Source organism: Gardnerella sialicivorans subsp. sialicivorans (assembly GCF_056746795.1).
This window is the reverse complement of record NZ_JBWPXA010000004.1, coordinates 1-57,671: the sequence shown is the minus strand read 5'-3', so window position 1 is coordinate 57,671 and position 57,671 is coordinate 1. Positions and strand designations below refer to the sequence as shown.

At 40.1% G+C, this 57,671-nt stretch carries 47 protein-coding genes and 2 tRNA genes (1 of these 49 running past the window's edge); 28 read left to right on the top strand and 21 right to left on the bottom strand.

Annotated elements, in window-relative coordinates; genetic code table 11:
- Nucleotides 1-79, top strand: the 3' portion of a protein-coding gene (gene upp, locus AC1EKB_RS03650) for a uracil phosphoribosyltransferase (protein ID WP_004120306.1). Its footprint begins 560 nt before the window's first position; the window shows 79 of its 639 coding nt (coding positions 561-639); its start codon lies off the left edge, out of view; it ends in the stop codon at nucleotides 77-79.
- Between the two features lie 185 nt (nucleotides 80-264).
- Here the strand turns inward: upp and AC1EKB_RS03645 are convergent, their stop codons facing one another.
- The 8 genes from AC1EKB_RS03645 to ftsY form a co-directional block, all read right to left on the bottom strand.
- A complete protein-coding gene (locus AC1EKB_RS03645; protein WP_415694446.1) occupies nucleotides 265-684 on the bottom strand; it encodes a type II toxin-antitoxin system HicB family antitoxin in 420 nt (139 codons plus the stop codon).
- Nucleotides 684-881, bottom strand: a complete 198-nt coding sequence (locus AC1EKB_RS03640) for a type II toxin-antitoxin system HicA family toxin (RefSeq protein ID WP_032841657.1) — start codon at nucleotides 879-881, stop codon at nucleotides 684-686. Before AC1EKB_RS03640 ends, AC1EKB_RS03645 begins: the two co-directional genes overlap by 1 nt.
- A 95-nt stretch (nucleotides 882-976) precedes the next feature.
- Entirely contained in the window at nucleotides 977-1,783 is an 807-nt protein-coding gene (locus tag AC1EKB_RS03635) for a type 1 glutamine amidotransferase (RefSeq protein WP_415694445.1), read from the bottom strand.
- Nucleotides 1,784-1,810: 27 nt separating this feature from the next.
- Nucleotides 1,811-3,175, bottom strand: coding sequence for a MurT ligase domain-containing protein (locus AC1EKB_RS03630; protein WP_415694444.1), 1,365 nt, complete (start codon nucleotides 3,173-3,175; stop codon nucleotides 1,811-1,813).
- Nucleotides 3,159-4,622 (bottom strand): replicative DNA helicase, encoded by a 1,464-nt coding sequence (gene dnaB / locus AC1EKB_RS03625; protein ID WP_415694443.1) that lies wholly within the window; start codon nucleotides 4,620-4,622, stop codon nucleotides 3,159-3,161. Before dnaB ends, AC1EKB_RS03630 begins: the two co-directional genes overlap by 17 nt.
- Before the next feature lie 181 nt (nucleotides 4,623-4,803).
- Nucleotides 4,804-6,159, bottom strand: coding sequence for an MATE family efflux transporter (locus AC1EKB_RS03620; RefSeq protein ID WP_415694442.1), 1,356 nt, complete (start codon nucleotides 6,157-6,159; stop codon nucleotides 4,804-4,806).
- 241 nt (nucleotides 6,160-6,400) lie between these two features.
- Nucleotides 6,401-7,918, bottom strand: coding sequence for an ammonium transporter (locus AC1EKB_RS03615; protein ID WP_415694441.1), 1,518 nt, complete (start codon nucleotides 7,916-7,918; stop codon nucleotides 6,401-6,403).
- A 53-nt stretch (nucleotides 7,919-7,971) separates the two neighbouring features.
- Nucleotides 7,972-9,093 carry a signal recognition particle-docking protein FtsY gene (ftsY, locus tag AC1EKB_RS03610; RefSeq protein WP_481248877.1) on the bottom strand — a complete coding sequence of 374 codons (1,122 nt, stop codon included), beginning with the start codon at nucleotides 9,091-9,093 and terminating at the stop codon, nucleotides 7,972-7,974.
- A 205-nt stretch (nucleotides 9,094-9,298) separates the two neighbouring features.
- Here ftsY and AC1EKB_RS03605 point away from each other — a divergent pair, with 205 nt between their 5' ends.
- Both AC1EKB_RS03605 and AC1EKB_RS03600 read left to right on the top strand, forming a co-directional pair.
- A complete protein-coding gene (locus AC1EKB_RS03605) occupies nucleotides 9,299-9,562 on the top strand; it encodes a mycoredoxin (RefSeq protein WP_415694439.1) in 264 nt (87 codons plus the stop codon).
- Nucleotides 9,563-9,621: 59 nt separating this feature from the next.
- Nucleotides 9,622-9,694 (top strand) — tRNA-Lys (locus AC1EKB_RS03600).
- A gap of 102 nt (nucleotides 9,695-9,796) precedes the next feature.
- On the opposite strand, the gene AC1EKB_RS03595 is transcribed toward AC1EKB_RS03600, so the two are convergent.
- Both AC1EKB_RS03595 and AC1EKB_RS03590 read right to left on the bottom strand, forming a co-directional pair.
- Nucleotides 9,797-11,212, bottom strand: coding sequence for a DUF4032 domain-containing protein (locus AC1EKB_RS03595; protein ID WP_415694438.1), 1,416 nt, complete (start codon nucleotides 11,210-11,212; stop codon nucleotides 9,797-9,799).
- Nucleotides 11,213-11,389: 177 nt separating this feature from the next.
- Complete coding sequence (locus AC1EKB_RS03590) at nucleotides 11,390-12,517, bottom strand: ABC transporter ATP-binding protein (protein ID WP_018639842.1); 1,128 nt, start codon at nucleotides 12,515-12,517, stop codon at nucleotides 11,390-11,392.
- A gap of 348 nt (nucleotides 12,518-12,865) precedes the next feature.
- On the opposite strand from AC1EKB_RS03590, the gene AC1EKB_RS03585 reads away from it, so the two are divergent.
- The 6 genes from AC1EKB_RS03585 to AC1EKB_RS03560 all read left to right on the top strand — a co-directional run bounded on the left by AC1EKB_RS03585 (nucleotide 12,866) and on the right by AC1EKB_RS03560 (nucleotide 19,509).
- Complete coding sequence (locus tag AC1EKB_RS03585; protein ID WP_481248876.1) at nucleotides 12,866-14,635, top strand: serine/threonine-protein kinase; 1,770 nt, start codon at nucleotides 12,866-12,868, stop codon at nucleotides 14,633-14,635.
- A gap of 83 nt (nucleotides 14,636-14,718) precedes the next feature.
- Nucleotides 14,719-15,657 (top strand): DsbA family protein, encoded by a 939-nt coding sequence (locus AC1EKB_RS03580; protein ID WP_481248875.1) that lies wholly within the window; start codon nucleotides 14,719-14,721, stop codon nucleotides 15,655-15,657.
- Nucleotides 15,658-15,821: 164 nt separating this feature from the next.
- Nucleotides 15,822-15,898, top strand: a tRNA-Thr gene (locus tag AC1EKB_RS03575).
- Between the two features lie 506 nt (nucleotides 15,899-16,404).
- Entirely contained in the window at nucleotides 16,405-17,877 is a 1,473-nt protein-coding gene (locus AC1EKB_RS03570) for an aggregation-promoting factor C-terminal-like domain-containing protein (protein WP_481248874.1), read from the top strand.
- A 3-nt stretch (nucleotides 17,878-17,880) separates the two neighbouring features.
- Nucleotides 17,881-18,771, top strand: coding sequence for a 16S rRNA (adenine(1518)-N(6)/adenine(1519)-N(6))-dimethyltransferase RsmA (rsmA, locus tag AC1EKB_RS03565; RefSeq protein ID WP_481248873.1), 891 nt, complete (start codon nucleotides 17,881-17,883; stop codon nucleotides 18,769-18,771).
- A gap of 114 nt (nucleotides 18,772-18,885) precedes the next feature.
- A complete protein-coding gene (locus AC1EKB_RS03560) occupies nucleotides 18,886-19,509 on the top strand; it encodes a LytR C-terminal domain-containing protein (protein WP_415694433.1) in 624 nt (207 codons plus the stop codon).
- A gap of 59 nt (nucleotides 19,510-19,568) precedes the next feature.
- On the opposite strand, the gene AC1EKB_RS03555 is transcribed toward AC1EKB_RS03560, so the two are convergent.
- Nucleotides 19,569-21,038, bottom strand: coding sequence for a CCA tRNA nucleotidyltransferase (locus AC1EKB_RS03555; protein WP_415694432.1), 1,470 nt, complete (start codon nucleotides 21,036-21,038; stop codon nucleotides 19,569-19,571).
- Between the two features lie 42 nt (nucleotides 21,039-21,080).
- On the opposite strand from AC1EKB_RS03555, the gene AC1EKB_RS03550 reads away from it, so the two are divergent.
- The 5 genes from AC1EKB_RS03550 to trxB all read left to right on the top strand — a co-directional run bounded on the left by AC1EKB_RS03550 (nucleotide 21,081) and on the right by trxB (nucleotide 29,861).
- A complete protein-coding gene (locus AC1EKB_RS03550) occupies nucleotides 21,081-21,845 on the top strand; it encodes an NUDIX hydrolase (RefSeq protein WP_481248872.1) in 765 nt (254 codons plus the stop codon).
- Nucleotides 21,808-24,195, top strand: a complete 2,388-nt coding sequence (locus tag AC1EKB_RS03545; RefSeq protein ID WP_481248871.1) for a DUF6049 family protein — start codon at nucleotides 21,808-21,810, stop codon at nucleotides 24,193-24,195. Before AC1EKB_RS03550 ends, AC1EKB_RS03545 begins: the two co-directional genes overlap by 38 nt.
- A complete protein-coding gene (murJ, locus tag AC1EKB_RS03540; RefSeq protein ID WP_415694429.1) occupies nucleotides 24,192-25,994 on the top strand; it encodes a murein biosynthesis integral membrane protein MurJ in 1,803 nt (600 codons plus the stop codon). The genes AC1EKB_RS03545 and murJ overlap by 4 nt, the downstream gene beginning before the upstream one ends.
- 239 nt (nucleotides 25,995-26,233) lie before the next feature.
- A complete protein-coding gene (locus tag AC1EKB_RS03535) occupies nucleotides 26,234-28,870 on the top strand; it encodes a protein kinase family protein (RefSeq protein WP_481248870.1) in 2,637 nt (878 codons plus the stop codon).
- Between the two features lie 37 nt (nucleotides 28,871-28,907).
- Nucleotides 28,908-29,861, top strand: a complete 954-nt coding sequence (gene trxB / locus AC1EKB_RS03530) for a thioredoxin-disulfide reductase (RefSeq protein ID WP_481248869.1) — start codon at nucleotides 28,908-28,910, stop codon at nucleotides 29,859-29,861.
- Nucleotides 29,862-29,926: 65 nt separating this feature from the next.
- Here the strand turns inward: trxB and AC1EKB_RS03525 are convergent, their stop codons facing one another.
- The 8 genes from AC1EKB_RS03525 to rpmH all read right to left on the bottom strand — a co-directional run bounded on the left by AC1EKB_RS03525 (nucleotide 29,927) and on the right by rpmH (nucleotide 36,073).
- A complete protein-coding gene (locus tag AC1EKB_RS03525; RefSeq protein WP_481248953.1) occupies nucleotides 29,927-31,291 on the bottom strand; it encodes a ParB/RepB/Spo0J family partition protein in 1,365 nt (454 codons plus the stop codon).
- Entirely contained in the window at nucleotides 31,291-32,241 is a 951-nt protein-coding gene (locus AC1EKB_RS03520; protein ID WP_481248868.1) for a ParA family protein, read from the bottom strand. The genes AC1EKB_RS03525 and AC1EKB_RS03520 overlap by 1 nt, the downstream gene beginning before the upstream one ends.
- 255 nt (nucleotides 32,242-32,496) lie before the next feature.
- Entirely contained in the window at nucleotides 32,497-33,204 is a 708-nt protein-coding gene (rsmG, locus tag AC1EKB_RS03515) for a 16S rRNA (guanine(527)-N(7))-methyltransferase RsmG (protein WP_481248867.1), read from the bottom strand.
- 95 nt (nucleotides 33,205-33,299) lie between these two features.
- Nucleotides 33,300-33,878, bottom strand: a complete 579-nt coding sequence (locus AC1EKB_RS03510; RefSeq protein WP_016635500.1) for a Jag family protein — start codon at nucleotides 33,876-33,878, stop codon at nucleotides 33,300-33,302.
- A gap of 140 nt (nucleotides 33,879-34,018) precedes the next feature.
- The gene (gene yidC, locus AC1EKB_RS03505; RefSeq protein WP_481248866.1) at nucleotides 34,019-35,029 is read right to left on the bottom strand and encodes a membrane protein insertase YidC; all 1,011 of its coding nucleotides are present in this window, start codon (nucleotides 35,027-35,029) and stop codon (nucleotides 34,019-34,021) included.
- Nucleotides 35,029-35,349, bottom strand: a complete 321-nt coding sequence (gene yidD, locus AC1EKB_RS03500; protein ID WP_481248865.1) for a membrane protein insertion efficiency factor YidD — start codon at nucleotides 35,347-35,349, stop codon at nucleotides 35,029-35,031. The genes yidC and yidD overlap by 1 nt, the downstream gene beginning before the upstream one ends.
- Nucleotides 35,350-35,366: 17 nt before the next feature.
- Nucleotides 35,367-35,918 (bottom strand): ribonuclease P protein component, encoded by a 552-nt coding sequence (rnpA, locus tag AC1EKB_RS03495; RefSeq protein WP_415694421.1) that lies wholly within the window; start codon nucleotides 35,916-35,918, stop codon nucleotides 35,367-35,369.
- Between the two features lie 20 nt (nucleotides 35,919-35,938).
- Entirely contained in the window at nucleotides 35,939-36,073 is a 135-nt protein-coding gene (rpmH, locus tag AC1EKB_RS03490; protein ID WP_004114029.1) for a 50S ribosomal protein L34, read from the bottom strand.
- Nucleotides 36,074-36,503: 430 nt separating this feature from the next.
- Here rpmH and dnaA point away from each other — a divergent pair, with 430 nt between their 5' ends.
- The 7 genes from dnaA (at nucleotide 36,504) to AC1EKB_RS03455 (ending at nucleotide 47,072) form a co-directional block, all read left to right on the top strand.
- Nucleotides 36,504-38,240 (top strand): chromosomal replication initiator protein DnaA, encoded by a 1,737-nt coding sequence (dnaA, locus tag AC1EKB_RS03485; protein WP_481248864.1) that lies wholly within the window; start codon nucleotides 36,504-36,506, stop codon nucleotides 38,238-38,240.
- Between the two features lie 417 nt (nucleotides 38,241-38,657).
- On the top strand, nucleotides 38,658-39,776 hold the full coding sequence (dnaN, locus tag AC1EKB_RS03480) for a DNA polymerase III subunit beta (RefSeq protein ID WP_415694419.1): 1,119 nt from the start codon (nucleotides 38,658-38,660) through the stop codon (nucleotides 39,774-39,776).
- 36 nt (nucleotides 39,777-39,812) lie between these two features.
- Nucleotides 39,813-41,168 carry a DNA replication/repair protein RecF gene (recF, locus tag AC1EKB_RS03475; RefSeq protein ID WP_481248863.1) on the top strand — a complete coding sequence of 452 codons (1,356 nt, stop codon included), beginning with the start codon at nucleotides 39,813-39,815 and terminating at the stop codon, nucleotides 41,166-41,168.
- Nucleotides 41,165-41,656, top strand: coding sequence for a DciA family protein (locus tag AC1EKB_RS03470; RefSeq protein WP_481248862.1), 492 nt, complete (start codon nucleotides 41,165-41,167; stop codon nucleotides 41,654-41,656). The genes recF and AC1EKB_RS03470 overlap by 4 nt, the downstream gene beginning before the upstream one ends.
- A 150-nt stretch (nucleotides 41,657-41,806) precedes the next feature.
- The gene (gene gyrB / locus AC1EKB_RS03465; RefSeq protein ID WP_415694768.1) at nucleotides 41,807-43,882 is read left to right on the top strand and encodes a DNA topoisomerase (ATP-hydrolyzing) subunit B; all 2,076 of its coding nucleotides are present in this window, start codon (nucleotides 41,807-41,809) and stop codon (nucleotides 43,880-43,882) included.
- Nucleotides 43,883-43,951: 69 nt separating this feature from the next.
- Nucleotides 43,952-46,588: a DNA gyrase subunit A gene (gene gyrA / locus AC1EKB_RS03460; protein WP_415694770.1), complete on the top strand. Its 2,637-nt coding sequence runs from the start codon at nucleotides 43,952-43,954 to the stop codon at nucleotides 46,586-46,588.
- Entirely contained in the window at nucleotides 46,581-47,072 is a 492-nt protein-coding gene (locus tag AC1EKB_RS03455; RefSeq protein ID WP_415694771.1) for a DUF3566 domain-containing protein, read from the top strand. Before gyrA ends, AC1EKB_RS03455 begins: the two co-directional genes overlap by 8 nt.
- A gap of 117 nt (nucleotides 47,073-47,189) precedes the next feature.
- Here AC1EKB_RS03455 and mscL read toward each other — a convergent pair whose 3' ends face one another.
- Both mscL and AC1EKB_RS03445 read right to left on the bottom strand, forming a co-directional pair.
- Complete coding sequence (gene mscL / locus AC1EKB_RS03450) at nucleotides 47,190-47,600, bottom strand: large conductance mechanosensitive channel protein MscL (protein WP_415694772.1); 411 nt, start codon at nucleotides 47,598-47,600, stop codon at nucleotides 47,190-47,192.
- Nucleotides 47,601-47,650: 50 nt separating this feature from the next.
- Nucleotides 47,651-48,349 (bottom strand): phosphatase PAP2 family protein, encoded by a 699-nt coding sequence (locus AC1EKB_RS03445; protein WP_481248861.1) that lies wholly within the window; start codon nucleotides 48,347-48,349, stop codon nucleotides 47,651-47,653.
- 224 nt (nucleotides 48,350-48,573) lie between these two features.
- On the opposite strand from AC1EKB_RS03445, the gene AC1EKB_RS03440 reads away from it, so the two are divergent.
- From AC1EKB_RS03440 to pknB, 7 genes are read left to right on the top strand one after another with little or no spacing between them, the layout of a single operon-like run.
- On the top strand, nucleotides 48,574-49,266 hold the full coding sequence (locus tag AC1EKB_RS03440; protein WP_004131193.1) for an FhaA domain-containing protein: 693 nt from the start codon (nucleotides 48,574-48,576) through the stop codon (nucleotides 49,264-49,266).
- Nucleotides 49,267-49,299: 33 nt separating this feature from the next.
- Nucleotides 49,300-49,827 (top strand): FHA domain-containing protein FhaB/FipA, encoded by a 528-nt coding sequence (locus AC1EKB_RS03435; protein WP_481248860.1) that lies wholly within the window; start codon nucleotides 49,300-49,302, stop codon nucleotides 49,825-49,827.
- 4 nt (nucleotides 49,828-49,831) lie between these two features.
- Nucleotides 49,832-51,580, top strand: a complete 1,749-nt coding sequence (locus tag AC1EKB_RS03430; RefSeq protein ID WP_481248859.1) for a PP2C family protein-serine/threonine phosphatase — start codon at nucleotides 49,832-49,834, stop codon at nucleotides 51,578-51,580.
- A complete protein-coding gene (locus AC1EKB_RS03425) occupies nucleotides 51,577-53,001 on the top strand; it encodes an FtsW/RodA/SpoVE family cell cycle protein (protein WP_481248858.1) in 1,425 nt (474 codons plus the stop codon). The genes AC1EKB_RS03430 and AC1EKB_RS03425 overlap by 4 nt, the downstream gene beginning before the upstream one ends.
- Nucleotides 52,994-54,460, top strand: a complete 1,467-nt coding sequence (locus tag AC1EKB_RS03420; RefSeq protein ID WP_481248857.1) for a peptidoglycan D,D-transpeptidase FtsI family protein — start codon at nucleotides 52,994-52,996, stop codon at nucleotides 54,458-54,460. Before AC1EKB_RS03425 ends, AC1EKB_RS03420 begins: the two co-directional genes overlap by 8 nt.
- Entirely contained in the window at nucleotides 54,457-55,422 is a 966-nt protein-coding gene (locus AC1EKB_RS03415) for a serine/threonine-protein kinase (RefSeq protein ID WP_101889472.1), read from the top strand. The genes AC1EKB_RS03420 and AC1EKB_RS03415 overlap by 4 nt, the downstream gene beginning before the upstream one ends.
- On the top strand, nucleotides 55,419-57,479 hold the full coding sequence (pknB, locus tag AC1EKB_RS03410) for a Stk1 family PASTA domain-containing Ser/Thr kinase (protein ID WP_415694779.1): 2,061 nt from the start codon (nucleotides 55,419-55,421) through the stop codon (nucleotides 57,477-57,479). The genes AC1EKB_RS03415 and pknB overlap by 4 nt, the downstream gene beginning before the upstream one ends.
- Nucleotides 57,480-57,671 lie beyond the last annotated feature (192 nt).

Sequence of the window (57,671 nt, the reverse complement as noted above, 5' to 3'; positions counted from 1 at the left end):
TGAGCATTTGAACGACAAAGCTTATATTGTTCCAGGTCTTGGCGACGCTGGCGATCGCTTGTATGGCTTGATTGACTAATAATCACTAGCTAAATCAAACGAAAACTAGAATATAAAGCTAAAATATAAAAACTAGAATCAAAAACTAGAATCTAAAACCACAAAAAGCCTGCTGATTTGCAACACTTTGCAAGTTCAGCAGGCTTTTGCATTAATTGATTGCGCAATATTGCGTCAAATCAGATAATATATCTACTAATACAACTACGCTTTATTCACAGCTCCTTTAGCATATAAAGCCTCTAAAGCATCGCGCAAAGCCCCACTGTAGCTGATTCCAGCTTTTTGCGCCCAAGTGTCAAGCCAAGCTGGAACAGTAACATTTTTACGAACTGCCTGAGAACCGTATTTTGCAGCATAGGAATCCATATCAAGCGCAACCATAGATAACTTTGAATTAGGATTTTCTGTAACAATATCACTAATATCACTAGCTTCTGGAGCAGTCTTGCCACTTTCTAGTTCTGTAAGAACCCATCCGCTTGCTGCATCTTCTGCCATAATCAGAGCCTCTGCAAGATTACTACCGCCAGTTACACACCCTGGCAAATCAGGAACTTCTGCAACAAAACCCCCACTATTATCTTCATATGGAGTAAGAATAACAGGATACGCTAATTTCATCATTTCACCTTTGTTTCACTAATTCCTGCCTGACGCCAGATTGACTTAACAACCGATGGGTTAATATCACCTGGATGTTTAGGTACTGTGACTTTACCTGTTTTAGTTTTATGTACGAATTGACAATGACTTCCACGCTGTGCAAAAAGTATCCAGCCGTCCTTCTTAAGACGTTTTTCAATCTCTTTGTATCTCATAAAAAGATTATACACACTATGCGCATAAAATAAAATAATCAATCAAATTTTTACTAAATCATGCATACGCTATGTTCATTTAGTGAGAGCAGATTTTACCGCGGACGAGTTACTGCCACTTTGCGAGCGCGATCTGCTAATTCGTCCAATTTGGCAAGCTCCGCGCGTTGAGCATCAGTTTGCTTGGGCGAAAATTCGCCGTAACGATTTTGAGCAGCTGTGCGAATTAAAAAGTCAGCCAAACGCGGATTTTTTGGCAAAACCGAACCGTGCATATAAGTGCCAATAACGTTGTACTTGCGCGCGCCTTCCGTGTGATCTTCACCGTTATTTCCGCAATTTTCACCATCAACCGAGCCTAATGGCTGCGTACCACTCTGCAAACTTGTGCGCCCGGAATGGTTCTCGTATCCCACAATATCTCCAAAATCGGCGCTATGCTCAACAAGATTTCCAATCATGCGCACGTCTTGACCAACCGTATGCTCGCCGAGTATGCCTATGCCTTCAAGCCTCTGGCCTTCAATAGTCTCAAAGTATTCTCCAAAAAGCTGGTAAAGCCCGCAAATCATAAGCATTGGAACGCCATCTTTTGCAAGCTCACGAATCGCGTCTGCGCGTGCAAATAAATCATCCGTAACTCTACTTTGACCATGATCTTGGCCGCCGCCACCAAGAATCATATCTACTCGCTTTGGCCAATCATCGCCAACGTTGTACTCGTGAAGCACGGGCTTGTAGCCATACAATTCCGCTCGGCGCATAATCGTAAGCACATTGCCGTAATCTCCGTAAATATTCATGTCTTTTGGGTATAGCGACACAATATCTAGCACGCGATTTGCGTCTTTATTAGTAGCATTCGCTTGACTAATATCATTAACGTCACTCATATTATTCATTACGACTACTTTCTTGCTACTTTCTTGCTACTTTCCGACTCCAACATCTTTAACGCTTGCGATTTGCCCTAATGTAGCTCGCACGCGAAGCATTGCAGTGTATGTGCAATATATGCGTTTTGCGTTTTTAGCATTGCTACTAAAATCACCATTTACAAAGGCTTTAACGTCTTCTTCTAAATCAGTGTTCACATTTCTAGAAGCAACTTTGTCGTATTGCAAACGCAAAGCCATATCCCACGCGCGTGTGCCAGAAACGCAAGCGACTCCAGTGCTGCTAAAGCACGTAAAATCAACGTCCCACAGCCAGCTCATGTCTCGACCGTCCGCGTATTCGTCGCAAATTGCAATCATTGTGTCATGATTTTCAGGCTTACAAGAAGCGAGCGCAAGTCTAAATCCAATAGGATTTTTCACTAGAACAAGCTCAACAGGAGCGCCGTTAACTTCGATTACTTCGCCTCGCCCAAATGCTGGTGTTACGCGAGAAATCGCATCCATAAGCGCATCGTCGTTAAATTTTGCGAACGTTGCATCTTTTTTAGCAGCATCCGCCAAAATAGCACGCACAATCGTAGACGCAGCAGCAGCATTAAAAACGTTATACACGCCTCGCAACTTAACGCTAGTGGTTTCTCTATGACCATCAATCAAAAAATCGGCTTTATTGCCATCAACTTTTGCCAAAACAACATCTGCATGCGGAAGATTGCGCGAATCACTACGCGAATCACTACGCAAATCATCACGCGAATCACTATGCAAATCGTCGTCGGTTGGGAACATGCTTCTTAACGAATCGTCCAAACCAAAATACTTTACTTTGCAAGGCGGCAAAACGTCTTTAGAAAGCGCAGAAATTCGCGGATCTTCGCGGTTTAACACAACTACTCGCTTAGTCGCGTGCGCAACATTACTCAACAATTTAGCTGTAGTGTCAATCTCGCCAAATCTATCTAACTGATCTCGCATAACGTTTAGAAGAAGCGAATAGCGCGGCTTTATTTGATTTACAAGATGCACAGCATAAGCTTCATCAAGCTCTAAAACAGCTATATCCGCATCTAACTTTGTGCCAAAAACAGGCATTTCTTGCACAAGCGACGCCACGACTCCGCGCGTAAAATTCGATCCCGTAGGATTTGTAAACACGCGCAATCCAGCATCTCTGAGCATAGACGCAACCATGCGAGTCGTAGTAGTTTTGCCATTAGTTCCCGAAATTAGCACAACTCCGTAAGGCAAACTCCCAAGCGTTCTAGCTAAAAACCCACGATCTAGTGTTTCTACAACTTTGCCTGGTAAAGCGCTTCCACCGTGGTGCAACGCTCTAGAAACCGCGCGAACCAGCTTTCCTACAGCTGGCATCAAAGCATCAAGCAGCATGGCCATCGTAGCCTCCAACGGCATCATTTCCTTGCGCATACGATTGCGGCTGGTATCCTTGCGGCATGTCTTTAAACTTAGATGTTGCTCCAAGAAAAGCTAGATTAAACGTTTCTGTAGGACCATTGCGATGCTTTGCCATAATAATGTCTGCTTCGCCAGGGCGATCTTCTTTGTTGTAAAAATCAGGCCTGTGCACAAGAAACACAACGTCTGCGTCTTGCTCAATAGATCCCGATTCGCGCAAATCCGAAAGCTGAGGCTTTTTATCGTTTCGCATCTCTGGCCCTCGGTTTAGCTGGCTTAGCGCAACAACTGGCACTTCTAGCTCTTTTGCAAGCAGCTTTAACGCGCGCGAAAACTCGGAAACCTCTTGCTGCCTAGATTCAACTTTCTTTCCAGAAGTCATAAGCTGCAAATAGTCGATTACAACTAGCTTTAAGTCGTTCGTTTGCTTTAGTCGCCTGCATTTTGCGCGAATTTCCATAAGACTCATATTTGGACTATCGTCTATAAAAAGCGGAGCGTCTTTCATTTTTGACCAAAACGCGTTTAGCTTAGTCCACCTATCTGTTGTAATGTCTTCTGCAGTTCCGCGATGCATTGCCGTCATTGGAATATCCGTTTCGGCTGCGATTATTCTTTGAGCAAGCTCCAATTTGTTCATTTCTAGAGAGAACACGATTGTTGTCATATTGTGATGCAACGCTGCAGAACGCGCAAAGTCGATTCCAAGAGTTGACTTTCCCATTGCAGGCCTACCAGCTACGACTACCATTTGCCCTGGCTGCAAGCCTTGCGTCATATCGTCAATATCTCTAAATCCTGTTGGAACGCCTTTTTCAATCTCGTTACTTTGCAACTTGTCTAACTGCTCGAGAGCGTCTTGCACAACTGGGCCAATAGCGGAATAATCCTGATGAACTTTGCCAGAGCTCATCTCGTAAACTTCGGATTGCGCAAGGTTCACAACATCTTCTGCTTGATCTCCCGTAGCTGAATACCCCATTTGCGCAATCTTTGTTCCAGCAGCAATCACGTTTCGCAAAATCGCATTTTTGTGCACAATATCCGCATAATATAGCGCATTCGCGGCTGTAGGAACGCATGCTACAAGGCTATGCAAGTAGTCTGCTCCGCCAATCTTCTCTAGGTTTTCGTCTTTTAGAAGCTCGTTTGCAACTAAAACAACATCTACTGGTTGCGACCCAGAAAACAGGCTTATAATCGCGTCGTAAATTGTTTGATGCTTTGGAATATAAAAGTCTGCTGTTTCTAGGATTTGTGAAACTTCGCCAATAGCATCTTTGCTCATTAGCATTCCGCCCAAAACGGCCATTTCCGCGTCTTCGTCGTGAGGCGGAACCTTGTCAAACAAGCTAACATTAGCGTTAGCGTTGTTTAATCGGTTTGAGTCTTTTCGATTTGACTGCCACATATCATTATCTGCCATAAAATCGAGTATAAACGTCTGCACGGAGCATGCAAACAAAAGTTTATATAAACCAACACAAATCGTAAGTTAAATACTTCACGATTTTACAAATCAACTTAAAAGTCACACTTCACAAGTCACACTTCACAAGTCACACTTCACAAATCACAAATCACAAATCACAAATCAACTTAACAAATCACAAATTTGCACACTTCATCCAATCATCCGTTTTAACTCTAAGCGAATTTCCAAGCGCTCGTCCGCCAATATACACAGCATTAAGAGCAACCCAAAGCGATATTGTTTTAGTAACATCTCCAGCAAAAAGAGCCACATTTGCCACACAAACCGCGCTAATTACAAGAAGATACACAACTGCTGTAATTGAGCACGATTGGGCTAAATATTTGTGATCTCCAGCTCCGATTAACACTCCGTCTAGAGCCCACATAAATCCAGATAGAGGCAAGAAAATTCCAAGAATCGTCATTCCTATTGAAACCAAAAGTTGCACTTCGGCATTTGTGCTAAACAGCGGCGAGCATAACCATCCTGCAAATATCATTAAAATTCCAACAATTACGCTACTTAATGCTCCTACTTGTGCACAAACTTTTGTTATTACATTAGCGCGTTTTAATAAGCCAGCTCCAAGAGCGGAAGCGACTATTGTTTGAGCTGCAATTCCTATAGCGTCTAATATGTTCATAACAAAATTCCAGCAAGAATTTGCAACTTGATATGCCGCTAAAGTGTTTGTTCCAAGTCGCGCAGCAGCTGCAACAGTTGCCACCATGCACGCGCGTAATGCCAATGTGCGTATAAACAGCGGAACGCCACTTCCAGCGCTTTTAAGTATGCTACGCGCTTGTGGACGCAAACGTGCTTTTTCTCGAGCTGCCCAAAAAATCGCTGGTAGCGTTAAAACAATACCCATATACCATTGCGCTATCATTGTTGCTATTCCAGACCCAGCAATGCCAAGGTTCATTCCAAACACAAATAGAATATCTAAAATAGCGTTTAGTACAGCTCCACTTATTGCAGCAAAAAGCGTGATTTTTACTTTACTAAGTCCTCTAAAAATGCCATTTGCAGCGTAAATTAGCAACATTGCAGGCAATCCAGGCATAACAGTTTGAGTGTAAATAATCGCGTTTTTAAGCGTTTCGCCGCTTGCGCCAAAGCTTTGACAAAGCGAGCGCGCAAACACCATTAAAACAAGCGTTAGAACAACCCCAAGCCCAAGAGCAAGCCACAATCCATCCATTCCAACGCTTAGCCCTTGACGATTTTTCCCAGCACCCAATAGTCTCGCGACTTGGCTTGTTGTGTTGTACGCCAAAAACAGGCATAGCCCCGTTGTTGTTAAAAGCACGGTTGAGCCTATTGAAAGCCCTGCAAGTTGCGTTTTGCCTAAATGCCCAACTATTGCAGTGTCTACTAAAACAAACGCTGGCTCTGCAATAAGCTGGCCAAATGTAGGAATAGCTAGAGAAAATATGTGTTTCAGTAGGTCTTTTTTGTTAACATTTTCACTCTGATCGCTCATAATAATGGCCTATTTAACGCCTTTTAATGCCTTTTTGATAATTAAATCGTTTATCTTGAATTATGCAATCGCTATCATAAAACTTTTTGATTTGCAAACCGAATATGATTTCAAAAAAGTTATCCGCAGGATATCCACAAAGTTATCCCCCATTTGTGGATAACTTTTATAGATATGCACAGCAACACGCCTAAAATGTGGATAACTAAAAGTTTTATCCACATTGCGCAATCCGAGTGTGTCACATTTGTGTCTTATCTTCAGCGTCAATCGCAGATTTTTCTTGAGCAATGCCAGAAAAATCGTACGCGCGCTCACCTTGATCCGCTAAATCAACACCCTTACGCTCTTTAGCTTCCGATATTCTCCAACCAAAAAGCTTTTCTAATCCAAACGCAAGCAACGCGCTAACGGCTCCAGAATAAAGAATGGTGATTGCAAGAAGGCATATTTGCGCAATTAGCTGATGCCAATCGCCAGTGGAAAGCAATCCGCTTGCATCCGCAAACAATCCAACAGCTATAATGCCAATAAGCGCAGCAATGCCATTTACGCTTACAACGTGTAGCGCACCATCGTAGCGAGTAAAAGTCTTAGAATGCGTAGCAAGGCATGTAACAACGCCAACAATCGCACCCAGTATAACCGCCCACAAAGGCGCTATAACGTCTGCAGCGGCGGCACTAGCAGCCAAACCAGCCATTATTCCACTAGCTGCTCCAACGGCGCTAAAACATCCCGAGCGCAAGCGTTCCGTAACGCCCCAAGCAAGCATAGACGCAGACGCTGTAATAGTTGAGCTAACCCATGCATATCCAGCAACTCCTGGAAGACCTACAGAAGATCCAATCATTAAGCCAAGCCATCCAAACCAAATGATGAAAATTCCAAGAACAACAAATGGAACATTGTGCGGAGCTCGTGCAGAAACATTGGAAAAATGGCCATTAACCGCAAGCTCGCTAGCGTTTTCTAAAGAAGAATCGCCCTTAGCTTTAGAATCATCGCTAGAAGCAGCAGAATCATTGGTCTTATTAGACTTTGCTACTTCCATCAAAAGCGCGCGAACTAAATTGCCCTTGTGTTCCGAATTTGCACCACCCAAAGACGCAAAAGACTTGGTATGCAAAACAAAATTCTTAAGAGGAAAATGAGCATGACCGCCAATAATAAGAACAATTGCTAAAGCAGAAACAGCCGCAGCTACATGCAGCAAAGATCCGCCTGCAAAATCGTGAATCTGAATTCCAAGAGCCTGAGATATAGCGCCATTAGGAGAAAGCAGACCGCCTCCGCAAACCATGTGCGCAAGAGGCGCAAACACAAGAGTTACCCAAACAGCTACGAATATTAGCCAAATCGCGTAGCGCACACGACCAGCAAGCGCACCAGTTATAAGAGCCACAGCAACAACCGCGCACGCAAGTCTAAATGCCGCTGGAATTCCGCCAGCAAGACCAGTGTTTGCATCCATCGAAGTAAAAATGCCGTGATCTGCCACCATCGAATCGCGTAGCAGCAATCCGCTTACAGGGTCGCCAACAACACCGCCAATCATGTCTTTTCCAGCAAAGGCCATTGACCAGCCCCAAAGAGTCCAAACTATAGTTGTTACCGCAATTGCACCAGCGGAAAGCATCATCATATTAACCATTGATGTTGCGCGCTCGCGGCCACCATAAAACAGTGCGATTCCTGGCGTAATTATAAACACTAATGCGGCAGCCAGTAACGCCCATTGCGGATCCATTGCGGTCATTTTTCACCTCACAAACACAACCATCGGTGGTTGCAACTTATATTCTAATCAGCTCACGCCAAAATGCCATCTACAAAGCTTTTTGGATCAAACGGCGCAAGATCGTCTGGACCTTCCCCTAATCCAACAAGCTTTACAGGTACTCCAAGCTCGCGTTGAACAGAAATCACAATTCCACCCTTTGCGGAGCCGTCTAACTTTGTTAACACAACGCCCGTAATTCCAATAGCTTGCGCAAAAACTTTTGCTTGAGCCATTCCATTTTGGCCAGTTGTAGCATCAAGTACTAAAAGCACTTCGTCTACGGGAACAGTTTTCTCGATTACGCGGCGAATTTTGCCAAGCTCTTCCATAAGATTTGCCTTATTTTGCAACCTTCCAGCCGTGTCTACAATCAAAACGTCTGCGTTTTCTTCTTTGGCAGCTGTAGCACCATCAAAAGCCACGGAAGCAGGATCTGCTCCATCTTTTTGACTACGAACAACTTTAACACCTGCAGCATTTGCCCAAGTTTCAAGCTGATCTGCAGCAGCCGCGCGGAAAGTATCGGCAGCAGCAAGAATTACAGAACGATTTTTAGAAACCATTAGTCGCGCAAGCTTGCCAGCAGTAGTGGTTTTTCCAGTGCCATTTACGCCAACCATCATGATTACGCTTGGCTTATTTGCATCTTGCAAATCTGCTTTTAGACTTCTATCTGCTTTGACTCCAACAACATCCAGCAGTTTTGCGCGCAATGTTTCGCGAACCTCTTGCGAGCTGGCAGCATCAGAAATCCTGGCGTCTTTTTTAAGCGACTCAACTAATTCTTCGCTTGCTTGAGCGCCAACATCTGCCATTAAAAGCGTGTCTTCTACATCTTGCCAGTCATCTTCACTAAGATTATCTTTGCTTAAAATGTTAAAAAGCGCGCGTCCAAAAGGATTTTGACTATTCGCAAGCTTGCCTCTAAGCCTAGCCATCCTAGATGTTGCATTTTCTGGTAATTGTGCGCTAAAATCGCCATTATTTTCAGCGCTACTAGACAATGGGTCTTCTTTGCTAGTAGGTATTATTGGGCCATTCGATTTTCCAATAATTCGCAAAACAACAGCTACCGCCACTAAAGCAACAGCTAAAATAACTGCGCCAACAGTAAACCATATAATCAAATTTAAGTCCATAACCATGTTCATATAATAAGCCTATGAAATTAAAGGGACACATTAAAGGGAATTTGCTCAAATTTTAGTTAAAATTGTTGATTATTCGCAAAAATTACACAAATATTAGTGTTCTAATACAATGATTTTACAGACCATTATGAGTGCAAATTTATGCTACATTTGCAAGCCACTTTAATGGCCACTTTACAATCAAACTGAATTGGGGTAATAGTTTATGGAAAATCTGCCATTAGTCAATGTTTACGGAGCCGATTGGTGTGGCGATTGCATTCGCGCAAAGTCCGCTCTTAACCAGTTTAATGTTGCTTTTACTTGGCACAATATTGAGTCCGAAGACGGAGCTGCTCAAAAAGCTGTTGAGATTAGCGGTCAAAAGCATATTCCTGTTGTGACTTTTAGTGACGGCAGCTTTATGGTTGAGCCATCCGCAAGCCAAATCAAAGATAAGCTTATACAACTAGGACAACTTGTAAATTAACACGCCAACATAGGAGAAGTTGGATTAGTCTGCAAAATGTAGTACACTAGACATTTGTTGCCCCTTTAGCTCAATTGGCAGAGCAGAGTCCTTTTAAGTCTTGGGTTGTGGGTTCGAGTCCCACAGGGGGCACTTTTTTATACCCTTTTATTGCACTTTTATGCGTTTTTGGCCGCTTGCATGCGCAAATAACACAAAAATCACACACAGAGACCAAACACGAGCGCACAAAAATCAGCTTGCCCAAACACTTGCGTCTTGATCGTACTCGTCGTCGCTGCTCACTGCAGGCGCAGGCGTAGAATATGTGTACTCGTCGTCTACAACGCCAGAATCCGCATCCGCATTAATCGCAGCCAAAACGCGCTTATCCATCTTGTATTGTGGCAAAACGTCCTTAATATAGCTTGTTACAGCGTCTTGCATAGAAACGTCGTGCCCAACGCGCTCTGCCATAAACCAACGATGATCCAAAACTTCGTGGAAGAACTGCGCTGGCTGAATTTGCGATCTAAACTCAGGCGGAATCATGCGAACTGTAGGCTCAAACACTTCGCGCATCCAGTCTGTAGCAACAATCTCCAGCTCTTCGCCTTGACGCCATGTAGAAGTGCGATACGCGTCTAAATCGTTAAGAAGCCTGCGAGCTTGATTTTCTTGCACATCTAAGCCAGTTAAGCGCAAAAGCTTTCTAGAAGCATATCCAGCATCCACAACTCGCGGTCTAACCAAAACTCTTCGCCCATCTTCGGAAGTCTTCATCTCAAGCTCGTCTACATCGAATCCAAGCTCATTAAGGCGATTCACGCGGCGCTCAATACGCCACATCTCGTCTGGACTAAACTTATCTACGTCTGTAAGCGTGCTCCAAAGCGAATGGTATCTGTCTACAAGCCTATTTCCAATGCTAATTTCGTCAACTTCTCCAGGCAAAAGCTGGCCAGAACTCAAATCCATTAATTCGCCGATTATATTTGTGCGAGCTAAGTCAATATCATATTCTCGCTGACCTTCGGTAAGACTTCCGTGCAAATCGCCAGTTTCCGCGTCCACCAAAAACGCCGTAAACGCGTCTGCATCTCGCAAAAACAGAACGTTAGAAAGCGAAACATCTCCCCAATAGAATCCCGAAAGATGCAAACGAACCATAAGCACAGCAAGCGCATCAATTAGACGCTCCGCAGTATCTGGGCGCAAAGTTCTAGCAAATAGCGCACGGTACGGCAAAGAGAATTTAAGATGACGAGTAACAAGCATTGCTTCAAGTGGCTCGCCATTCTTATCTTTTCTACCAGCAACAACCGCTATAGGTTTAACTGTTGGAAGTTCCAGCTTGCGCAAGCGTCTTAAAAGCTCATATTCGCGTTCCGCTACTTGACGAGTGATCTCCTTCATTGCGTACACTTCGTCGCCTACGTGCACAAAACGCACAACGTGCCTAGATATGCCTCGAGGAAGGTTAACAAAAAGATTTGTAGGCCATTGAGAAAGCGGCAGCTCCCAAGGAAGCATAAACATTTGAGGATTAGAGCTTGCAGCAGTAATCTTCAACGCTGGCGGTTCCGCAGAAGACACAGTCTCGCTAAGCGCAGAAACCGATGTTGCTTGCGCAGCACGCGGATCCATTGAAGGAGTATCGTTCCATTCCATAAAATCTAGTCTACCCGTAAAGATGAACGCTAATAACCAAATGTGAATAAATGCAAATATAGCTACAAACTAAAATAAGCTAAATCATGCGAAAACGGGGCTCGCCTAGCGAACCCCGCCATACCCTTATACAGAAATCTCGGGCACTTAAAGCAAAAGCAAGTGCCCAAGAAAACGCTAGTTCAAACGCAACTCTGTAGAAGGTGCAAACAGGTGCATCTTGGATGGATCAATCTTAATCTTTACAACGTCACCAACCTTTGGAAGCGCACGTGGGTTCACGCGAATCGTTGTGAGCTTGTTCTGATCGCTCATCATTGTAGATGCTTCTTCTGGAGATCCATCGGTGATGATGTTTCCGTAGATGTAACCGTCGGAGCCAAGATCTTCCACGTTTACAACCTTTAAGGAGAAGGCGTTTGGGTCGTCGGAAGTTGCCAAGCTTGCATCTTCTGGACGGAAGCCAACAATAATCTGACCCTTATCTTCTTCCGTAAGCTTATCAACAGCTTCTGCTGGAAGAGTGATGGAATCTTCGCCAATTTGAGCCTTGCCATCAACCACTGGATGCTGGTTAATGTTCATAGATGGGGAACCAATGAAGCCTGCAACAAACACGTTTGCTGGTCGATCGTAAAGCTCGGTTGGAGCGCCAACCTGCTGCAAAACGCCAAGCTTAATAACAGCAATGCGGTCACCCATTGTCAAAGCTTCAGTCTGATCGTGAGTCACGTAAAGGGTAGTGACGCCGAGCTGACGCTGCAATGCTGCAATCTGTGTACGAGTCTGTACGCGAAGCTTTGCATCAAGGTTAGAAAGAGGCTCATCCATAAGGAAGACTTTTGGTTCACGAACAATTGCGCGACCCATTGCAACGCGCTGACGCTGACCACCAGACAAAGCCTTTGGTTTACGATCCAAGTACTCAGTCAAATCCAAAACTTCAGCAGCTTTTTCAACGCGCTTGCGGATTTCTTCCTTGTTTACGCCCGCAATCTTAAGAGCAAAGCCCATGTTGTCTGCAACAGTCATATGTGGATACAATGCGTAGTTCTGGAACACCATTGCAATATCGCGATCTTTTGGCTGCATTGTAGTAACGTCTTGACCACCAATAAGAATGCGACCTTTGTTAACCTCTTCCAAACCAGCCAACATTCGCAGCGTTGTGGACTTACCGCAGCCAGATGGACCAACGAGTACAAGGAACTCGCCATCCTTAATAGTCATGTTTAAATCATCAACCGATGGCTTATCGTTGCCTGGGTAGATTCGAGTTACATGATCAAATACAACTTCTGCCATGATATTTTCCTTTCATCGGCAGGTACGTGCCGAACGATCCGTTGTGAAGGGTGTGCACTCAAGACCCCAAGTCCTACATCGGCGGCGTCAATCGTCCACATTTACTTACATGGTTCATTGAAGGTTCTCTTCGTTGAGCCATGATTTAATATATCATGTTTATTCAGTAAAAACAGCAAAATTACAGTATTTTCTAACACTTCGGCGTGTCGAGTATAAAAATCACGTATAAACAAAGGCTCATAAACGCGATTACTTTTACAGTAAATATCTAAACATTTGTTTATAAAATAGCGTGTTTAGTGTTAAAAAACAAATTGGCATAGCTGCACACTAACATAATGAATTATGGAAGATGTGAGCATGTTTGACTTGCGCTCTGGCCAAAATGTTGGCGGATACACGCTTATTGAGCGACTGGGCGGAGGCGCTATGGGCTCCGTTTGGCGAGTACAAGACGACGGTGGCCATTTTTACGCAATGAAGATTTTGCGCGCATCGATGCTAGAAAACGAAGATGATAGTTTGGAGTCTGCCGAAGTTAGCAATCCGCAAGAGCAAGCGAGACTTAGACTTAGGCGCGAGGCTCTAGCTTTGCAAAAAATACACCACGAAGGCGTGTGCTCAATAGTAGACATGGAGCTTGATGCTTCAATCGCTTTTATAGTCACAGAGCTTATTGACGGCCACAATCTTAAAGAAGACGTTGCAATTAATGGCCCATACTTTGGTGGCGATTTAGAACGACTTGCGCACAAACTAATCGATGCCGTAAAAGCTGTTCATAGTGCTGGCATAATTCACCGAGATATTAAGCCTACAAACATAATGATTTCCACTACAGGCCCCGTTTTAGTTGATTTTGGAATATCTATGGGACAGGGCGAATCGCATGTTACGCGAACTGGCCTTGTAATGGGAACACCAGGATTTATTGCTCCAGAAATCATTGAAGGTGGAGAATCGAGCGAACTTACAGATTGGTGGAGCGTAGCTGCCGTTCTAGCTTTTGCAGCAACAGGAAAGCCTGTTTTTGGAACCAAGCCAATAATGGCAGTTTTAGAAAGAGCAGCATCTGGGAACGCAAATCTTAATGGCCTTCCAATAAGAACGATGCAAGCGTTCAAAAGCGCATTAAATCCTAAAAAAAGCGAGCGATGCACTCCAGAACAGCTTGAAAACGCAATTTTCCAAGATGCCATGAACCCTACAGACTGGCAGGATTCAAACTACCCTTTTGAGAACAGCTTTAGTGGAGAAACCGTACCCAATAATGCCAAAACTCACGATTTTAACACTACTTTTCAAACAAGAAAGCTTCCAGAAAACCCTAGAAAAATGTGGGTTTCTAAGAATGTTGACAATACAACTTTGTTACACTCTACAGAATCGGATTTAATAGACCCCGAGCCAACATCTTTACTAGACGCCACTAGCACATCTATTACCAAAGTCTACGCGCACAACCCAGAACAAGTTGCAGAGACGAAACAAATTACAGAGCCAGAACAAATCACAAATTCAGAACAAGCAACCAAAATTGCTGAGCCGCCTGAGTTAGATGAAAATCCGCATCCAAACGTAAATAAATACTTATTTCGTGGGCGAGTGGTGTTGGCTATATTCCTTACTCTTGCAAGCTTACTAGCTGCGATTTCTCCAATAGATGCGCTTGCAGCAAATGCTATTTTTATGCTAATCACAGCAACAATCGGGTACAATGTTTGCTCAAGTGTACGCAGAAAACGCGCTAACGAATCCGTTGGCGGAAAAGACATATTTATAAGAGTTGCTAGTATACCTTGGCATTTTATTAAAGCAATCGCATACTCGATTAAAAAAGTCCTAACTCTTGCAATAGCAGGCATTATTGGAGCATATGTGTATCCAATTTTAATCCACGCATCTAGCCAATTAGTCAAAGTTCAAGTTTGGTCAATTAGCTTATTTTTGCCAACATACGCTCCAGATATTTGTTCGCCAACTTCAATTGGATACATTATTGGATTTATTGCAGGATGGATTATTTCTTTTATATTAGGTAAAACTAAAATATTCGCCGTTGGAGCAGGGGCCATTTGCGGAGCGGGAAAATCGCAAGCAACCGACGGCAATTAAGCCCGTTGATACCGTAATCTAAACTATTCCTTTAGATTAATTTACTTATGTATGTTATTTGCAAGATCAGGGGAAGGATAAGCATGCCTAATACTAGCAAAAGCGCGCAAAATCAACCGAATCAGGACCTTCGCGCTAGCAAAGCTAAAGAGTTAAGGCAACAGACAATTGTTGGAATTATTGTTGTTGCTATTTTAATTGGCATGATTGCAGCAATAGGAATTACAGCACTTAACGCTACCAACGCGCAAAATCAAAAGAACGCCGAACAAGCTCAACAAGCAAGACGAGCTGTTAAAAAGCTTACGGCTAGCCAAAAGCCTAAGTACGCAAACGAGCAAGGCGGAATTTTAATTAGTAAAAGCGGCTATAACACAGCGGAACCAAACGCCCCGACTATAGCTGTTTATGCCGATCCTCTGTGCCCAGGATGCGGTAATTTTAACCGCGATTCCGATCAAATGCTTATTGCAATGATGAAGGCTGGCCAAATCAACCTTGAGATTCACCCAATGTCGTTCTTGGATCGAATTTCTAGCGACCACTATTCAACACGCGTAACTGGCGCAATCGCATACATTTCTTCTAACGACGACAATCCTTTGCACTTACTTCAATTTATTAACAACATTTTTGCCGAAGACTTCCAGCCAGAAGAAGGCGATGCCTACAAGCCAGTTAGCAACAAAAAGCTGATTGAGCAAGCTATAAACGCTGGCGTTAGCGAAGAAGTGGCAAACAAAGCATTCAATAGGAATTATCTTGATTGGCAAAACGCCATTAATGCCGACACTCCAAATCGCAAGGCTTTGTGGAATGTTAGCGGATCAAATAAGGGAGCTATGACAACACCAACAACCACTATCAACGGAAAGTTGCTAGATATGGTTGCTGTTAGTAAGAATAAGCTTAGTACTCCAGATGCAATTCTTAAATCTATTGGATTAGACAAGTCTAAGGTTGGTGTTGATGGTGTTATGCCAAAAGTAACAGATAAAGATCAGCCAAATCCTATTGACTAAAAATCATGTTTGCTAGGCATTTATTGAGCATTGACCAAACATTTACTAAACATTGACCAAACATTGATTAGCGTGTTAGCGCCGAAGAGTTGCACTTGGCAGCGGGTGCTGATACACTAATCAATGTTTTGCGCACAAAGATTTCGATTAGCGTGCAAGAACTCGCCTCCTTAGCTCAGATGGCCAGAGCGGCCGCCTTGTAAGCGGCAGGTCGCCGGTTCGATCCCGGCAGGAGGCTCCATTTTATAGGGCATTTTGCAGAGTAAAAGCAAAGTAAAAGCAGAGTAAAAGCATAGTAAAAAATAGTCTGAATTATAAAAATCCACTTGTATGCATATTATGAGTCATAAGCATGTAAAAGTTTTTAGTAAATTTACAATAACAATAATAAGATAATAAATTATAAATAGATTTATTTTATGATGAATCGTAAAGCTTACAAAAACACTTTATGCTGATTACTTCGCTTGAGTAAGCACTCGGGAACCTTCCCCCAACTCAGGGTTTCCGAGCAAGAGGATGGAGCGTCCCCCAACCAGCTCCTCCTCGTGGGGGCAGGACAAATCCCCTTCTCTCCTGCCCCCTTTTATCTTTTATAGTTTTATAATTTTATAGTTTTATAATTTAAGACTGATTCTTCTTAACGCATTTTTAATAAGTTGGATTCATATGCTTATAGTCTTATTTTTGGCTGATTGTAATCATTGCTATAATTAAAATTCAGTTTTGCATTGAAAGTGAGGTTGAATGGCACGCAGATGGACGCCTCAGCGGTTTGTAATAATGAGAAGACTACGCGTTTTTATATGCGTTCTAGCTCTTGTTATTTCTAGCACTGGGATTTTTGCACTTTCTGCGCGTAAATCTATTGCTTTAATCATAAATGGCAAAACTAAAGTAGTAACAACTTATGCATCTACTACACAAAGACTTCTACAAGAACAAAAAGTACCAGTTAAAACACACGACCAGGTTATTAGTACTTCGGGAGACATATTAGCAGATCACGCAACTGTTACCGTTAGAAGCGCTTATCAAACATCCATTACAGTAGACGGTGTAACAATACCATTTTGGACCGTTGCAACAAGCATTGACCAATTAATCGGATTCTTCCAAGCAAACGCAGATCATGCTGCAAAAATAACTGTTAATTTGCAAAACATCTACAACAAGCTTACGGGCGGATTGTCAATTAACAAAAAAGGACCAGTCACAGTTATTTGCGATAACAAAACAAGAGTTGTTCCAGATGGAACTCTGCCAGCAAGCTCCATTCTTGATTCTTTAGGAATAGTCTTAGGAAAAGAAGACCAAGTAACTGTTAGCGAAGAAAACGGAAAAACCTTGCTTCGCATTCTTAGAGTAACGCATGGAAAAGAATCTAGAAACGTTGTTATTCCATTTAGCACTGTAAACGTAAACGACCCAAGTCTTGCAATAGGAGCTAGTGTTATTAAACAAGCTGGCGTAAATGGCGAGCGCATAGATTTATATAACGTGACTTATGTAGACGGCAAAGCTCAAAATGCAACTCTAATAAAGCAGTCAATTGTTAAGCCATCAATTGATCAAATTGTTGCAATTGGCGCAAAATCTACTCCTAAAACTCAAAACGAATCTAAGCCAAGCAAACGAATCAATAAACAAGAAACCAAGAAACCAAATAATCAAACTCAATCACAAAAAACTAATACGCATCAACAAAATACGCAAAACCAAAGCACACAACAGAGCACACAAAATCAAAATACTCAAAGCCAAAATGCTCAAAATCAAAATACTCAACAAAACAATAACAACAATCAGCAAAATTCTAAGCAAACTGTTGAAAACTCACAAGCTATAACACCCACGCCAACTCCTGCACCTGCACCCGCGCCTGCAGATAACCCAAACGGCATGGTTCATGCAACACCAGAACAAGCAAAACTCTATGCTCAAGCAGCATGCGCACAACTTGGTTGGACTGGCGCAATGTGGGAAGATCTTGTTAAATTGTGGACAAAAGAATCGCATTGGCGTTGGAATGCAGAAAATAAAAGCTCTGGCGCGTACGGAATTCCGCAATCACTTCCAGCAAACAAAATGGCGAGCGCGGGAGCAAACTGGCACGAAGATGCGTCAATACAAATAACGTGGGGTCTTAGTTACATTAGAAGTAAATATGGAAATCCTAGCGAAGCCTGGAAGTATTCACAAAAAATTGGATGGTATTAAAGTTTGGATGGTACTAAATTGACGAAAGATAATATTGAAAATCAAGAAGGCAGCCTTCTTGGAGCAGCCGATATTCGCGCAATTGCAGCACAAGAGGGCATTACGCCTACAAAAAAGTTTGGTCAAAATTTTGTTATTGACCCAGGAACAGTTAAAAAAATCGTTGCCGCGTCAAAAATTAATTCAAACGATTTTGTTATGGAAGTAGGCCCTGGTCTTGGCTCGCTTACACTTGCGATTCTTCAAACGGGCGCAAATCTTACTGCTGTAGAAATAGACCCACCTCTTGCTAAACGTTTGCCAAAAACTGTTAAAGAGTTTATGCCTAACGCTTTAGAACGATTTAATGTGATTCTTAAAGACGCGTTAGAAGTAAATGTTCAAGACGTTCCCGATTTAGCAAGAGCGGCGCATTTTACACTTGTTGCAAATCTTCCATACAACGTTGCAACACCGATTATTCTTACTCTTCTAGAAAAATTCGATAATCTTACAAGCTTTCTTGTAATGGTTCAAAAAGAAGTTGCAGATCGCTTATGTGCGCAGCCTGGCAATAAAACATATGGCACTCCAAGCGTAAAGTTGGCGTGGTACGGCACTGCTCAAAAAGCGGGTTTGATTGGCAGAAACGTATTTTGGCCTGCTCCAAATGTTGACTCCGCGCTAGTGTATTTTAAGAGAAACGATAATCCAAAAGGCAGCGAGCAAGAAAAAGAAAAAGTGTTTAAGATTATTGATGCAGCATTCCAACAGCGAAGAAAAACGCTAAATGCAGCACTAAAGAGCATTGTTCCTAAAGAAGCCTACGAACTTTCTAAGATTGATTCAACAAGACGAGGCGAAACTTTAACTTGCGACGAATTTTTAGCTCTGTCCAAAGCTTTTAACAGTTAAAGTACGCTGATAAACGCCGTCATGCATAGTAAGTAAAATAGCTAACACTTATGCATACGCATACGCACGCACAATGCGCACAATACAAGCACACAGTACAGATCGGAAGTTAGCATGACGCAGTTTTACGACGAGCGACTAGCCCGAAGAGAGTTCATGTATCAAAGAAAACGATTTGTGCTATCGTCTGTTGCAATCGGAGTTGCAATTGCATTTGTTCTAGCTCTTATTGTGCAATCTCATCTTTTTGGAATTGGTGCTCCTAGAACTCCAGAAGTCGACCCAAACTATGGCGTAGAAGCGCCTTGTGCTGTAAAAAACAAAGACGAAAATAAAGCGTCTTATATAGATAATCGTGCTGTTTCTATACGCGTTCTAAATGGAACAAAATTCCGCGGATTCGCGCGAGCTGTTGGAGAAGGCCTTAGAAATCGCGGTTTTAACTTAATCGAAGTTGGAAATAGCGAAACACGCGTTAAGCGCACAACAATTTATTTTGGAAAACAGTCGATTAACGAAGCTTATACACTAGTTGCCAATTTTAAGGACGCTATTTTGCGCATGGACGACCGTCAAGATAAGCTTATTGACGTTGTTTTAGGAGCAACTTTTAGCAATCTTCGTCCTAAAACCGACGTTCCTGCTGCTGGAGCTACGATTAACGATATTAGAGGCTGCGCAGCGTATAACACAATTAAGAATCTTCCAAAAGCTTCAAACCACAAGCCTATTCAGTAGAATTCTCGCTTTATTCTAACTTGTATTGGCGCGTGTATCTGAGCTTTGCGTGATTCGCTTTATTCAGATTGACTTTCGTACCACTTTTTAAGCTCGTCAACAGCAACACTGTGCTCTACAGGACCATTATCTAGTCTGTATTCCAACATGTGCTTATATGCTTTTCCAACAATAGGGCCAGGCTCCAAGCCAAGAATATTCATGATTTCATTGCCATCCAAGTCTGGGCGAATCGCGTTAAAATCTTCTTGCTTTTTTAATTCGCGTACGCGATCTTCCATCTCGTCCATCGCATGCTCAAACATAAGCGACTTGCGCTTGTTTTGGGTAGTAGCGTCTGCGCGAGTTAAGCGATTTAGCCGCTCGTATAAGTGACCAGAATCCTTAACGTACCTTCTAACTGCAGAATCCGTCCAAGGCTCGTCTACGTAGCCGTGGAATCGCAAATGCAAATTCACAAGCTCGCTTACATCGTCAATAATATGATGGTCAAAATGCAAAGCCTTCATACGCTTTCTAGTCATTTTAGCTCCAACAACATCATGATGATGGAAGCTGACTTTTCCGCCGTCTTCAAACTTTCTAGTACGCGGCTTGCCAATATCGTGCAAAAGAGCCGCAAGTCGCAAAGTTAAATCAGGCCCAGGAACAGCACCTTCGTCATCTGTTTCAAGCGCTATTGCGCGCTCAAGAACCATCATTGTGTGCTCGAAAACATCCTTATGCCTGTGATGCTCATCAATTTCTAAGCGCAAAGCAGGAATTTCTGGCAAAACTCTATCCGCAATACCCGAATCAACCATTGCTTCAATTCCAGCGCGCGGATTTGCCGAAAGAAGCATCTTTGTTATTTCGTCGCGAACGCGCTCCGCAGAAACAATATCTAATCTAGAAACCATGCTCAAAATGGCCTCAGCTGTGCTTGCTTCAATGCTAAATCCAAGTTGAGCAACAAAGCGAACAGCACGCATCATTCTTAAAGGATCGTCGTCAAAAGACTGACGTGGATCTACTGGAGTGCGCAAAATACCTTTAGATAAGTCACTTGCTCCACCAAATGGGTCCACAAATTCTAGACTTGGCACGCGCAAAGCCATTGCGTTTACTGTAAAATCGCGCCTAGAAAGATCACCTTCCAAAGTATCGCCATATTTTACTTCTGGCTTTCTGGAATCTGGATTATAAGCATCGCATCTATAAGTTGTTATCTCTACTTTTACTTCGGTTCCGTCTTTTCTGCGCTTCAAAGCACCAAGCGTGCCAAACTTTCGACCCATATCCCAAAAACCATCATGACTCCAAGACCTAAGAAGTGGCTCAAATTCTTCTGGCTTAGCGGATGTGCAAAAGTCAAGATCGTGCGAAACTCTATGCAAAAGCATGTCTCGCACGGGGCCGCCAACAAGCGCCAACTCGTAATTGTGATCGGCAAATAATTTACCCAACTCTATGGCTTCTGGCCAAACTTCAAAGTTCACAGACACGCTTAAAAACACCCTTTCAGCAAAAATCAAACTATATTCCAGCATACCGTTACCCCAATGCACAGCGGATTGAGTAAGGTGGAGTGTATGGTTACCCCAAAAGACTTAAGACGCATGCTCGCCAGAGCCTCGGATAGCCATACCCAAAACACTCCAAGCATTCAAGTCACTCCTCTTGATGTTGCTAGAATGAAAAGCAAAATTCAGCCGCAACAAGCAGAGGAAGAGGAGTCGATTTTTGTTGATATTTCGGGCTTTTCGGGCAGTTACACTGTTGAAAACATTCATGTTAATATAACGGAATCCAGGCAGCAAATATCTTCTATTAATGCTCCTTCTCCTGCATTAATGCCTCAAAGAAGAGTTAATGACGGTCCTAAAACTTTTGCTTCTCTAGACGCACAGGATTTGCCTATTGTTCGAGAATATTCCGCTGGAGGATTAGTTTTTGACTCTCTTGGGCGTGTCGCGGTTATAGCTCGACATTCGCGAAGTGGTCACATGGAATGGTGCTTGCCAAAAGGCCATATTGAAAAAGGCGAAACACCGCAACAAACAGCAGTTAGGGAGATTCGCGAAGAAACGGGGATTCTTGGCGAAGTTGTTGATTCAATTGCAACTATCGACTACTGGTTTACTGGAACAAGCCAGCGTGTACATAAACTTGTTCACCACTTTGCGCTTAAGTATGTTAGCGGCGAATTATCTGTTCTTGGAGACCCAGATCACGAAGCAGAAGACGCGATTTGGGTTGATTTTAAGAATCTTAACGATATTTTGAGCTACCCAAACGAACGAAAAATAGCATGGATGTATGCTAAGAAGGCGAATAGGCGGCAAAACCGTGATTAACGTTACTAATGTGATTAATGTGATTGATTTTTCAAAAAACCAGTTGCGTAAGTCGCAAAAAAATGCGTTTTTAAGACTTTGCGTAACCACAGTTCTAATGGCACTCTTGCTTGCGACTTTCCCATTTTTCTTCGCACCAAAAGTCGCGTATGCTAATCAGTCATCCTTAATTTCCTACTCTTTGTATAACACAAAATCCAAAGGAATCTCACTAAAAATCGTAAAGTCAACTTCGATTCTTACAGATAAAAGCGGATACCACATTAGTCTTCTGCTTAAAAATAACAGTTCTAAAAATTTTCCAGAAGGCAAAATTCAAGTCACTTTTAACCCTTGGTACACTTTTATGTCTAGAACCGACTTACAAAAATGGAGCCAATCCGAGTCTAGGATTCCAACTCCTCAGCTAATAGGAGAAGTTAGTGTTCCAGCGCTTGCAAGCGGAAAATCCTATAGTGCGCAAATCGACGTTGATGCAAACAGTCAAAATCTTTCAAACATTATTTATTGGGGTCCAAAACCTGTTTCTATAACGTATTCTTCTTTAGATTTTAAGCATTATTATTCTGTTGAATCGTTTGTAACTAGAGCAAATATTGGCATTAAAAACATTCAAACTCCGCCAATTAATGTGACTTTACTAATGCCAATAATCGCAAAATCTTCCGATTGGCGTTACAACATTAGCAAGCACAATATTTCTCCTTCTATTAGCGCCATTAGTGAATCGCAAGAAGATTTAGCAGGTTCTACAGCAAGTCCTACAACAGGCTCTACAACAGGCTCTACAGCAAGTCCTGCAACTAGCAAAAAAATCAGGCTTAGTAAAAGCAGTATTAAGCGCATTAATTCTTTAATAAATCTTGTTCAAAAGCATCCAAAGTTGCAAACAATAGCAGACCCAAACACTCTTAAATTTAGTGAACCAACATTTACTCCTTCCGTATTTATGCAAAATAACGGTTTTAACATAAGCAGGTATGCGGAATCTGAAAATCATGTTTCTTATAAACTAGCTGGAATTGGTTTAGATTCTTGGAGTAAAAAATCATCTGTATTAGAAAATTCCACAACAAAGCCGTTAAATATTGATTCCTACGCTTTTCAAACAGGCGAAAAATGGACTCTACGCGCACTAGAACAGGCTGCCGCAAACGGATACAAAACAGTAGTGGCCACTAGCGGATTCGACCCTCTAGCAAACCGTTTTGCAGTAAAAAATGGTGTTTACGAGGTTCAAACATCTTCTGGCATAGTAAAAGTGCTTTCTTGCCAAGAAACACTTAACGAGCTAATAAATGGACATTTTACAAGCGTTCAATCAGCAGCAGAATCTACTAGCGCAGGCCTTCTAAACAGGCTTGCAGCGCAAAGCGCCTTCTATCAGATGGAACAGCCTTATATGCCTAGGCATTTGCTACTAACTTTTAGCCCAAATTCTTCTATACCTTTAATTGAATCAGTTGTAAGCATTCTAGAAAAATCGCCTTGGCTTAGTCTTCTAGATATAAATTCTTTAACACAATCAAAGGCGATTACTAAAGAGCACCTTGGGTATAGCCCAGTTCCTAAGGCGAGTTCAATCGAAGGAAAATCATTAATCGCAAGCAAAGCTAAGATTAACCAACTAGCTTCCGATAGAATGCTAGTAAACCAATTTATAAACAGCATTCTTGATTGCAATGAGCTTAATCATCATAAAACTAGCGAATCAGATGCTCAATCTCTTGCAAAACAAAATGCAAAGCTAAAAATTAATCAAAATAGCAAAAGCTGGAGCGAAAATCTTATTAAACTTTTTGACGCAATGGCTCAAAGAGAGCTAGATAATACGTTAAATAGCGCTAGCCAATCAAACAACTACGCTAGTAAATCGAACAACGCTAGTAAATCGCAGCCACAAACTAAAGACGGCACTCACGATTTAGCTAAAATGCTAACTTCTGGAATAAATATTATTCCTCCAAAAGACGTTACTCTTGTAAGCGAAACAGCAACTATGCCGATTACAATAAGCAACACCAACCCATACCCGATTAGCGTATATTTAACTGCGTATACCAATTCTATGGAAATAGTAACTAGAAGAAAAACACCAGTTAAAATCGCAGCAAATAGCGAATCCCAGGTGATTTTGCCGCTTAGATCTACAACGTCTAGCAAAGTTAAAGCCACTTTTGCTCTAGAAGATAGAAACCACAACGTTTTTAGTGGAACTAAAGAGACGACAATCACAAGCACGCTGCAAATCAGCGATAAAAGCGGTACGATTATTATAATATTTGCTTTTGCACTTGGAGCTTTGGGGCTTTGGAGGCAGTTTAATCGTAAAAAGGACCCAGACGAATGAATTCAGTAGGCCGCAACTCGATTATAATGGCAAGCGGCACAGCTGCTTCTAGAATAACTGGCCAGATTAGAACAATTTTGCTCGCCGCAGCCCTTGGCACAACTGGCTTGGCAGCAAACGCTTACCAGGCTGGGTCTATGATTCCTCAGCTTATTTATACGCTTGTTTCTGGCGGAATTTTCAATGCTGTTCTTGTTCCACAAATCGTTAAAACTCTAGAAAAACAAGATGCAAAAAATAGGCTAAATAAGCTAATAACATTTGCTATTATCCTTCTTTTAGGCGTAACTATTTTAATGGCGATTGCCACACCTGTTTTAACATGGCTTTACGTTGGATCAAACCCAGCAATGATTGCACTTACAAACGCTTTTACGCTATGGTGTATGCCTCAAATATTCTTCTACGGCCTTTATACCGTACTCGGCCAAGTTCTGGCCGCTAAAGGCAAGTTTGCAATGTATGCTTGGAGCTCGGTTGCTGCAAACATTGTTAGTTGCACGGGATTTGGCGTGTTTATTGCGATTTTTGGAAAGGCAAGTAGACAGCCTGCGCATTTTTGGAACAACACTACAATGCTTTTAACTGCAGGCTTTTGGACTTTAGGCGTTGCAGCTCAAGCACTTGTTTTGTTTATTCCTCTTAAAAAAATCGGATTAAAGTATAAGCCAAGTTTTGGCATTAGTGGCATTGGCTTGCGTTCTATGGGCCCCGTTGCAGCTTGGAGCTTTGCAATCGTGGCTGTTAGTCAACTTTCTACAATGGCCACAACTCACATAACAACAAGCGCACCTTCTATAGCCGAAGAAACATTGGGATTAAGCCAATTTGATGTTGCAGGAAACGCCACTTTTCAAAACGCATACACAATGTTTATTCTGCCATATTCGCTTATAGCTGTATCGGTTGCAACTGCTGTTTTTCCAAAGATCTCCAAGTCGATTGCACAACACGATTTATCTACAGTTCGCGCAGATTTAAGCTCTTGCATTAGAAGCGTTAGCATTTTAATGTGCTTCTTTAGTGTTGCTTTTATTGTGATTCCAATGCCTATCTCTTTGGCTCTTTTGCCTTCAATTAGCATAAAAGAAGCATACTTAATGGCGGATCCGCTTATGATGCTTTCTATTGGTTTGCCATTATCTAGCGCCTATTTGATTATTCAACGCACATTCTACGCTTTTGAAGACGGAAAGCATCCATTTATGTTTTGTGCAGCGCAACTTTGCGTAGAGCTTGTTATTGTGTTTTCTTGCATAAAGTTCCTTCCGCCAAACTACTGGGTTAGTGCTTTAGCAGCAGCTGCATCGTTTAGCTACATTCTTACTTTCCCTGCGCTTGTTAAAATGATTAGGTCTCGTTTTAACAATAATTTAGACGATAAGCAGCTTATTGTTACTCACATAAAGGTAATTGCGGCTTCGATTGTTTCTATTGTTGTTGGAATTTTGGCTAGAGAATTTATTTACCAGTGGATTTCTTTAGATTCAACAAATCTTCGTGGTGTTAATCGATGGTTGCTTGCGATTTTTGTTTGCGCAATTATAACTATTATTCTTGTAATCGTTTACGTATCTACTCTCTTGCTTTTAAGAACTAGTGAATTGGCAAGCATTATTAATCCAATTCTTAAAAGAATCGGCGTAAAATGGTCGTTCTTGCTGAATCTTGAGCGCGCAAATACTGTTAAAAGTAATGCCAAAAGTAATATAAAAAACGTTAGTGAAAGCAGTGGTGACAGTAGCAGCAACAACAGTAGCAACAAAAATAATTCATCTCGTATTATTCGTTCAAAATAGGCAAAAACAGTGCATAATGTGCAATAAAAGGTCACAATAGTAAACAATAAATCGTCGCAATAAAAGTCGATAAAAATAAATCAACACAATGAGCGATAATTAAATCAAAATAAATAAACAACAATTAAACAACAATAATTGCAAAATAAAGAGCGTTTTACTAAATTCTACAATTACAATAATTGATGGAATTTATTATTTACGCATATTCATTACTCATGTAGGAAGTCGGGGAGTAGATGAAACCTCAGTTGGGAGATATTATACTTAATCGCTACGCTCTAATATCGCCTTTGCGAGAAGAAGCAGGCGTTCAAGTATGGAAAGCTAGCGACCGCATACTTGCTAGAGATTGCCAGCTCTTTATTGTGCGCGATCGTAGATTCCTTCCCGAAGTAAACACAATATCTTCTACTCTTGCACTCTCTAGAATCCGCAAATTTACGCCTGTTCTAAAAATTCATAACATAGATGACGTTGCGATCATTATAACTGAGTTGGATTCTGGAATAACTGTAGACGACTACATAAAATCACATAGCTCTACACTTAGCTACGAAGCTATACGCTCTATTGTTGCCGAAGCAGCAAATGCGCTTAGCAAACTTCTTGCATCTGGAATAACTCATTATGCTATTTCAACAAACACAGTAAGAATCACAAATAATGGAGTAGAGCTAGCCTGCGCGCCAATAAGCCCTCTACTAAAAGACGTTACTGTTGAATACACAAAGCAGGATTCGCAAGACAAGAAAGATAAACAGAATAAGAAAAATAGTCAAGACGCGCAGGATTCGCAGAATAAACAGGATTCGCAAGACAAGAGCGACAATCAAGACAAAAGCGAAGAACAGTCTAAAGACTTGCCACAAAGCGTAGAAAACATTGCAACGCATCAACTTTCTGCACTTTTATATGCTCTTCTTACGCGTACAGGATACAAGCAAAATAACACAGTTTTTAACGTTTCTAGACTTGCAGACGGCGTTCCTGGCGAATTTGTTATGATTTGCAAAAGAGGCCTTTCCTCTGCAAAAGATCCAAGCATTATTCCAATGGCATCTATTGGGGAGCTTCTGGCACTCTTAGGCACATATACTCCTGTTAAAAAGCTTAGCGAAAAAGATATTATTCTTAACAACGATGCAAGCGAATCTTCTATTCAAAAAGCACTACTTTTACCTTGCAAAGACAAGGATCTTATTGATTTTCCAGAAGGATTATCCAAGAACGAAGATTTGCTTGAAAACCAATTATCAAGTCAAGAATCTATTGGCATTTTGGATTCAAGTGATTTATCAATAAAAAACGAAAACGAAAAGCCTAACAAGTTTGGCAAAAACGCTAAAAACACTGGCATTAAAAATGCAAGCAAAACCATTGGTGCATTGAGCGCTTTGCTAAAAAGAAATGGCGATAATTCTGATAAAAAACTTGATTCTTTACCAGAATCCGATTCAACTGGAACAGACTACGACTTCCACGATATTGCTGCAGCAGAAATGGCGAATATTTTAGCTCCAACTGAGTTAGATGCTGATGATTCAATTTTCCACAATTTGTCTTCAACATACACAAGCTTCCCTAGCTATTCAACCGATAAATCGCAAGCAAGCGAAGAGAATAAGGCTGGCGAAAATAAAAATAACGAGAATAACGAGAATAGCAAGAATAACTGGGATAGCGGGAATGCAAACAGTAGCAAGGATTCTACAAACGATTCGTATGCAAAAGAAAATGGCGATAAAAACTCGCTAAACTCTTTAGGCTCGCTAAATTCTGGAAACGATTATTCACAAAAAGATGACTTATCTTCGCCACTAATGCCTAGAAGATTCGACTTTGAAGACCTTCTAAGCAGTAACACAAAACATACGGAATTGCTTTCTAAACCGCAAATCTTGCCATTAGAAGCCGAATCAACGGGAAGAGTGCCTGTTGTAGACAGCAACGGGCGTTTTATTGCTCCTGGCGAAGAATCCGCTAGAGCGTTGCGAGAAGAGGAGCTAGAAAAAGAGGAATATGGCGATTATAGCAGCCAAAATACTGGATTATTGTCTCACTCATCCATGCCTCCTAGCTTCCAACCTCACGAGCATCAAGACGACTTAAAAGCAAAGAAATCTTCTGGTCAAAACAATGTAGACATTGCAGATGCAAAGATTTTTGGAGGACTTTCTACAAAAGTCTTAGCTATTGGCGTTGTTGCATTGCTAGTGATTGTTGTCTTTGCAATATCTTTGCATAGTCTTTTTAACTCTCACGAAGCGCCATCAAACTTTGCAAAATCTAATTCTTGGGATTCGCAAAGTGTTGAAAATGTTCCTTTTGGAAGCCAAGGTGTTCTTTCGGAAGATAAAAGCGATTCGTCTAAAGAAAAGCAACCAAATAAGCCTGGTACTAGTGAATCTGATGCAAATAAGGCTGGAGAAAAGAATAAGGATAATAAGAGCAATAAGAACAATAAGAGCCTTAAAAACAAGCATAAAAAGCAAAATAAGCGCAAGAAAGTAAAGCAAGTACCACCGCCTAAAATGCCTACTAACAACACACCTTACCCTATAGATATTCAGCAATTCTTGGAAGATACGGGCAATCAGCGCGGCTACGGCTACTACATGCACTTAACTCAGCCTCAAGAAGCATACAGATTTGTTGTTTCGATTCGTTCTTCGGGCGGGCATGGATATTTGATTGCAAATTCCAAGAATGATCCTAGCGCTGGAGAAAAAGTTGCAGACTTTACTTTTGATGCTAGCGGAGTAACAGACGTAAAGTTCAAAAAGCCTATAACTGCGCAAGACTTTATTTTGTGGGTTCCACAAGGGTCTATACCAATGAATGGACTATATATAAACTACGTTAGAATTTACTAAAAATCATTAAAATTATTAGGACTATTAGGAATATTTTATGAAAACTGTGCAAAAAAACGTAATTATTATTGGCTCTGGTCCTGCTGGGTACACTTCGGCTTTGTACTTAGCGCGCGCAGGTTACAGCCCTCTAGTTATTGCTGGAGCACTAACGCCTGGCGGACAGCTTATGAACACTACCGAAGTGGAAAATTATCCAGGTTTTGCAGACGGCATTTTAGGCACAGACCTAATGGAAGCAATGCAAAAACAGGCAGAAAAATTCGGCGCGCAAATCTTGCTTAACGATGTTGTTTCTGTAGATTTTAATGGCGATTCAAAAGCGGTTACAACCGATGATGGTGTAACTTACACATCTAAGGCTGTAATCGTCTCTACAGGCTCACAAGTGCGCAAATTAGGCGTTCCTGGAGAGCAAGAATACTCGGGCCGCGGTGTGTCTTATTGTGCAACTTGTGACGGATTCTTCTTTAGGGAAAAGCCTATTGTTGTTGTAGGCGGCGGTGATTCTGCTTTCGAAGAAGCACTTTTCTTGACTCGTTTTGGCTCTTGCGTAACGCTTATTCATAGGCGTGATTCATTCCGCGCGTCTAAGATTATGGTTGACCGCGCACGCAAAAACAGCAAAATCAATTTTGTTTTAGATTCTGTTGTTTGCTCTGTAAATGGCATGGATGGAGATGCACAATCTGTAACTGTTAAGAATGTTAAAACTGGCGAGACGCAAAATATTGAAGCATGCGGCATTTTTGTTGCTATTGGACACTCCCCATCTACAAGTTTCTTAAATGGTGCTTTAAAGCTTAATGAAGACGGTACTATTGCTGTACAAGGAGCATCTACTAGAACTTCAGTTCCTGGTGTTTTTGCTGCTGGCGATGTTGTAGATAGCGTGTATAGGCAAGCAATATCTGCTGCTGGCATGGGCTGCCGCGCAGCTCTTGATGCACAAGCCTATTTGAACGATTTGACTGATTTAAACGAACAATAGTTTTTGTTCCACGTAAAACAATAGCCCCCAATGGTTGCTACTAACAGCTCATTGGGGGCTTATTATTAATCTTTTTTATCTACTAGAATATTGACTATTCGTTGCAATTCTTCTGGAGAGGAAAATACGATTTCGATTCTTCCGTGATTTTCACTTCCCTTAATGGCCACTTTTGTGTAGAATCTATCTTCAAGCTGCTTTCTAATTGGCGAAGATGCCCACTTGTTGTTTCTTTTAACTCTAGTTCTTCTAGAAGAATCGTCTCCATTGTCTACTTTAATCGAAACAATTTCTTCCGTACTGCGAACCGATAAACCTTCTGCAATAATGCGCTTTGCAAGAGCTTCCATTTCTTCTGTAGAAGCTAATGCAAGAAGAGCACGAGCGTGACCTGCAGAAAGCACTCCCGACGCAATATGCTTTTGAACGCTGGCTGGCAAATTCAAAAGTCGCAATGTGTTTGCGATTTGCGGACGAGACTTAGAAACGGACTTAGAAAGCTGAATTTGCGTAAGTCCAAAATCATCAATCATTTGAGCATAAGCTGCAGCTTCTTCTAGCGGATTTAATGCAACTCTGTGCAAATTCTCCAAAAGCGCATCCCTAAGCATGTTTTCATCCGAAGTGGTTCTAACAATCGCTGGAATCTTTTTAAGACCTGCTAATTGCGTTGCTCTCCATCTTCGCTCGCCCATTATTAGCTCATAATGTGCATTGTGCAAATCATCTTGACTTATATCCTTGATTTTTCGCACAACAATCGGCTGCAAAACTCCAACCTCTTTGATTGAAGCAGACAATTCTTGAAGCTCTTCTTCGTCAAAAATCGTACGTGGCTGATGAGCGTTTGGAACAATATCACTTGGATCCAAATACTCTAAATACCCACCTTCAATAGGCTTTAGCTCTTGCGTCTGGCTTGTTTGTTTATCTTGCGATATTTTTTGTGCAACTTTATTTTTATCATTATCTTCATTTTTTTGCCTTGAAGAAACAAATGACTTAGAAGCAGAATCACCAAAGAAAAAGTCAATTGGCCTTGTAACGTCATCAATTGACGGCATAGAAGATCGTTTTGACGAATGCTTATTTTTGCTTGCGATTGATGGCACTGTTTCACGTGAAACAGAAGTATTTTCCCCTAATTTTTGGCTTAAATGCGGGGAAATTGCGTTATTAACGCTAGGAACCTTAGCTGGCTTTTTTGTAAATACCTTTGTTTCACGTGAAACACTTTTTTGCGTATTTTTATCTATGATTTTACTATCCGTTTCACGTGAAACAGTGTTCGAAGTATCATCATTCTTTAATGTTTCATGTGAAACATCTTCAATCTTTTTGTTAGCAAACTCATCTAAACTATCTTCTCCAGGAAGTGCAGGGAATAATGCGCCCAATCCTTTCCCCAAACGCGATTTACTTGCACTCATCACTCATTACCCTCTCTTTTTGATTCAATAACAGACAAAATTACGTCAGACTTATTAGCTATCTCAAATGCAGCTTCTCTATAAGACACAGCACCTGTTCCATGTGGATCGTAGGTTATAACACTTTGATTAAAACTTGGCGCTTCTGGAATCTTAACAGTTCGCGGAATAGTGGTATTAAGAACAATGTTTGGATAATGATTTTTAACTTCTTGAAAAACTTCTCTACCAAGAAGAGTTCGCTTATCAAACATTGTTACAAGCATTGTAGAAACAACGAGCGCAGAATTATAGTGTTTTTGAACCAAACCAATTGTTCTAATCAACTGACCCAATCCTTCGAGCGCATAGTATTCCGCTTGAATTGGAATTAGCATCTCGTGCACAGCGCACATCGCATTAATTACTAAAAGACCAAGAGAAGGTGGGCAATCAATAAAAACGTAATCGTAATGTTCACTGCTGGACCTTAAAAACTCATCAATTGCATTCTTAAGAAGATTATTCCTATCTTCCATTTGAGCAACTTCTAATTCAGCACCACTTAACTCAATTGAAGCTGGAACAACATCTAGCCCTGCAATATCTGGGCATTCTTGTTTAACTTCGGCAATAGTCTTTCTTCCCTCAATAACATCATAAATAGAAGGATCTGCGGAAGAATGTGGTATATTCATTGCCGTAGAAGCATTACCTTGCGGATCCATATCAATCAATAAAACTTTTGAGCCGCCAACAGCCATTGCTGCCGACAAATTCACAGCGGAACTGGTTTTTCCAACTCCGCCCTTTTGATTCGCAACTGCAATAAAACGTGTAGTCTTCGGCTTAGGGAACACAACGCCATCAATGGCGTGGAAGCGACTGGTTATATCTGCCAACTCACTGCCCAAGGAAGATCCAGAATCCCCAAAAATACGTTTAATTGTATCTTCTGCTGATTCCACCATTCACACCACCCCGCCCACCTATGGGAAATTACAAACCTAACCAATTTAACCGTAGTATTTTCAAGTTTCCTTTCTTCTATGGACATAAAACACCATAAAAATTGCAAAAAATACTACAAAAACACGCCGTTTCACGTGAAACACATAACATCTTTATTCAGTTTCACGTGAAACATTCAATGAAACTTAATACAAAAAATAATTGCGAGTAAAAGTACAGAACTAAATCACAAAACTTAAATCAGCTTTTATCAATCAGCCTTTATCGATTATTACAACACTTGTTGATTGAAGGCCCTTAGCAACAGGAGCATCGACCACTCTGGGATTTAATCCCTTTACTTTTTTAATCATCTTTGCAGCTTTATCAATCTCTGCTTGTGCAGATTTTCCTTTTAACGCAATTAGCTGGCCATTCTTCCCTAATAGTGGAATGGTCCATCCAGCCAATTTTGTCATAGGTGCAACAGCTCTACATGTAACTACGTCAAAGGCTGGAATTTCGTGAGACTTAACTTTAGCAATAACTTCGTCTGATCTTCCATGAAAAACTGTAACATTTTTTAGGTCCATAACCTCTACGCATTCTTTTAACCAAAGAACTCGTCTTTCCATTGGTTCAATTAATGTTACTTTGCAATCTGGCAAACAAGCAGCAACAACAATTCCTGGAAAACCTCCGCCGCTCCCAACATCTGCGATGGATTTTTTATTTGACTTTTCAACTGCTTTTTTAACAAATGGAACAACTGCAGCAGAATTTAGAATATGCCTTTCCCAAAGAATATTCATATCTCTAGGACCAACAAGGCCGCGAACTAATCCCTCTTCCTTAAGTTTCACGTGAAACATCTTACATTTATCAAGAGCATTGCCTAAGACTTCACTCAACAAAGGGGAGTTATCTAATTCATCTACATTGTTTTCATCTACATTGTTTTGTAAATTGTCAGCCTGTTCCATATCTAAAATCTTTTCCGCAAATCAGCCCCTCAAACAAAAAGTAACACAATAAAACATTTTTGTTCCATTGTGTTACTTTTTATTTAAGCTAATTGCTACTCTGTATATTCTTCGTCCAACTCTACGTCTACATCATCCATGTCTACATCCACATCTTCATCTAAATCATCGTCTTCAATGGCACTTGCAGGCATATAAACAGTAACGTAGCGGTGTGGTTCTTCTCCATGAGACCTAGACCTTAAGCCTTCTTCTCTAACTGTATCGTGAATAACTTTACGCTCAAACGAATTCATTGGCTTCAGATCAACAGAATCACCAGTTTCGCGAACTTCATCAACAGCATCCAACGCAATATCTCGCAAATGTTGACGCTTACGCTTAAGGAACCCATCAACGTCTACAATTAAGTGCGATCTTTCACCAGTTTTTTGCTGAACAGCTAGACGGCTCAATTGTTGCAAAGCATCAACAACCTCTCCATCTCTACCAATCAAATGCTTAATATCGGAATCATCATCCGCAACAATTTGAATCATTGGCCTATTGTTGCGAACGCCCATTTCAATATCGCCTTCGTAGTCGGCAATATCTAAAAGTCCTTCTAAGTAATCGGCAGCTATATCAGCTTCCTCATTGAGCTGGTCAATGCTCCTGGTCTCGTCTTGTGCCATTTACATACTCCTTAATTTCAATAAATGTCAAGAATCACAATTCTGTGTACAGTTTAACTGAAGATAAATCCAAATTTATAAATTATTTTAATAATTTTAATAAATCTAATAAATAAATTCACATTTACCTTGTTTTTACATTATTTACTTGTTTTTCGCTTGCGATTAGGCTGCTTACGTTGGAATCCTTCTGATTCTCTGCGCTTAGCCTCTTCTCGAGCCTGTTGAAGCTTTTCTTCTTCAATAGAAGGCAAACCTTCGCGCTCTCTGCGCTCGGATTCTTTTTTGTAATCGCGCTCTTCTTTTTCCTCGGCTGCAGGAGATCCTGGAGTTGGGAAGGCGTACACCTGCCAAATAGAGCGAAGCATATTCATAATGTTGTTTACAAGCCAATAAACAAGCATTGCAAATGGAAGAGCAAATGCAGAGAAAACGTAGATTAATGGGAATCCCCACATCATAAGTTTTTGCATCGTATACTGGGGACCCTGCTTCGATTCTGGCGGAAGATTCTTACGAATATTGTTAAATTGCATGTACCACATTGCAGCACACATCAAAATAACAAAGATTACAATAACAACTTTTCCGCCCGCTTGAACCGTCATAAACGTGTCGGAAACACCAACGCCAAACACATGAGTTTTAACAAATTGCTGTGCTGTAGCAACATCAAAAGCACCAAGAGCCGTATGCTTGCCTCTAGCAATAAATGGAATAACAGAAAGCGTATACCAAATACTCATAAATGCTGGACCTTGAATCATCATTGGCAAGCAACTTCCTGCAGGATTCGCGTTGTTATCTTGATACAGCTTCATCATTTCTCGCTGCATTGCTTCTTTGCTAGCAGAATCGTTTTTACCCTTATACTTTTGCTGAATTTTCTTCATTTTAGGAGCGATTGCTTGCATATTGCGCATGCCCTTAATGCTTTTTATGAAGGCAGGGAATATGCACGCGTGCACAACAAGCACAAGAAAGACGATTGAAAGAACCCAGGAGAACCCAATTTCATTCATTCCAATAAGAACAAATAGCTTATGGAAAATTGACATTACTTGAGTCATAAGCCATTCAACTGGAGTAAGGATTTTATAGAACCATCCCAAAGGTCCGTTATCAAGTAAAAAGTGATCTTGATTAAACATTAGTTATCCTTGTCTTCTTCAGCCAAGGGAGTTAACCGTGGCTCTTCATGCGCTTTAGACCAAGCGCAACGATAAAAAATTGAATATTTGCGTGGTACGTCGTCAATACTGCAACTAGTCCATGGCCTACAGCGCAATAGTCGCAAAGCGGCTAGGATACCGCCCCTAAACGCTCCATAGCGGCTAATTGCTTCAATAGCATACCTTGAGCATGTTGGGTAATATCGGCAGCAAGCTGGTCTATTAGCAGAAATCGCGCGTTGATACCAGCGAATCGCTTTTATAATCAAATTCGCTACAACACTTTTTCTGCTATTCATAGCTGTATCACTATTCCTTAAACCAACTTATTGTTGTTTTCGCCGATTTTCAACGATTCTGATGGTTGATTTAGTTGGTATTCTTGGTGTTCTTCTTGCGCTATTTGATGGCTTTGATTTTGAACAATTTTGGTTATTTTCTCAAAAATCTTTTTAACCTGCTCATTTAATGATTCAAACGATGCACTAGCAGCAGTAGATTTGGCTCTTAGAACTACGTCACAACCTTTTGGCAATAACGATTGATGTTCTTTTGCTATTACTCTAAAGCGTCTTTTTACTTTATTTCTAATAACAGCTTTTCCTACGCTTTTAGATACAGCAAGCCCTAGCCTTGAATCAGCTTCATTTTGTTGAGGCTGATTCAAGGTATCACAAAATGCCGCGGGTGTATTACCATCACGACCCGTGGCAATCTGATTCAGACTTGTTTTTTCGCCTTCGTTAAGCGCGTTTAACACGGCTATACCGCCACGCATGTTGTAATGCGCGACGATATCCCGTGAACACACCTTGCGTCGTTTTTTGAGCACCGCAACAAAATCGCGATGGCTTTTCAGCCTATCCATGCTTTACGACGCGCCCCATCTCAGGCAGATAGTGTCTTACGGCCCTTGGCGCGACGACGATTAATCACTGCGCGGCCAGCACGCGTACGCATGCGAACGCGGAAGCCGTGCTTCATGTGACGACGACGGTTGTTAGGCTGGAATGTCCTCTTCATAACTAACGCTCCTGTATTTAGCCATGCAAAAGCACGGCTCCGTATGAGTCAAGCTATACTAAATTACTATTACCCCTCACCAATAGTCAAAAAACTTTTGATTAAACGTGTTTATAAGTACGCTTTAATAAGTCAAATTTTTCAACACCGTAAAATTTTCTGTACCATTTTCACCAAATCAAACCACTTATAAAAGCCTTGAAAAATGTGGATTAAAAGCTTTTATCTTATCCACAAATTACACACATGTTATTCACAATTAAGTATTTTCAACACGCGAGGCTGTGGATAACTTCTTAGGGTCGGAGTAAACATATTCTACTAGCACTCTTTACGCGCGCGAATGGATATGTATCTCTGTTTTGCATCTCTGTTTTGTCTAAGCGTAAAGAATCGAATAAATGTTTCTGCAAGTTTAGGGGGGTGTAGTATGACGGATTCTTTTAGCGACCCAAGTGCGCAAGCCACTATTGTGTGGTCAAATACCCTTGCAGTGTTGCGTCATAATGCCCTTTTAAGCAACCGAGATAAAAGCTGGTTTGAAAGCGTAAAACCTGAATCTATTTTTGGAACTACTATTGTTCTTTGCGTCTCTAATATAGAAACACAGCAAGCTTTGCAAAATGAGCTTAGTTCAGCTCTTCTTACATCATTAAAAATTTGTACTGGAAAAGATATGTTTCCAGCATTTAAGATTGTTTCTCAATCAGAAAATAACAATACTTCAACTAACAGTGCAGCCACTAACATAAATGCCACTAACAGCACTTCCGATTTAAGCAATCTTAATCAAAATGTAAACGAGACTTCCCGAGTATTTTCAACATCTTTAGAAGAAAATACAAACGTTAATTCAGACTTATCTTCTTCTAAAAGCAACTCTTTAGAGAACGTAAAATCAAATTTTGGCGCACAATCTGTTGAAAATACTAACAATCTTGTAAATACTAATAGCGTTGAAAATGTTGGTTCATCTAGCAATACTCCTATTCAAAAAGATTTTGACTACGCAACTGGCTTAAATACCATGCAAAACACTGGTTTAGATGTTTCTGGTATTAATTCTGGTATTAATAATCCGCAAGCAAAAATTCCTTCTTCAATAAAAAGGGATCCTGTTACTCACTTAAATACTTGCGCAACTTTTGATACTTTTGTTCCTGGAGATTCTAATCGTTTTGCGCGCACAGTTGCTTTAGCTGTTGCAGAAGGCTCTGGAAAAGACTTTAATCCTTTATGTATTTACGGCGGATCTGGTTTAGGTAAAACACATTTGCTTAATGCTATTGGCAATTATGCTCTTGTTAAGGATTCTTCACTTAAGGTTCGTTATATTACAAGCGAGGAATTTACTAACGAATTTATTGAGGCTTTACAAAACACAAGTCAAAATCAGGGTCAAATCGCTAATTTTAATAGGCGCTTCCGCGAAGTTGATGTTCTTTTAATCGATGACATTCAGTTTTTGGGAGGAAAAGAAGCAACTCTGGAACAATTCTTCCATACTTTTAATGCTCTTTATCAAGCAAGTAAAAGAATTGTTATTGCTTCCGATGTTGCTCCTAAAAATCTTAGAGGATTTGAATCAAGACTTATTTCTAGATTTGAGTCTGGTTTAACTGTTGATATTAAGCCGCCTGATTTAGAAACTCGAATCGCCATTCTAAGAATGATGGCGTCAACTAATGGTTCTAATGTTCCTAGCGATGTTCTAGACCTTATTGCGGAGCGTTTTACAGAGAATATTCGTGAGCTTGAAGGTGCTTTAACTAGAGTTACAGCCGTTGCATCATTAAGTAATCAACCCGTAAGCAAAGCCTTGGCAGAACAAGCTTTACAAGACTTCTTTGCTTCCGATATTGAAATTCGTCCAACAGATATTATTGGTCAAGTTGCTAAGTACTTCCATATGACTTTTGACGAGATTGTTGGCAGATCTAGAACTAAGAATGTTGCTTTGGCACGTCAAATTGCAATGTATTTAGCTAGAGAAATGACAAGTATGAGTCTTGTTGATATTGGCGAAGTCTTTGGCGGCCGCGATCACACGACTGTTATGCATGCTTATACGCGCATTAGCGGAGAGATGCAAGAAAAGCAGGAAATCTATAACTATGTTATGGAATTAACTGTTCGATTAAAGCAAAATCCTACGAATAAAAAGTAGTTTTACACAAATCTATACAACTCTGTTAATTAAAATAAAAAAAGTTATCCACATAGTTAGTCACAAATGTGGTTAAACCCTGCGGATAAGTGGTGGAAAACGCCGTTAAAAAAGTGAATAAACTGTTTATAAAGCCGCTCAAAATGTGGATTAGTGAAAAAATAGCTTTGAATGTGGATAACTCGAATCTTTTTGCACACAATTACCCATAGGTTATTCACATTTTACTTATGTGGATAATGGCTTTAGCAAAGCTTTTCTAGTCACATGTTAACATTTCCACATTGCTTATTACTATTATTACTTTATTTTTGAATAATAATAATATTTTTTATTAACGATTAGCACTTATTTCTAAATTAGATTTTCATTAGCCAATGAGATAGAATAAACACAGTTTTACTGAAATGAGGAAATATGAAAGTTGAAGTTAATTCCGCTTCTTTTGCAGACGCACTATCTTGGACTACTCGCGTTATAGATAATCGTCCAGCAAATCCTATTCTTGCTGGCTTAAAGCTAGAAGCAAAAGACGGAACTTTGCAACTTTGCGCATTTAACTATCAACTTTCTAGTCGTCATCACATTGAAGCAGGTGTAGATGAAGCAGGGAGTGTGCTCGTTTTAGGCAGACTACTTGCAGATATAACAAAATCTTTGCCAGCAGAAAAAACATATTTATCTTCTAACGAAACAACTCTTACAATTACTTCTGGAAAGTCAACATTTACTTTGCAACTTATGCCAGAAGGAGAATATCCAGATTTACCAGAAATTCCTTCAAAACTTGGTCAAGTAGATGCTCCTACTTTTGTTCAGGCTGTAAATCAGGCTTCTGTAGCAGTTTCTAGAGAAGAAGATAGGCCAGTTCTAACAGGAATTCATGCTCATTTTGAAGACGATACTGTTACTTTTACAGCTACTGACAGATATCGTCTTGCTCGTTCCACTTTTAAGTGGACTCCAGAACATAGCGATATAAATACTTCAACTCTTATTAAGGGAAGCATTCTTAAAGATATTTCGCGCTCTGTTGACGAACATCAAAATGTTGTTATTAACTTAAACGAGCAAGAACCTTCTATTCTTGGATTTGAAAATTCTGGAAGAGTTAGTACTTCTCAACTTATTGATGGAGAATTTCCTTCTGTAGATCGTCTTTTTGTTGACGAGTATCCTATTCACGCAATTATTAATCGACAAATGCTTATTAACGCAATTAAACGCGTTGCTATTGTTGCAGAAAAAGATGCTCCAATCTACATGTCTTTTGCGGAAGATGAACTCACTCTAAGTGCTGGAAACGACAGTGAATCTAAAGCAAAAGAAATTATTGACATAGATATGGATGGTCAAGATATTATTGTTGCTTTTAATCCTAACTACTTGATTGAAGGATTAAGCGCTATTAGTGAGCCATTTATTCACGCTAAAATCACGTCTGCTGTTAAGCCTGTTGAATTTAACGGTCAACAAGAAGCAGATGGAGATGAATCCATGAATTACAGATATCTTGTTGTTCCAATGCATCCTTAAAACTAATAAATGTAAACGAATAACGTAGCCAAATAAATGTATGTTTCAAAGCTTGCATTAGACCATTTTCGCTCGTGGAGTAGTTGTGTACTCGACTTTTCCCCAAAAATGAATGTTCTAGTAGGTTCAAACGGTTTAGGTAAAACTAATATTGTTGAATCTCTAGAAGTTATTTCAACAGGAACAAGTCATAGAGTATCTTCTTTAGCGCCATTAATAGAGATAAATCATAATTGCGCTACAATACGCGCAAATGTTAAGGATTTTAACAATACTTGCAATAGTAATACTTTAGATGGTTCAGATAATTTAGATAATTTAGACGAAACAACATTTGAGCTAAGCATTAATCTAAAGGGTGCTAATAGAGCAAGGATTAATGGTAAAAAATCTTTATACATTAAAGATATAGTTGGCTTAATTCCTTGTGTTTCTTTTACTCCAAGAGACCAAAATTTGATTGTTTCAGATCCTACTGTTAGAAGAACTTTTATTGACCAAGCTGGAACATTATTAATACCAAACTATTTGCAAATTTTGCAAGAATATAATCATATTGCAAAGCAACGTTCTGCACTATTAAAAAATTTGTCTAATAATTATTCACCAAATTCAATGAATAATTACAATACTGTGTCTGATTTAGAAGTATGGACTGCTAAGTTTATTGAAACTGGAATAATTCTTACAAAATTACGTAAAAAAATAATAGAGTTACTTAATAATGTTTTTTCAAATATTGTTAAACAGCTTTCTAACTCATCTAATTTTGCGTTAATCGAATATAATCCATCTTTTAGTGAGATTGATTTTAGCGAAAACGATTTTGAAGAAAATAATGATAATTCTATTAGGCTTGCGATTAGTGAGCATTTTCAAAGAATTTATAATGGAGAAGTTGCAAGAGGATACAATCTAATAGGGCCTCATCGAGACGATTTTACTATATTGATTAATAATTATAATGCAAAAGAATTCGCTTCAAACGGTGAATCTTGGACTCTTGCATTAGCGTTAAAAATGGCTTTATTTAAGTCATTAGAAAAAAAGAATGGGAAAAAACCTATTGTTATTTTAGATGATGTTTTTGCACAATTAGACGAGTTTAGAAGAAAACAAATTTTAGAATTTGCAAAAAATCAAGATCAAGTTTTTATTACTGTTGCGTCTTTAAGTGATATACCAAAAGATAAAAGTGTGTTAGAAAACTCGATTATTGATGTTTCTAAAATAGCAAAAGATCAAAATGAAGATGATTCTAAATCTTTAGAAAACAATATTGATATTAATCATAAAATTTTGTTGGAAAATATTGTTAATAGTCGTAAAAATAGTGCCGATTTTGTTGACGAAAATGAAAATAAGTCTAAAAATTTAGGGGATAGTAGATGAAAATTCCCGTAAATAAAATACTAAAATTAGACACAAGAAAGCTTCCAGAGTTAATTTTTATGCCTATTAAAAAGAAGGCAATAAAAAAGGTAGTTAACGAACAGAATGCTTATAAAGCTTTAGAAAGTTTTGGAAAACCTGGTAGAGATCCACAAAATCTTTATTCTTTACTTGCAAATTTTGCTAATCAAAACAATTGGAATGAGCAACTTTCTATAGCAAAAATGCGCGAAGATTGGTGGAAAATAGTTGGAAAAAGCGCATCATTGAATTGCTATATAGACAAAATAAAAGATGGTGTTTTAATTGTTAGAACAAAATCAAATGTTTGGTATACGCAACTTAGTTATTGCAAGCCTATGCTTGAGAAAAAAATATTTGAATATTCTAAGAATATTAATATTAAAGAAGTCAAAATAGTTGGCCCATCTTTGCAAAAAACAGGCAAAAAATCAATAAACAGTAGGTTTAATATTAAGAATAGCTAATAATGGCTCTTAATAAAGAGCGGTCATTATGCATGTGTAGAATGTTATGTAATATAGTTAAATCGCTAGAAGACCCTTTTTTGTGCTTTCTAGCGTGTATCGACCTCGTAAATGCCTCTTGGCATGAGGTAATACGGGAAGGGATCTAAAGTGTTAAACACTGAAGATAATTCAATGGAAAATTCTGTTGAAGAACATAAACTAGATGATGCTCAGCTCGATGATTCACTTTCTCCTGAACATTATGACGCTAGTGATCTTCGAGTTCTAGAAGGATTGGAAGCAGTTCGAATTAGGCCAGGTATGTATATTGGTTCAACTGGTCCTAGAGGCTTGCATCATCTTGTATACGAGATTGTAGATAATTCGGTTGATGAAGCTTTGGCTGGCTATGCTTCTCACATTGAAGTGACAATTTTGCCAGATAATGCAATAAAAGTTGTGGACGATGGGCGTGGTATTCCAGTTGACGAAGTGCCAGGCGAAGGTGTTTCTGGTGTTGAAACAGTTATGACTAAGCTTCACGCTGGCGGAAAGTTTGGTGGCGGCGGATACGCTGTTTCTGGCGGCTTGCACGGCGTTGGTATATCTGTTGTTAATGCTCTTTCTACGCGTGTAGAAATCGAAGTTCGTCGTCAAGGATTCCATTGGACTCAAACGTATGTAGATCAGCATCCAACGGCTCCTCTTAAAAAAGGAAAGCCAATGGAAGATGGCGAATCTACTGGTACTTCTGTAACATTTTGGCCAGATGGCGCAATCTTTGAAACAACTACGTACGATTTTGAGACTTTGAGATCTAGATTCCAACAGATGGCTTTTCTTAACAAGGGATTGAAGATTTCTCTAACCGATTTGCGTAAGCCTGATGAAGCAGGAGACGAAGTAACTGGAGAAAATGAATCAACTAGCGAAGAAAAACATCAAAGCGTTAGTTACAAGTATGATCACGGAATTAAAGATTACGTTGACTACTTAGTTAAATCTCGTAAGTCTGTTCCAGTAGAGCCAGATGTTATTGATTTTGAGGCAGAAGACCTTGAGATTGGTATATCTGCAGAAATCGCTATGCAATGGACTGTTGCATATTCGGAAGCAGTTCATACTTTTGCAAACACGATTTCTACTACAGAAGGTGGAACGCACGAAGAAGGCTTCCGTGCTGCTCTTACATCTCTTGTAAATCGTTATGCTCGAGAAAAGAACATATTAAAAGAAAAAGATACTAATCTTTCTGGTGACGACGTTCGAGAAGGCTTAACAGCAGTTGTTTCTGTAAAGCTTACAACTCCACAGTTTGAAGGTCAGACTAAAACAAAGCTTGGAAATTCCGAAGCTAAGACTTTTGTTCAGCGAGTAATGACTGAAAAGCTTGGAGATTGGTTCGATGCTCATCCAAGTGAAGCAAAGAACATTATTCAAAAAGCGATTGAAGCATCGCGTGCGCGTATTGCAGCTAAGAAAGCTCGTGAAAATACTCGTAGAAAGTCAATCTTTGAAACTGCTGGAATGCCAGATAAATTGAAGGATTGCCAGTCAAATAATCCAGAAGAATGCGAGCTGTTTATAGTGGAGGGTGATTCCGCAGGTGGCTCCGCAATTCAAGGACGAGACCCTATTACTCAAGCAATTTTGCCATTGCGCGGTAAGATTTTGAATACTGAGCGCGCATCAATCGACAGAATGATGAAGTCGGAAACTATTGAATCATTAATTACTGCTGTTGGTGGCGGTTATGGTGAAGACTTCGACTTAAGCAAAGTTAGATATCACAAAGTCATTATTATGGCTGATGCTGATGTTGATGGTGCTCATATTGCTACATTGAATTTAACACTGTTCTTCCGTTATATGCGTCCAATGATTACAGCAGGCTACGTTTACGTTGCAATGCCTCCTCTTTACCGCTTAAAGTGGAGCAAGGGTGCGCATGATTTTGTTTATACGGATGCTGAGCGAGACAGAGTTCTTGCAGAAGGTAAAGCTGCAGGCAGGCAACTTCCTAAAGGCGAAGGCATTCAGCGATACAAGGGTTTGGGTGAGATGAGCTATCAGGAATTGTGGGAAACAACAATGGATCCTGAGCACAGAATCTTAAAGCAAATTCATATTGAAGATGCTGCTCGAGCTGATGAAACGTTCTCAATGCTTATGGGAGACGAAGTGGAACCTCGTAGGCTCTTTATTCAACGTAATGCTCACGATGCAAGATTTATTGACGCTTAAAAATTGTTAAAAATTGTCAGTAAAAGCATTAAAGCAAATAAACTTAAAAGCTAATAAAAAGGAATTACAGTGGTAGACGAAATAAATGCCGCTAATAATAGCGAAGAGCCAGATCAGTTATCTGACGGTTCAATGGAGCCACAAAGCCCGCAAGAAGCAGATAATACGGATTATGGCTTAATGAAGGGTGCTCGCGTAAAGCATATGGATTTGCAACAAGAGATGCGTGAATCCTATCTTGCTTATGCACTTTCTGTTATTGTTGAGCGCGCTTTGCCAGATGTTCGAGATGGCTTAAAGCCAGTGCATCGTCGCGTTATTTATGCAATGTACGATGGCGGATATAGGCCAGATCGCGGATATAACAAGTGCTCTCGTGTTGTTGGCGATGTTATGGGTAAGTATCACCCTCATGGTGATTCTGCTATTTACGACACTTTGGTTCGTATGGCTCAATCCTGGTCAATGAGATACTTGCTTGTTGATGGTCAAGGAAACTTTGGCTCCCCAGGTGATGATCCTGCAGCAGCAATGCGTTATACAGAATGCCGTATGGCGCCTCTTGCTATGGAAATGGTTCGAGATATTGACAAAGATACTGTTGATTTCTTGCCAAACTACGATGGAAAAACTCAAGAGCCAACAGTTTTGCCATCTCGTTTCCCAAATCTTTTAGTTAATGGTTCTGCAGGTATTGCCGTTGGTATGGCAACTAATATTCCACCTCACAATATGCGTGAGGTTGCTGACGGCGTACATTGGGCTTTAGACCACCCAGATGCCAGTAATTCCGAGCTTCTAGAAGCTTTAATTCAGCGAATTAAAGGACCTGATTTTCCTACTGGAGCAACAATCTTAGGTCACAAGGGAATTGAGCAAGCGTACCGCACTGGTCGCGGCTTAATTACAATGCGCGCCGTTGTTAATACCGAGGAAATTAAGGGACGTATGTGCTTGGTTGTTACTGAGCTTCCATACCAAGTTAATCCTGATCGTTTAGCTGCTTCTATTAGAGAAGCTGTGCGAGACGGTAAGATTCAAGGCATTGCAGATATGCGCGATGAAACGTCTGGTCGTACTGGTCAGCGTTTGGTTCTTGTTCTTAAGCGAGATGCTGTTCCAAAAGTTGTTTTGAACAACTTGTATAAGCATTCGCAATTGCAGCAAACTTTCGGCGCTAACATGCTTGCGCTTGTTGATGGTGTTCCTAGAACTTTGAGCTTGGATGCGTTTATTCGTCATTGGGTAAGTCATCAGCTTGAAGTTATTGATAGGCGTACACGCTACTTAAAGCGCGAGGCAGAAGAGCGAGATCATATTTTGCAAGGCTACTTAAAAGCTTTGGATATGATTGACGAAGTTGTTGCATTAATCAGATCTTCTAAAGATGTTGAAACAGCTCGCACTGGTTTGATGAATTTGCTTGATGTTGATGAAGTTCAAGCAGATGCTATTCTTGCAATGCAACTTCGTAGGCTCGCAGCTTTGGAACGTCAAAAGATTCTCGACGAGCATGAAGAATTAATGCGCAAGATTGAAGATTATAACGATATTCTTGCAAGCCCAGAGCGTCAACGCAAGATTGTTGGCGATGAGCTTGACGAAATCGTAGCAAAGTATGGCGATGAGCGTAGAACTAAGATTCTTCCATTCTCGGGAGAAATGAACGTTGAAGATCTTATTGCCGAAGAAAACGTTGTTGTAACAGTTACTCGCGCAGGATATATTAAGCGCACAAAAGCAGACGAGTATCGTGCTCAGCATCGTGGAGGCAAAGGTATTAAGGGAGCAAAGCTTCGTGAAGATGATGTTGTAGATCACTTCTTCTTAACATCTACTCATAATTGGCTTTTGTTCTTTACTAATCGCGGACGCGTTTACCGCATTAAAGCATATGAGCTTCCAGAAGGATCAAGAGATTCTAAGGGTCAACATGTTGCAAATCTTCTTCAATTTACTCCTGGAGAAACAATTCAAGCAGTATTGTCAATTCAAAATTATGATGTAGCAAAGTATTTGGTATTGGCAACTCGTTCTGGAAAAGTTAAGAAAACTGCTTTGCAAGAATATGATTCTCCACGTCAAGGTGGCTTGATTGCTGTTCGACTAATGGCAAACGAAGAAACTGGTGAGCCAACAGACGAGCTGATTGGTGCAGCATTATGTAATCCAGAAGACGACATTATTCTTGTTTCTAAGCTTGGTATGAGCCTTAAGTTTAGAGCAGATGATGAGCAACTTCGACCAATGGGTCGCCAAACTGCAGGCGTTCAAGGCATGAGATTCCGTGAAGGCGACGAATTACTCGATATGGATGTTGTATCTGTAGATACAAGCAAAGATCTTCTTGTTGTTACAAACGAAGGATTTGCTAAGCGTACAGCTATTGAAGAGTATCGTTTGCAAGGAAGAAACGGCTACGGTGTTAAAGCTGTACAGCTTACAGAAGGCCGCGGTTCTTTGGTTGGTGCCTTGATTGTTGAAGAAACAGATCAAGTAATGGCAATTATGAAGTCTGGTAAAGTGATTCGTTCCGATGTTAACGAAGTTAAGCGCACAGGTAGAACCACTCAAGGTGTGACTTTAGCAAAGCCAGATAAGGGTGACGAAATCATCTCGATTGCTCGAAACGAGGAAAGAGATGATGATGAAACTCAAAATGAAGAATCATCAGAAAAAACTATTGGAAGGAACTTAGATGAGTGAAGATTTTGAAGTATCCAATAGCAAAGTTAGTGGAGAATCTAATACTAGTTCTCCAAGAACAGTAAGTGCAACGGCTACGTCTTCTTCTAATGGATATAGTGTTAGAAAATCTACTCAACCAAGAGCTAGAAGGATGAGTCTTTCCCTAGTTAGAGTAGATGCTTGGAGCGTTGCAAAAGTAACATTTTTGCTAAGTGTTGCTGGCGGAATAATACAAGTTATTGCAGCTGGATTAGTGTGGCTATTTCTAAATATGGTTGGTGTTTTTGATCAAGTAACACAGATTGTTTCATCAACAGGCTTAGATAGCAATGGTTTTAATCTTGCAGACGTGTTTTCTTTGCCAACTGTTTTAAGTGCTGTAATAATTTTTTCTGTTGTAGAAATAGTTATTGCAACATTATTATCTGCAATTGGATCTTTGCTTTATAACGTTGTTGGATCATTAGTTGGTGGAATTCACTTAACTCTTGGTGATGATTAAAGCAAAAAGCATATATAATCAATAATTTAATTTCATAAAATTAATCCCCACTAAACTTTAAGTAGATTAGTGGGGATTAGTTTTTATAAAAATTATTTATAAAAATCATTAAACAAACTATTTTTTATAAGATAGATCTCGAATATCTTCCAAAATTTTAATCATCTTTTCTTCGCGATCTTTGCGTTTTTCTTCATCACTCTTTTCTTTTTCAAATTGTAAGAAAGGAAGACCAATCTCCCTTAACTTATTAATAGGAAGAACAATGCAAAAATAAACAGCTGCAGCAACAATAAGGAAGTTTAAGATTGATCCAAGAACGGCACCAAATGATATTGTTGCACCATTTATTGTTATTGTTAAAACACCATCAAGATCCGGCTTTCCACAAATCATTGCTATAAGCGGATTAATAATGTTTTTAACAATCGAAGTAACAACGGAAGTTACGGCGCTGCCCATAACAACACCAACCGCCATGTCGATTACACTACCTCGTGCAATAAATTTTTTGAAACCATTAAACATAGAAAATCCCTTCTGCTATTTAATATTTGATGTCTATTTTTATGCCTATATTATTTTAATTTTCTTAATATTTTGTTGTAAATAAAACTATTACTTTTAGATAGATTGAGAATAGACAAAACAAGTATTGGATACATTATTGCAGAAGTTAAAACATCACTAGGGAAGTGCGCTGCAACAACAAGTCTAGAAATTGCAACAATAGCAACAATAATAATGCTAACGATTAATCCAAGCCTTAAGAAAGACTTATTTGCAATATAAATAATCATAAGAGCCATTGAACAAATAGCTACTGCTGCTGCAGTGTGACCACTTGGAAAACTTGGATCTGGTGGAACTTTAATTTTTACACCAATAAATGGTCTAGGCCTATGAACTATGAATTTAACAGCAAAAATATAAATCATTGGCAAAAGGCAAGTCGCAAGCTGTATTAGAGTTATGCGCCAATCTCGTTTTATAAAATAAGAAATAACAGCCAAAATAAAAAGTATAACAATGCATGATTTTGTAGAAAAAACTATTGCAAGTAGTTTAGAAAGAGCCATTATAAAAGACGGAGAATAGTTGTGGAAAAAGGCAACTATATGTGATTCAAAAGATCTTTCTGCATTATTAACAAGCAAAAGTTTTCCAATTAACGGCACTAAAATCAAAAGAAGTATAACAATAGAACACTTCTTATTATTAGTTATATAGAACTTTATTTTTTCTAAAAATTCGTAAAGCTTATTTTTTTGATTCATAGTTAAAGATTACACTTAGAAATATATAATAAAGTTGTAGTATGTATTTGTAATATTAAATGGGTTTATAAGTTTTATTTGTTTATTTTGCATAATTTTGTAAAAATGTAGTATATAAATAAGTATGTAAATAAATTTAGCAAACGCATGTTTGGTATTTAGATGTGATTTGTACACCGTACGAGGTGACGAGTAGTATGAGGAAAAGGTAGAAAGGGTTTACAATGAGCGTGCTTGACAGACTTGAGAAGAGCGTTGAAGGTGCAATGAATGGAGTCTTCGCAAAATTCGGGTCTAAAGACTTGCAACCTGTTGATCTTTCTAGTGCATTAGAGCGAGAAATTGATAACCAGTCTATGCCAATTGATCGCGATCGTACGGTTGCACCAAATGAGTATCACTTTAAGCTTAGTACTCCAGACTTTGATCAGCTTGGTAGTGAAGCTTTAGCAAATGAGCTTGCGGATAATCTTACACAGTATGCAAAAAGTCAGCATTATGCTTTTGTTGGCCCAGTTGCAGTTATTTTTGAAGAAGATACCGATCTTACAAAAGGTAATTTCAATTTAACTTCTGATTCTGTTCCAGGAAACGCTGTTCCTGTAACAACGCAAGAGCAGTCAGAAAATCATCCAATGCTGGAGATTAACGGGAATAGGTATTTGCTAACAAAAGATCGCACAATATTAGGCAGAGGTTCTGGTTGCGATATTGTTATTGACGATCCTGGAATTTCTCGTAGGCATCTTGGAATAGACGTTACACCAGACGGTGTTATTGCTAGGGATCTTGGTTCCACTAATGGTACTTATGTTGAAGGTCATCAAACTCCAGCAGCAACATTATTAGATGGAAACACTATTACTATTGGGCGCACCCGTATTCTTTACTGGGCTTCGGATCAAGATCAGGAGTAGTAGACGAATACGTAAAGAGATACGAGTACACGCATGATATTAACCGAGTTGACTTTTGCTATACTTAAGTACAGTTTTTTAGTACTTTTGTGGGTATTCGTATGGTTTGCTGTTCGATCTTTACGCAAAGATATTGAGATTTTTAGTCCTAAAAAGTCTAAAGCTTGGAAGAATAAGTCTCATCGTAGGTCAAATCCTTCTAATGATGAATCTTTAAGAAGTAACAATATTGCTTCTGCTAATTTAGAGAAGAATAATCAAGCTGAGATGCCAACTTTGCTTGTTATTATTGATGGTCCTTTAGCTGGTTCGTCGTTCCCATTGGAACCTTCTGGCGTAACTCTTGGAAGATCTGCAAACAATACGGTTGTTCTAAATGACGAATTTGTTTCTTCTCATCACGCGCGCGTGTATTTTAATCAATCTGTAAATTCTTGGGTTCTTGAAGATTTAGGTAGCACTAACGGAACTATGATAGGTCATAGTAGAGTTAATGAACCTGTTGTTTTGCCTCCGCGCAAGCCTGTGCGAATCGGAGCAACAATGTTTGAATTGAGGTGAGTAAATGGCGCAATTCGATTCAAACATTGAAGATAAAACAAGTAGTCAAAAGCAGCAAGATCAAGTTGATTCTGTAAGTAATGGCGTTGCAAGTGTTGCAAACGTTGTAAGTAGTGACGCTATAAATAATAATCCAGTAAATAATTCTGCAAAAAGTGAAGAACAAAACTTAAATAAGGCATACTTTATAGATAAAGCGTTGTTTATGTATTCAACAGCTGTTAGCGATGTTGGTACTGTTCGAAGCAATAATCAAGATTCGGCATTTGCTGGAGAAAGATTGGCTGCTATTTGCGACGGTATGGGTGGGCATGCTGGAGGAGATACGGCTTCTACAATCGCAATTAGGTCTTTAGCGCACATTGAGCAAGATTCAAGGCCAAATGATGTAAAAGCTGTTTCTTCAATGATGGAAACCTCGATTATGGCTGCTCACGACGCAATTGTTGGCAAAGCCAAAAGAGAGCGCAGACTTGCTGGAATGGGAACAACAGTAACAGCCGTATCTCTTGTAAATGGTTACTGGGTTCTTGCACATTTGGGTGATTCTAGAGCGTACTTGTTGCGAGATAATCATCTTACAAGAATGACTTGCGACCATAGTTACGTTCAACATTTAATAGACACGGGTCACATTACTACAGAAGAAGCAAGAAATCATCCGCAGCGAAATGTTGTTATGCGTGTTTTAGGTGATTTTGATATTGATCCAAGGCCAGATATTGCTATTAGGCAGGCTCACCCTTCTGATCGCTGGCTTTTATGCTCGGATGGTGTGTGTGGAGTATTAGAAGATTCCACAATTCAAGAAGTTATGAGCACTGTATCTAATCAAGAAGAGTGTGCTCAAAAACTTGTTTATATGGCACTTAAAGCAGGAAGCACAGATAATGCGACTGCTGTTATAGCAGATGCAACTTTGGCACTAGACGCAGATGCTTTTGACTTACCTCACCAAACTCCATTAATTGGCGGTGCCGCAAGCAAAGATTTAGAGTCTATAGCAGATATTGTTAATAAAGCTGTTTCTTCTACACCACCATTGCGTGAAGGTAAAGATTCTCCTGCTCAAAGAGCTGCTGCTCTTATGCAAACAGACGCAAAATCGGCGGAAAAAGATGAGAAAATTGTAGAAACTACTCGACTTGTACAGCCTTCTCATTTAAGAAACGAAGAGGAATTAAGGTCTACAGATACAAACGAGATTCCTATTGTAAAAAAGAAGAACGGTAGAATATCAACAGATCCTAGGGATCCAGATGTTCAGCGCGCTGTTAAAAGAGAACAGGCAGAAGCACATAAAGCAAATAGGATTAGAATAAGATGGATGAGAATAGGTGTTGCTTTTGCAACGCTTGTTGTGTGTGCGATTGTTGCTTGTGGAGCTTATCTTGTTTATTCTTGGACGCAAAAGCAATACTACATTGGTAAAGGAAATGGCAAAGTAGTTATTTACCAAGGTGTTCCTACTAACATATTTGGATTAGAGCTTTCACATCAGATTGAAGAAACAAATATTAGAGTTAAGAATCTAGATAAGTCTTGGCAAGATCAGCTTGATGAAGGTATTAGCTTTAGCAGTCTTAAAGAAGCAAGAGGCCATGCAAGGCTAATCGGAAGAGAAATGCGTGCTAGAGAAAGCGAGAAGCGCGGCAATAAGCCAAAAAGTATTATTTCTAATTCAGATAATAAAGACGGAAACAATAGTGGAGTCGTAGATTCAAGCAATGATTCAGGAGGTAAAACCTCGTGAACATGTTTAGTATGCGTATTAAGCAAATATCTTTGCTACTGTTTTCTGTAATTATATCTGCAGTGGCATTTTTGCAAATGTTTCTAAGGATTAATGGATTCGTTCCAGCAAACTATGTTGGTATGCTTGCTTTAACAACAGCGTTGTACCTTGTTTTGTGGGGCGTTTTGATTGTAAAAAAGCCTTATTCTAGCCAGGTAATACTCCCTTGTATTCTTCTTCTTACAGCTATTGGCACTGTTATGATTGCAAGAATAGATAAACAGCACAACACTAATGTTGCTATGAAACAGCTTGTTTGGGTTTGTGTTGCTCTTGTATTATCCATAATTTTTGTGATGGTTCTAGAAGATTATAGGATTCTTAGAAGATTCTCGTACGTTAGCATGGTGATTGGTCTTGTTCTACTTTTATCTCCAATGCTTCCAATAGTCGGTAAGGAAATTGGCGGAGCGAGAATTTGGATTGGCTTTGGAAACCACACTATTCAGCCAGGAGAATTTGCAAAACTATTCTTAGCTTTCTTCTTTGCAGCATACTTGTTTGACCATAGAGACAGACTTGCGGTTGGTGGAACAAAGATTTTTGGAATTCATCTTCCACGATTCAAAGATATGGGTCCTATTGCGCTAGTTTGGGCTGCTTCTATGTGTGTGCTTGTTGTGCAACACGATTTAGGAACATCATTAATGTTCTTTGCAATGTTTGTTTCTATGCTTTACGTTGCAACTGGAAGAAAAGGCTGGCTTGCAATAGGCTTTATAGCATTTATAATTGGATGCCTAGTTGCTGTTAAACTTTTTGCACACGTTCAATACAGAGTTGACGCTTGGCTTAACCCATACGACCCAGTTATTTACAACAGATTCCCAGGCGGGTCTGCTCAAATTGTTACTGGATTATTCGGCCTTGCTGCGGGAGGTGTAACTGGAACGGGATTAGGACAAGGTCATCCTTCTTTAACGCCACTTGCTAACTCCGATTTTATTTACGCTTCGGTTGGGGAAGAATTAGGATTGACTGGACTGTTTATAGTCTTAATGCTTTACATGATTATTATTGCGTCTGGCATGATTACAGCTATGAAGATTAAAGACGGTTTTGGAAAGCTTCTTGCATCTGGTCTTGTTTTTACAATGGCATTCCAAGTATTTACTGTTGTTGGCGGAATCACGCTTGTTATTCCACTTACTGGTTTAACAATGCCTTATATGGCAGCTGGCGGGTCTTCTCTAGTTGCTAACTATTTGCTTGCATCTATTTTGATTGTTATATCTAATGCAGCTAATAAGCCAGAGGCTGCTGTAACGTCTGATACTTTCCAATACGAAGCTTTAGCTGCTCTTAGGGAAAGAGAGCTTAAGCAAAGAGAAAATAAGTCCTCTAATCTTAAAGAAGATGGGGGTGAATCTTATGAATAAATGCTTGAAGCAGCTTTTTAGCGCAGTAATCGTGTTGTTTGTTGTTTTATGTATTTCTAGCACGTACATAACGTCTATAAAAGCAAACGAATTAAATTCTGATCCTAGAAACAGGCGTGCACTATATCACGAATTTGGCGCTCCAAGAGGAGCCATTCTTGCGTCCGATGGAACTGTTTTAGCAAAGTCAGATCCATCTAAAGATGCATTTGTGTATCAAAGGTCATATTTTAATGGCTCTGTTTATGCTCCAATAACGGGTTATTATTCAATAAGTCAAAGAGCAGATAGAGGCATAGAGGCTTCTAGAAATCAGCTTTTAAGTGGAGAATCCGACGCGTTATTCCTTCAAAAGTTTAAGTCGCTATTTACAGGAGCAGAAAACAGAGGTGCTTCTATAGAAACATCTATTAACACTAAGCTTCAAACTCTTGCATACAATTTGTTAAAAGACAAGAATGGTGCTTTAGTTGCAATAGAGCCAAAAACTGGAAGAATACTAGCAATGGTTAGTACGCCTAGCTACGATCCTTCTTCTCTTGCATCTCACAATGTTGCTTTAGCAAACAGAGCATATAAGGATCTTATATCTAACATATATAATCCAATGCTAAATCGTTCAATATCTGAACTTTATGCTCCTGGTTCTACTTTCAAAACGGTTGTTGCGGCAACTGCGCTAGAAAGTGGAAAATATGATTTAAATACTTCGATTCCAGCTGGATCTTCGTATACTCTTCCAGGAACGCAAACGCATCTTACGAATGTTGTTCCAAGCGCTAGTGGATCGAATGGTCAAATATCGTTTGAAGATGCTCTAGCTTATTCTTCAAATACTGCATTTGCGCAACTAGGAGTTTCTTTAGGAGCAGATGCTATTGTTAAGCAAGCTAAAAAGTTTGGATTATTTAGCTCATTTACTTTAGACGGATCTGATTCAACAGGATTCCCAATGAGGGTTGTTGCGTCTTTGCTTAATCAAAAGCCTACGCAAGATAAGCTTGCTCTTCAGTCAATTGGTCAGGGAGATGCTAGGGTTACCCCTCTTCAAAATGCTATGATTGCAGCTGCTATTGCAAATAATGGAACACTTATGAAGCCAACGCTTGTTGATTGCGTAAGGTCTAGTGACTTGTCTGTTATTTCTCAAACAACGCCTACTGTTATGAGTCAAGCTTTAAGCGCACAAAGTGCTGCAAAACTCAATGCTATGATGCAAAGTGTAGTTGTAAAAAGTAATCAAAATCTTTCTTTGCCAAATGTTGCTGTTGCAGCAAAATCTGGAACAGCACAAATTGGGTTTAGAAATCAGGCTATTAATGGGTGGGTTATTGGATTTGCTCCTGCACAAGACCCTAAAATAGCTGTAGCAGTTGTTATTCACAATGCTAGTACGTATGGAACGCTTACAGCAGGGCCAATTATGAGACAGGTGATGAAGGAGGCGCTTAAGCAATGAAACTTGTTGAAGGACAGTTAGTTCATCATCGATACAGACTAGATAGAAGACTTGCACAAGGAGGCATGGGGGAAGTCTGGAAGGGCTTTGATATACAGCTTGGCAGGATTGTTGCCGTTAAAGCGCTTAGAACCGATACAAGCAATGTTGAAGCTAAATTGCGTAGACTTAGAGCAGAAGCTCATAATTCAGCAAATCTTGCTCATCCAAATATTGCAGCTTTATTTGACTACTACGAGCATGATGGTATTGGCTTTTTGATTATGGAGTATGTTCCTAGTAAGTCTTTAGCAGACTTATATCATAAAGAAAAAACTGTTGAGCCAACGCGATTGCTGCCTATACTTATTCAAACTGCAAGAGGTCTTTTTGTTGCACATTCCCACGGTGTTATTCATAGAGACGTTAAGCCAGCAAATATTATGGTTTCCGAAACGGGAAGCGTAAAGATAACAGATTTTGGTGTTTCGTACTCTAGCGACCAAGAACAGATTACTCAAGATGGAATGGTTGTTGGAACAGCTCAATATATTTCCCCAGAGCAAGCTCAAGGAGAGCAGGCAACTGCACAATCCGATATTTATTCTCTTGGAGTTGTTGCATACGAAGGACTTTGTGGGCATAGGCCATTTACTGGAACTACTCCTGTAGATATTGCAGCCGCACACGTTAATGACCCTGTTCCACCTCTTCCAGATAGTGTTGACCTTCAATTAAGACAGTTTGTAATGTCAATGCTTTCTAAGAATCCAAAAGATAGACCTAAAGACGCTCTTGTTGTTTCAAAAGTACTTGCAAAAATTGAAAGAAGACTTTTGGATCAGCAAACAGCGTTTAACAATAAAAAAACAATAGATTCTTCCAACGGTCAGCGCATTAAACGCAGCGTTAGAAGTGTTCCAAAAACACAAGTTAATATTATTAACATTTTGAATAATAACGACCGCAAGGAGCAGCAATGAGTAACACAATGCCTACCTCATTAGCGAATGGACGGTACCAATTAGGTGAATTGATTGGCCGCGGTGGAATGGCCGAAGTGCGAGTCGCAGAAGATAAGCGCTTGGGTCGTACCGTTGCTGTTAAAATCATGCGTTCTGATTTGGCAAATGACGAGATCTTTTTGTCTCGTTTCCGCCGAGAAGCACATTCGATTGCGCAAATGAATAACCCAAACATAGTGAATATCTATGATTCTGGAGAAGAGTCTGTTGTAGACGACAATGGTGTAGAAGAGCATTTGCCGTATCTTGTTATGGAATACGTTAAAGGAAAAACGCTTCGCGATATTCTTAAGATGAATGGTGCTTTAAGTCAAAGAGATTCCGAACAAGTTATGCTTGGAGTTTTGAACGCCTTGGAGTATTCGCATAGAATGGGCGTGATTCACCGAGATATTAAGCCTGGAAACATTATGATTTCCGAGCAGGGCATTGTTAAGGTTATGGATTTTGGAATCGCAAGAGCGTTAGACGATTCTGCAACAACAATGACACAATCGCAAGGTGTTGTTGGAACTGCGCAATATTTGTCTCCAGAGCAGGCGCGTGGAGAACAGGTGGATATGAGGTCCGACTTGTATTCTGCAGGATGCGTCTTATACGAGATGCTAACTGGAAGGCCGCCTTTTACTGGCGATTCTGCAGTTGCAATCGCGTATCAGCATGTTTCAGAAGTTGCAACTCCTCTAAGCACGCTTGTTCCAGGTCTTCCTTCAATGTGGGATAAGATTTGCGCAAAAGCAATGGCAAAAGATAGGCAGAATAGGTATGCAACGGCTGCTGAATTTAAGAACGACATATTAGCGTTTATGAACGGCGGTGTTCCTGTTGCAGCAGCTTTTAATCCGCTAACCGATTTAGCTAATATGCGCGCAAGAAAGCAGGCGGAGCAGAATGCGGCAACTCAAGCTATGGGAGCGGCAGACACTGCATCTACTCAAAGTTTTGGAGCGATTACAGGCCAGTTTGATGCGTATCAAAATACGGGCTACAACACAAGAGCAGCTCAGCGCGCTGCAAATCAGGCAAAAAGAAGCAAGCGCATTGTTATTGCTTCTGTTGTGTCTGCGATTGTTTGCGCAATCGTTGTTGGTGGAATCCTATTTATGCTAAATCGCAATAAGCTAGCTGGAGATATTGTTGTTCCAACATTTAGCGAAACTACAACTCAAGATGCTGCTAAAGAAAAACTTCGCGCGCTTGGTCTTATTCCAGATATTTTGGAAGACGATAAGTCTACTAAGCCAGAAGGTGCTTTTACCAAGCAATCTCCTAAAGGTGGAGAAAAGGTTGCGTCTGGATCTAGAGTTAGCGTTTGGTTCTCTATTGGTCCTCAATCAACAAAGGTTCCAGATGTTACTGGAAAGTCGCAAGAAGCAGCTAGAAAAGCTCTTGAACGTGCAGGATTTAAGATTTCTAACGTTAGAGTGGAAGATAGTACAGACGTTAAAAAGAATCATGTTACTAGAACTGACCCAGTTGCAGATTCGTTTGCAGATAAAGGTTCAATGGTAACTTTGTACATTTCTTCTGGCTTAACTAAGGTTCCAGATGGAATGGTTGGACAATCTAAAGACGTTGTTACTGGCGAATTGCAAAATCTTGGATTTACGGTTAATACCGTAGAAGAAGAATCCGATACCGTTGCAGAAGGCACAGTGACCAAAATGAATCCGTCTTCTGGAGCTGCCGTAAAGCCTCATAGTGCTATAACTGTGTATGTTTCTAAAGGAAAGCCTAAGGTAGAAGTTCCTCATATTGCTCTTGGAACATCAACATTAAAGCAAGCTAAACAAATACTAGAAGCAAAGGGCTTTAAGGTTGTTGCTGATGGCTCCGCTACGGATGACGATATTGTTGATAGTATGTCGGAAAAGGAAGGGTCTAAGATAGATAAAGGCTCTACCATAACGCTTACTGTAAAAACTCCTCAGCCTCCTGTAGACACCACTACAAAGCCTGGAAGAGCTTCAACACCTGACTCATCTTCTACAACAACAAGCGATAGTGATAAATAACAAGAAGCCGCCTAGCTTGCCGTTGTTTTAACGGTGCTAGGCGGCATTTGTATTTAACTTGTAAGCTATTTAACTTGTAAGCTACTAAGATTAATAGGCTTGTGTTTTAATAAGCTGTTTTAATAAGCTGTTTTAATAAGCTGTTTTAATAAGCTGTTTTAATAAGCTGTTTTAATAAGCTGTTTTAATAAG

Bases quoted from the DNA above. Each gene is read 5' to 3' on its own strand.
- AC1EKB_RS03470 (WP_481248862.1), top strand. From the start codon at position 41,165: ATGAAAATTCCCGTAAATAAAATACTAAAATTAGACACAAGAAAGCTT.
- AC1EKB_RS03435 (WP_481248860.1), top strand. From the start codon at position 49,300: ATGATATTAACCGAGTTGACTTTTGCTATACTTAAGTACAGTTTTTTA.
- AC1EKB_RS03535 (WP_481248870.1), top strand. From the start codon at position 26,234: ATGAAACCTCAGTTGGGAGATATTATACTTAATCGCTACGCTCTAATA.
- AC1EKB_RS03645 (WP_415694446.1), bottom strand. From the start codon at position 684: ATGAAATTAGCGTATCCTGTTATTCTTACTCCATATGAAGATAATAGT.
- AC1EKB_RS03525 (WP_481248953.1), bottom strand. From the start codon at position 31,291: ATGAGTGCAAGTAAATCGCGTTTGGGGAAAGGATTGGGCGCATTATTC.
- AC1EKB_RS03420 (WP_481248857.1), top strand. From the start codon at position 52,994: ATGAATAAATGCTTGAAGCAGCTTTTTAGCGCAGTAATCGTGTTGTTT.
- AC1EKB_RS03440 (WP_004131193.1), top strand. From the start codon at position 48,574: ATGAGCGTGCTTGACAGACTTGAGAAGAGCGTTGAAGGTGCAATGAAT.
- AC1EKB_RS03545 (WP_481248871.1), top strand. From the start codon at position 21,808: ATGCTAAGAAGGCGAATAGGCGGCAAAACCGTGATTAACGTTACTAAT.
- AC1EKB_RS03585 (WP_481248876.1), top strand. From the start codon at position 12,866: ATGGAAGATGTGAGCATGTTTGACTTGCGCTCTGGCCAAAATGTTGGC.
- AC1EKB_RS03445 (WP_481248861.1), bottom strand. From the start codon at position 48,349: ATGAATCAAAAAAATAAGCTTTACGAATTTTTAGAAAAAATAAAGTTC.
- AC1EKB_RS03570 (WP_481248874.1), top strand. From the start codon at position 16,405: ATGGCACGCAGATGGACGCCTCAGCGGTTTGTAATAATGAGAAGACTA.
- AC1EKB_RS03550 (WP_481248872.1), top strand. From the start codon at position 21,081: ATGGTTACCCCAAAAGACTTAAGACGCATGCTCGCCAGAGCCTCGGAT.
- ftsY (WP_481248877.1), bottom strand. From the start codon at position 9,093: ATGAACATGGTTATGGACTTAAATTTGATTATATGGTTTACTGTTGGC.
- AC1EKB_RS03520 (WP_481248868.1), bottom strand. From the start codon at position 32,241: ATGGTGGAATCAGCAGAAGATACAATTAAACGTATTTTTGGGGATTCT.
- AC1EKB_RS03630 (WP_415694444.1), bottom strand. From the start codon at position 3,175: ATGGCCATGCTGCTTGATGCTTTGATGCCAGCTGTAGGAAAGCTGGTT.
- AC1EKB_RS03595 (WP_415694438.1), bottom strand. From the start codon at position 11,212: ATGGAATGGAACGATACTCCTTCAATGGATCCGCGTGCTGCGCAAGCA.
- trxB (WP_481248869.1), top strand. From the start codon at position 28,908: ATGAAAACTGTGCAAAAAAACGTAATTATTATTGGCTCTGGTCCTGCT.
- rnpA (WP_415694421.1), bottom strand. From the start codon at position 35,918: ATGGATAGGCTGAAAAGCCATCGCGATTTTGTTGCGGTGCTCAAAAAA.
- rpmH (WP_004114029.1), bottom strand. From the start codon at position 36,073: ATGAAGAGGACATTCCAGCCTAACAACCGTCGTCGTCACATGAAGCAC.
- AC1EKB_RS03615 (WP_415694441.1), bottom strand. From the start codon at position 7,918: ATGACCGCAATGGATCCGCAATGGGCGTTACTGGCTGCCGCATTAGTG.
- AC1EKB_RS03415 (WP_101889472.1), top strand. From the start codon at position 54,457: ATGAAACTTGTTGAAGGACAGTTAGTTCATCATCGATACAGACTAGAT.
- rsmG (WP_481248867.1), bottom strand. From the start codon at position 33,204: ATGGAACAGGCTGACAATTTACAAAACAATGTAGATGAAAACAATGTA.
- AC1EKB_RS03430 (WP_481248859.1), top strand. From the start codon at position 49,832: ATGGCGCAATTCGATTCAAACATTGAAGATAAAACAAGTAGTCAAAAG.
- yidD (WP_481248865.1), bottom strand. From the start codon at position 35,349: ATGAATAGCAGAAAAAGTGTTGTAGCGAATTTGATTATAAAAGCGATT.
- AC1EKB_RS03560 (WP_415694433.1), top strand. From the start codon at position 18,886: ATGACGCAGTTTTACGACGAGCGACTAGCCCGAAGAGAGTTCATGTAT.
- AC1EKB_RS03605 (WP_415694439.1), top strand. From the start codon at position 9,299: ATGGAAAATCTGCCATTAGTCAATGTTTACGGAGCCGATTGGTGTGGC.
- murJ (WP_415694429.1), top strand. From the start codon at position 24,192: ATGAATTCAGTAGGCCGCAACTCGATTATAATGGCAAGCGGCACAGCT.
- dnaA (WP_481248864.1), top strand. From the start codon at position 36,504: ATGACGGATTCTTTTAGCGACCCAAGTGCGCAAGCCACTATTGTGTGG.
- AC1EKB_RS03555 (WP_415694432.1), bottom strand. From the start codon at position 21,038: ATGCTGGAATATAGTTTGATTTTTGCTGAAAGGGTGTTTTTAAGCGTG.
- mscL (WP_415694772.1), bottom strand. From the start codon at position 47,600: ATGTTTAATGGTTTCAAAAAATTTATTGCACGAGGTAGTGTAATCGAC.
- AC1EKB_RS03635 (WP_415694445.1), bottom strand. From the start codon at position 1,783: ATGAATAATATGAGTGACGTTAATGATATTAGTCAAGCGAATGCTACT.
- AC1EKB_RS03510 (WP_016635500.1), bottom strand. From the start codon at position 33,878: ATGGCACAAGACGAGACCAGGAGCATTGACCAGCTCAATGAGGAAGCT.
- dnaB (WP_415694443.1), bottom strand. From the start codon at position 4,622: ATGGCAGATAATGATATGTGGCAGTCAAATCGAAAAGACTCAAACCGA.
- AC1EKB_RS03580 (WP_481248875.1), top strand. From the start codon at position 14,719: ATGCCTAATACTAGCAAAAGCGCGCAAAATCAACCGAATCAGGACCTT.
- pknB (WP_415694779.1), top strand. From the start codon at position 55,419: ATGAGTAACACAATGCCTACCTCATTAGCGAATGGACGGTACCAATTA.
- dnaN (WP_415694419.1), top strand. From the start codon at position 38,658: ATGAAAGTTGAAGTTAATTCCGCTTCTTTTGCAGACGCACTATCTTGG.
- AC1EKB_RS03455 (WP_415694771.1), top strand. From the start codon at position 46,581: ATGAGTGAAGATTTTGAAGTATCCAATAGCAAAGTTAGTGGAGAATCT.
- AC1EKB_RS03620 (WP_415694442.1), bottom strand. From the start codon at position 6,159: ATGAGCGATCAGAGTGAAAATGTTAACAAAAAAGACCTACTGAAACAC.
- yidC (WP_481248866.1), bottom strand. From the start codon at position 35,029: ATGTTTAATCAAGATCACTTTTTACTTGATAACGGACCTTTGGGATGG.
- recF (WP_481248863.1), top strand. From the start codon at position 39,813: ATGTATGTTTCAAAGCTTGCATTAGACCATTTTCGCTCGTGGAGTAGT.
- AC1EKB_RS03640 (WP_032841657.1), bottom strand. From the start codon at position 881: ATGAGATACAAAGAGATTGAAAAACGTCTTAAGAAGGACGGCTGGATA.
- AC1EKB_RS03590 (WP_018639842.1), bottom strand. From the start codon at position 12,517: ATGGCAGAAGTTGTATTTGATCATGTAACTCGAATCTACCCAGGCAAC.